Origin of the sequence: Salmonella sp. A7 (assembly GCF_020181675.1) — a bacterium.
Lineage (GTDB): Bacteria > Pseudomonadota > Gammaproteobacteria > Enterobacterales > Enterobacteriaceae > Salmonella > Salmonella enterica.
Genome location: NZ_CP084001.1, coordinates 4,361,267 through 4,418,937, shown reverse-complemented (window position 1 = coordinate 4,418,937; position 57,671 = coordinate 4,361,267). Strand labels below are relative to the sequence as shown.

The window sequence follows — 57,671 nt, the reverse complement described above, 5'->3', positions numbered from 1 at the left end:
ATGGATGAAAATTGCTGCAAACCGCGATCTACGCGGTATGTCGCTGGACAGCGAGAGCGGGGCTTCATACAATCGACACTATATATTGTGCGCGTTTACGTGAAGCGTCGCCTTGCAATTCAGGAGAGGTAAGATCATGTCTTTAGAAGTGTTTGAGAAACTGGAAGCAAAAGTACAGCAGGCGATTGACACCATCACCCTGTTACAGATGGAAATTGAAGAGCTGAAAGAAAAGAACAACAGCCTGACGCAGGAAGTGCAGTCTGCACAGCATCAGCGTGAAGAACTCGAGCGTGAAAATAATTCTCTGAAGGAACAGCAGAGCGGCTGGCAGGAACGTTTGCAGGCGCTGCTTGGTCGTATGGAAGAAGTCTAATCCTCGTCATATTTCACGTTATGGCGGCGTTGGCTGCGTGCGTTCACCCCAGTCACATAGTGGCTTATGCTCCTGGGGATTCACTTACTTGCCGCCTTGCCCTGACGCGAAATCTATAGAGGATTTAGAATGCGGATACCGGTGGGTCGGATAAGGCGTAAGCTGCCATCCGGCAATCAGCGACAACGCATAAAAAAGGCGCCTTACGGCGCCTTTTTTGATCACTCGATATCAAGCGGGTCTTCGGAAAGGATAATCCCGGTGTTGTCGGCATAGAGATGATCGCCGGAGAAGAACGTCACGCCGCCGAAATTGACGCGCACATCGCTTTCCCCAATGCCTTCACCTGCGGCGCCAACCGGAATGGCGGCGATCGCCTGAATGCCGATATCCAGCTCTTCCAGATCGTCCACCTGACGCACCGCGCCATAGATAACCAGCCCTTCCCATTCATTTTGCGTAGCCAGACGCGCCAGCTCCGCATCGACTAATGCACGACGGACAGAACCGCCGCCATCGACCAGCAGAACCCGACCACGGCCATTTTGTTCGAGCAGATCGTACAGCAACCCGTTGTCCTCGAAACATTTTACCGTGATGATTTGTCCGCCAAACGACGACCGTCCTCCAAAATTGGAGAACAGCGGTTCCACGACGTTGACATCTTCCTGATAGATGTCACAAAGCTCGGAAGTATCGTATTTCATAGGCTTAACGTTCAGTTGCTGCGAGAATTTTTAGTATATCGCGCTAAGTATACTGTTGGCAAAATCATCAATTGTTAATTGATATTTGTCAGTTAAATGGCCCACTGACTTAAGAGTATCCCAATCACAAATAACAGGTTGGTTAACAACGCGCCTTTAACGGTACGTTCAAGCATTGGGCGCATTGCCGCAGGCTCCCTTTCGCGCATTACGTAGCGCGCTTGTTTAATGAGCAATGGCGCGGCCAGAATAAACAACCATCCCCACGGACTGTGTAGCGAGAGCAGATTAAACAGCGCCAGACAGAGCAGCGCGCCTAGCAACAGGCAGGCGTGATAACGACGCGCGTTGACATCGCCGAGTCGTACCACAAGGGTGTTTTTGCCGTTCTCTCTGTCGCTATTAATATCGCGCAGGTTATTAATATTCAGCACCGCCGTCGCCAGTAAACCGCAGGCGGTGGCCGGGAGAATTAGCGCCGGAATCAACGTATGCGCCTGGAGATACCAGCTCCCCATGACACTTAGCCAGCCAAAGAATACCAGAACAGAGATATCACCCAGCCCGATATAACCGTAGGGCCGATTACCCACGGTGTAGGTGATGGCGGCGATAATCGACAGCCCGCCCAAAATCAGGAAGCCGACAAAATCGGTTAACGTATGGCACGCGACCGCCACCAGCGCCAGTCCGGAGATACAGATCAGCACGACGGTAATGATTAACGCCCGCTTCATCTCCTGCCGGGTGATGACGCCTTTTTGCATCCCCCGCAGCGGCCCGATGCGATCCGGTTTATCACTGCCTTTGACAGCGTCGCCGTAATCATTGGCGAGGTTGGATAAAATTTGCAGCAGCCCGGCGGTGATAAGGGCCAGCAGTGCGACCAGAGGATCGAAATAGCCTTGCCACCATGCCAGGGCCGTACCGACGATAATCGCCGCAAAGGCGAGGGGTAAGGTTTTGGGTCGTAAGCTTTCCAGCCAGGCCTGGGTGCGGCTAATTTGTTGTTGTTCAGTCATATTTAGCGCCAATAAAAATGGGGCTTTTCAGCCCCATCAACAGTGATGAAAATGCATTGGACGCGATTATAAGATAAAACGGCTTAGATCTTCATCTGCGACCAGCGCATCCAGATGTTTGCTCACATATTCCGCATCAATTGTGATGTTTTGGCCGTGCAGATCGCTGGCGTTATAGGAAATCTCTTCCATCAGACGCTCCAGTACGGTATGCAGACGGCGCGCGCCGATGTTTTCGGTGGTTTCGTTAACCTGCCAGGCGGCTTCGGCAATACGTTTAATACCGGAATCGGTGAACTCGATATTGACGCCTTCAGTTGCCATCAGCGCTTTATACTGCACGGTGACGGAGGCGTTTGGCTCGGTCAAAATGCGTTCGAAATCGCTGGTGGTCAGCGCCTGAAGTTCAACGCGAATCGGCAGACGGCCCTGCAGTTCCGGGATCAGATCAGACGGCTTCGCCACCTGGAACGCGCCAGAGGCGATAAACAGAATATGATCCGTTTTGACCATCCCGTGTTTGGTCGAAACCGTGCAGCCTTCTACCAGCGGCAGTAAGTCGCGCTGTACGCCTTCGCGTGAAACATCCGGGCCGGAGGTTTCGCCACGCTTACAAATTTTGTCAATTTCATCGATAAACACGATGCCGTGCTGTTCAACCGCGTCGATAGCGTCCTGTTTCAGCTCTTCCGGGTTGACCAGCTTAGCAGCCTCTTCTTCAACCAACAGTTTCATCGCGTCTTTAATTTTCAGCTTACGCGGTTTCTGTTTCTGACCGCCCAGGTTCTGGAACATAGACTGCAACTGGCTGGTCATCTCTTCCATGCCCGGAGGTGCCATAATCTCTACGCCCATCGGCGCGGCGGCGAGGTTAATCTCGATCTCTTTATCGTCGAGCTGGCCTTCGCGCAGTTTTTTGCGGAACGTTTGACGGGCGGCAGAAGGCTCCTGCTGCTGTTCGGCCTGGCCCCAGTTATTTTTTGCGGGTGGGATCAGTACGTCGAGAATACGTTCTTCCGCCAACTCTTCCGCACGATAGCGGTTTTTCTCGATAGCCTGTACGCGAACCATTTTCACAGCGGCATCGGTCAGATCGCGGATGATAGAGTCCACTTCTTTCCCGACGTAGCCCACTTCGGTGAATTTGGTGGCTTCAACTTTAATGAACGGCGCGTTGGCGAGTTTTGCCAGACGACGGGCGATTTCGGTTTTACCGACGCCGGTTGGGCCAATCATCAGAATATTTTTCGGCGTTACTTCGTGGCGCAGCTCTTCATCAAGCTGCATACGACGCCAGCGGTTACGCAATGCAATCGCCACGGAACGCTTTGCGTTATCCTGGCCGATAATGTGTTTGTTCAGTTCGCTGACAATTTCGCGTGGGGTCATTTCAGACATGAGAGGTCCTTACGCTTTGGCGGTCAATTCTTCAATGGTGTGGAAATGGTTGGTGTAAATGCAGATATCGCCTGCAATATCCAACGCCTTTTCAGCAATTTCGCGCGCGCCGAGCTCGGTATTTTCCAACAGAGCGCGAGCGGCAGCCTGGGCATAAGGACCGCCGGAGCCGATAGCAATTAAATCGTTTTCAGGTTGCACGACATCGCCGTTACCCGTGATGATGAGCGAGGCGGTTTCATCCGCGACGGCCAGCAACGCTTCCAGTTTGCGTAGCATACGGTCGGTACGCCAGTCTTTCGCCAGTTCAACGGCGGCTTTGACCAGGTGCCCCTGATGCATTTCCAGTTTACGTTCAAACAGCTCGAACAGCGTGAATGCATCCGCAGTACCGCCCGCAAAGCCCGCAATGACCTTGTCGTTGTAGAGGCGGCGGACTTTCTTCACGTTGCCTTTCATTACTGTGTTACCCAGTGTGGCCTGACCATCACCGGCGATTACCACGTGGCCGTTACGGCGTACGCTTACTATTGTTGTCACGAGCAGACCCCTTGGTTACTAATGCTGAATTGCGGCCCCGTACTGCGTACGGGGCATAATGCAAGTATAGATGGGGGAGATTTTGAGGGTTTCAACCCCCGGTGGCGAGTCGAATGCAGTTTGTATGGCCCGCCATCTTCAGACGGTTAATGGTGCTGTCGGCATTTTCTTTACCTTTCACCGGCCCGATAACCACGCGATTCCAGCCGTTATTGGTGGTAATTTTGGAGTCAAAGCCTTCAAACGCCAGCTGAGCGCGGACGCTTTCTGCCTGCTCGGCGCCTTTGAATGAACCACATTGCACCATCCAGCGACGCTCATCTTTTTTCTCTGCTGTCGCCTTCGGCGCTTCAGGCGCGCGCGTAATTGGCGCGGCTTTCGGCGCTGCCGCGCTGGTATGCGCCGGCGTTTGCAGCAAATCCTGATAAGGTTGCTGCGAGGCCGTCTGCTTCGGCGGCTGACTTTGGCGCGCGGGTTGCGCCGGGGCGGACTGTACCGTGCGTGTTTGCGGCTGCTCGTTTACCCGCGGCTGCGTACGTGGTTGCTGAACAGGCTGCGTTTGAGCCCACTGCTGCTGCGCCTGACGCTGGCGCTGTAGCGTTTGCTGGCGTTGTTCTGGCGTCTGCTCGTTCCACGGCACTTCGTTAAGTTGCGTCGGCTGCTGACGCATATCCGCCTGCATCTGCTCCAGGAGTTGACGCTGTTCGCTGGTGAGCTGATTCGGATTCATGACTTCGCCGCCGGCGGACGGTTCCGTTGGCGTACGCACGCCCGGCTGGCGACTTTCCAGCTCTTTGATGTAACGCCAGCGCTCTTCCGGTTTTGGCGGAAGCCCATTGCCGGTGACTTTCTGGTTTTGTAGCGTTTCGGACTCTTCTTTCTTATGGTGAGTAATGAAGTACAGACCGCCGATAAAGGTCACAAGGACGGCTGCCGCAATCGCGACCATTGCCGGCGAGACGGCAGGCATGTTGCTTTGCTTTTTCCGTGAGTTCCGTGAGGTGCTCTTTTTGCGCCGCGAAGGAGCCGGTTGGCCGCGACGTACATAATCTCGTTGTGCCACTATCGTTTCGCTGTATTTATTCGTTCGTCAGCCCGTCATGTTACTGAAGCGGCGGGCCTTTGACCAGACAGGTGAGTCTTAAAGCTATTTACTTTAGGGTAAAGCGCGCGTAGAACCGCGAATAATCAGCTCGCAATCCATTAAACGCGAGCCGCTGCTCACATTTTGCCCCTGCATCTGATCGAGCAACAACAGCATCGCCTCGCGACCAATGTCAAAACGCGGCTGCGCCACGGTTGTCAACGGAGGGTCGCAAAACTCGGCCAGCGCGATATTGTCAAAGCCGATAATCGACAGATCGTCAGGCACTTTCAGACCCTGGCGCTTGGCCCAGGAGAGGGCGCCCAGCGCCATTACGTCGCTATGACAAAAGACGGCGGTAGGCGGCAACGGTTGCTCAAGCAACTGCTTTAATGCGTTTGCCCCGGCTTCAAAGGTAAAGTCGCCACGGGCGATGTAATGCGGATCGACCACAATGCCACTGCGCCTTAATGCCTGTACGTAACCTTGTAAGCGATAGTGACAGAGCGGCATATCTTCCGGCCCCGCAATACAACCAATCCGCTTGTGGCCCAAATCCAACAGGTAGTTCATGGCATTGAACGCGGCGGTCAGGTTATCAATATGTACCGTCGGCAGTTCAAGCTCCGGCGCGAACTCATTCGACATCACCATCGGAGGCAAATTGCGCTGCTCCTCAACGCTGGCGTCAAAGGGCAGTCGGGAACTGAGAAGTACCATGCCGTCGATCTGTTTGGTGATGATGAGATTAAGAAAGGTTTTTTCTTTCTGGTTTTGATGGGCGCAATCGCCAATCAGCACCAGATACCCCTGTTCTGCCGCGGTCACTTCGATACCGCGGATAATTTCACTGAAGAAGGGATCGCAAATATCCGGGACAATCACCAGAATCGTACGGGATTCATTGCGTTTTACATTTCGCCCCATCGACTGCGGGAAATAACCCACTTCAAGCGCGGCCTGTTCAACCCGGCTACGGGTCGACTGGGAGACTTTATCGGGGTTCATTAACGCGCGGGATACGGTTGCCGTAGAGACTTTCGCCTTCAACGCAACATCCTTCATCGTAGCGGCAGTAACCTGCTTGTTCGATTTCACTCTTTCTCCTCGCCTGGGAACTGCTGGCGCAGATCTATCCCTGGTAACACTCATCGAAAACATTTTTATCAGATAGTGCGTGGAAGCGGTTACAGAATTTTCATAAAAAGTGTGATGGATCTTTAATTTTACGATCCGCCTCGCATCGTGAGGACTATCCTTCAATCGGATCGACGTCCAGAACCCATTTAACTTTCCGCGCTTCAGGGAGCGTATTGATCAACGCCAGCGTGCCGCTGATGATGTGTTGCAGGCGAATCCGTGAAGGATGCTGAAGTAAAATTTGCCAGCGATAGCGGCCGCCGCGTTTTGGCGCGAGGGCCGGAACCGGACCTAAGATCCACAGCTTATCGTCTGATAGCGGGCTGGCCTGAATCAGATTACGCAACTGCTGGAGAAAGACGGGCGCCTGCTGATTGTTGTGATCCTCTGCGCGAATAATGACGTGGCTGGTCCACGGCGGAAGCTGGAGCGTTTGCCGTTCCGCCAGCGCCTGCTCCGCAAACGCATCATAGCCTTTATACAGTAACGTTTGCAGCAGGGGATGCTCAGGATGGTGCGTTTGGAGCACCACTTCGCCCTGTTTACCCGCGCGTCCGGCGCGGCCGGAAACCTGAGTGTAGAGCTGGGCGAAGCGTTCCGCCGAACGAAAATCTGCGGAAAAAAGCGCGCCATCGACGTCCAGCAACGCCACCAGCGTGACGTCCGGAAAGTGATGGCCTTTCGCCAGCATTTGTGTGCCTATCAGAATGCGCGCTCCGCCGCGGTGAACTTCCGCCAGATGCTGCTCCAGCGCGCCTTTACGACTGGTGGTATCACGGTCGATTCGTGAGATCGGCACGCCGGGGAAGAAGGGCGCCAGCACCTGTTCCAGCTGTTCGGTCCCTAACCCAACCGGTAGCATATGTGTGGAGCCGCAGGAGGGGCACTGACGCGGTACCGGACGCTGGCTGTCGCAGTGATGACAGCGTAAATGATGCTGCGCCTGGTGCAGCGTGTAGTAGTGATCGCAACGCGGGCACTCCGCAATCCAGCCGCAGTCGTGGCAAAGCAGCGCGGGTGCGAATCCCCGGCGGTTAAGAAATAAAATTACCTGATTGTCGGCCTGGAGATGTTGGCGCATACGGGCGATAAGGGCGGGCGCCAGTCCCGCCTGAAGACGCTGGCCTTTTAAATCCAGCACATGCTGCAGGGCTGGGCGGGCGTTGCCTGCGCGCCGCGTCAGACGCAGCATCCGGTATTTTTTCTGCCGCACGTTGCATAGCGTTTCCAGGGCTGGGGTGGCGGAGCCGAGAATAATCGGGATTTGCTCGCTATGGGCGCGATACACAGCCAAATCGCGGGCATGGTAGCGCCACCCTTCCTGCTGTTTATAAGAGCTGTCGTGCTCTTCGTCGATGACAATCACGCCAAGATTTTTAAACGGCGTAAACAGCGAGGAGCGCGTGCCGATGACAATCGCCGCTTCGCCGTTTTTCGCTTTCAGCCATGCCGAAAGACGCTCGCTGTCGTTTAGCCCGGAATGCAGCACTTCCACCGGCGCGTTAAAACGTTCGCGAAAACGGGCGATCGTTTGCGGCGTCAGGCCGATTTCCGGCACCATCACCAGCGCCTGTTTGCCTTGGGCGAGGACGTTTTCCAGTACGCTCAGATACACTTCGGTCTTGCCGGAACCGGTTACGCCTGCCAGCAACCAGGCGGAGAAACCGTCCGACGCGCTGTGAATCGCGCCGACTGCTGTCGCCTGTTCGGTATTCAGCCGCAGGCGCTCTCCTGCGACGGCATAACGCTCCCGCCAGTCGGTAAACGCGGGCGTTTCACTGGCAAGCTCACAAAGCCCCTTACGCCGCAGCGTTTGCAGCGTGGCGTCAGTAAAATCAAGCTCGGCTACCTGATAGCGCCAGATCTTTCCTTGCCGCAGCGCCGCCAACGCCTGTTGTTGTTTGGCGGAGCGTTTCAGGCTGTTGATGTCGACGGCTTGCCCCTCTTCGGTGGCGAACCAATACCATAGGGGCGCGTTGCTGGCTGGTTTTCCCTGACGCAATAAAACCGGCAGAGCGTGAAACAGAACGTCGCCGAGGGGATGGTGGTAGTAATCCGCCGCCCAGAGGAGTAAGCGCCAGATGGAGGGAGAAAAGATTGGCTCGTTATCCAGGATTTCAATGACCGATTTTAATTCATCGAGCGGCAATTCGCTGTGGTCGCTAACCGAGACGACAATGCCTACGCGCTCTTGCTGCTTGCCGAACGGCACGCGCACGCGGCACCCGGCTTTGGCGACCTCGCCTTCCGGCAGCAGGTAATCAAAGGTTCGGGGAAGCGGAACGGGCAAGGCAACGTGCGCGACGGACATAGCATCTTCCTGACTTGAAATTTCGTCGGGTAGTATACACATTACGATAAGGGAGCGCGGATCAGTTTGCATACGGTGGTCAAATTCTGTATGATTCGCCGCCTTTGGTGCGTGTTGTGAGCATCAAACCCTTTACTATTAACTTCGCGTGGTGTCTGGCGTTAGGGCTGGAAGAGCGACGCGGCCTTACACTGAGGTTCCCCATGAAAAAAGGTATTCACCCGAATTACGTAGAAATTACTGCAACCTGTTCTTGCGGTAATGTTATCAAAACCCACTCTACCGTGGGTCACGACCTGAACCTGGACGTGTGCGGCAAATGCCACCCGTTCTTCACTGGTAAGCAGCGTGTTGTTGATACCGGTGGTCGTGTTGAGCGCTTCAACAAGCGCTTCAGCATCCCTGGCAGCAAATAAGTTACCGCCAGAAAAAAAGCGCCGCAGGGCGCTTTTTTTGTTTTCTAGGGATAACAGTATTTGTTCAGACACATTCTGTGATCCGTAATCGCTTTCATTACGCTTCCTGCCGTGAGTTTTAACGAAGGATTTATAGTCAGTCCCGCGCTTTCCAGCCCCTTCGCTGTCCATTTATTGCAGGTATTGAGTATGCCGTAGCGGCCATTCGCGGCGTAAAACTGGCTATCGCCGTAAATTCCTTGTTTTAACGGAATCAGATTACCCTCTGCGTCACGCGCAAAGCTGCGGCCCAGATAACGCATCAGACTGTTACGCTGGTTTGTGTGCAGGAGCAGTGATTTTATCTCGCTACCGGCGAAATAGCGTTCTGGTTTACCGGAAAAGGCGACGATGTGCATAACCGCGCCGGATGACCAGAACATGGCCTGGAGCGTAAGCGCGGTGGTTATTTCTTGTGACTGATAAAAGCCCTTATCTCCCCAGCCGATTTCATACCACTGCGTCTCCTGAGCGAACCGTTTTTTAAGCTGTGGCAGAACGGTATTAACATCATGGGCCGGCGCAATAATTCCCGTGTGCCAGCCATGACTGACGATATAGATTTCCGTCGGGGAGGGATGTCCGCCTGTCGTAGGTTTTACGGCTTGTGGAAAGGTTGTGCAGCCATATAGCAATAAACTTAACCAGGCGATAAAGAGATTTTTCATGACATATCACCAGTAAAGGCGCGGTATGTTGTGGCGTTTGTCTAATGACGCAGCGCTTATCGGGTCGGTACCGGATTGGTAATCCATTGATATTTTTACATTCCTCTTCGAGGGCAATAAGGTGGATGTCGTAACTACAATACGTTTTAACCATTCAGGCGGAAGTTGGCTTCCGCCTGTTTTACTTTTACTATCTCGCTTTATTTTTTAAACATCTGCTCTGGATCGATAATCAGCGCCCGATAACCCAGCATACCGGCACGGTTACTGTGTACTTTTAGCTCCAGCATCACATCCTGAGTACCGTCTTTGACTTCATCCAGAACGGAAACGATCGGTTTTGTACCGCTCATTCCCGCTGTAGCTGAGTACATGAACATCGTTTTGGTTTCCGGGCGATATTCCGTGACGGAAGTAATGGCGCTGTACCAGTCAAAACCGCGCTCTTTACCATATTCCCACATTTGGGAAACCGTCATATTTTTTTCGTCAATCTGATATTCCACGCCGCGGGAATATTTCATTGACGGCATGGCCGGTTGTTCCATGCCGCGCGCATCGCCGTTATCAAAGGCGGTCACGACGGTTTTACCTCCGGTGCTTTTGGATGGCACTAACCAACCGGTATGTTGTGTCCATGTCCAGTCAAATCCACCGTCGCAGTGGTGCGCTTCGCAGGTTAGTGGTTTACCGTTGCTGTCTACGGGTTTCAGCACTTTTTTCGCCAGTTCGCCTTTCCAGCCGGATGGATCGGAAAGTATCCATTTCACTTTTTTATCGCGGCCAATTTTGATGATGGCAGACTGGTGGCGCGAGCTAATGATAATGCTGTCGTCGCGAGGATCGTAGCTGACGGAGTTAACATGCGCCCAGTTGCGGCCCGGGCCGGAGCCCGCGATATCGCCGAAGGGTTGTTTTGCAAGCTGCTCTTTGGTCATGACCTGACCGGAATGTTCGGCATCGACGCTCAAACATACCGCTCCCTGATCCATCGCCAGAATAACGTCGTCACGATAGGGGTCGAGGATTTTTGGCAGATCCCAGTAATCGACGGTATCGCCGTTCTGGTCAACTTCAAGAATATGATCACGCACCGTATTGATGGTGTATTTACCATTTAATGGATAATTTTCTTTTGCGACACGCAGCAGGTAGGTGCCTTTCGGCGTTTCGGTAATGGCGTGCGAAAAATCAATAAATCCTTTTGGCAGTCGTTTATCGGAAATAACGCGGCCTAAGAAATCATATTTAAAGTAACGTTGACCCTGGCCAAAAATAAGATTGCCATCGTTAACCTGATGGAAGCTCATCATGGAACCAAAGCGCGTTATATCATCCTGGTTACGGAATTTATCAATATTCATATAGCCGCGAACATCGCCATTCGTATCGCTAATCCAGTTGATACCGGTATAATCCCAGTTCGCCGCGCCGCCTGCGACATGCATAATGTGGCCGGCTCTTGGCATCCCTGTTATATGGTTAAAAAGATATAAGCGATTTTTAAGCGAGCTATCGACTTTAACCGGTTCTACTGTAGGAAGAACGGCAGTTTGCCCGGTAGTAGAGGGTAATGATACCGGTGCGGCGTAAATGGACCACGTATAAGTTTGTTTTTTACCTTCTTCAGTCCAGTCAACTTTAACCTTATTGACATAATCTGGATACAAGCCAAATACAGGTATGCCGTCATGGGTATTTATAGCCTGCGGGCCGACATCATAACTGATCGGGATACCTTTTTCCCCTTTCCCTAAAACGGTAACCTTCACGTCCTGTACATTATGATTGGCTTTATTAATGATTGCTGTTAATGGGAAAACGCCGCCGTAGGGTGCGACATCGACCATACCTAATGGCCCTTCATGTACTGGAATGACATCTGCTGATGCGACCATTGGCCTGTTTGGGTCTAAAACGCCTGAGGCCAAAACGCTGCCGCTCAAACACAGGCAGCATAATACAGGTAAGACTTTCCTTGTAAATAACATATTTATTTCCCCATTCGATATTATCGATAAGTTGAATGTATATTAACTTTCTTATTTGTTGGAGATGAAAAAACATTTAAAAAAGTAAAACAATCCGCGGAGGGGAATAATGATGTTGGTCACAAATATGAGGTGTTCATGGTCTTTTTAACAATACTCATCGTTATGCTATTTATTCAGTAAATATATGGCGGTGTATTATTATTTATGTACGCTTTGCTACGTGAAACATTAAACAAATATTGGAAGTTTAAATATAATAAAATTATATCGGTTATGGCATGTCGGGAATTTTTTTCAGGAAAATAACGAAGAGAAACTTATCATGTCTGACAAATTTATCTATCGAGGGCTATTCGGGAAGATGAACGTTTAGAAAAATGTCGGAGATAGCCGTGTATAGGGGGAATCGTTAAAAAAGCGCGGCCAGAGGCGTTCTGACCGCATGCTTTGCTATCAGTATTCCCACGTTTCCGGGTCAATCCCCATCTCACGCATGATCTCTTTTGCCGCTTCCGGGATTTCATCGCTGCGCTCTTTTCGCAGATCGGCATCATCCGGCAAGGGTTGCCCGGTAAAGGCGTGCAGAAATGCTTCACACAACAGCTCGCTGTTGGTGGCGTGGCGCAGGTTGTTCACCTGACGACGCGTACGTTCATCGGTGAGGATTTTTAACACCTTCAGAGGAATGGAAACCGTAATTTTTTTGACTTGCTCACTCTTCTTACCGTGCTCAGCGTATGGGCTGATATATTCGCCGCTCCATTCAGCCATGAGATACTTAATCCTCTTCGTCATTAATATTGAGGTCTGAACCTGAGCCCGGACCATAATCGCGCGTAGTTTACCGTAGTGGCGCGGCCCTGACACGAAGTTAGCGGTCGCAGATGTGCGCTAATGCATATAATTTTAACGGCTATTTGCGGTTTGCTCAATCTATACGCAAAGAAGTTTAGATGTCCAGATGTATTGACGTCTATTGTGGTAGTGGTTAATCTGTGGCCTGACTTTCACCGACTCAGCCAGGAATATCTTCATATGACGCGTAAACAGGCCACTATCGCAGTGCGTAGCGGATTAAACGACGACGAGCAATACGGCTGCGTTGTGCCGCCAATCCATCTCTCCAGTACCTATAACTTTACCGGTTTCAATGAGCCGCGCGCGCATGATTATTCCCGCCGCGGTAATCCCACGCGTGATGTGGTTCAGCGCGCATTAGCGGAACTGGAAGGCGGCGCGGGCGCGGTATTGACGAATACCGGCATGTCGGCGATTCATCTGGTCACCACCGTTTTCCTCAAGCCGGGCGATCTGCTGGTCGCGCCGCATGATTGCTACGGCGGCAGTTATCGTCTGTTTGACAGTCTGGCGACACGCGGCTGTTATCGTGTGCGGTTTGTCGATCAGGGCGATGAACGCGCCTTACAGGCGGCGCTGGAAGAAAAACCGAAGCTGGTACTGGTAGAAAGTCCAAGTAATCCATTGTTACGCGTGGTGGATATTGCGAAAATCTGTCGGCTGGCGCGCGAGGCGGGCGCAGTGAGCGTCGTTGATAACACGTTTTTAAGCCCGGCGCTGCAAAATCCGCTGGCGTTGGGTGCCGATCTGGTGTTGCATTCATGCACGAAATATCTCAACGGTCATTCGGATGTCGTGGCCGGCGTGGTGATTGCTAAAGATCCGGAAATGGTCACTGAACTGGCGTGGTGGGCGAATAATATTGGCGTGACGGGCGGGGCGTTTGATAGTTATCTGCTGCTGCGTGGTTTGCGAACTCTGGTGCCGCGTATGGAGCTGGCGCAGCGCAACGCGCAGGCGATTGTGAAATATCTGCAAACCCAGCCGTTGGTGAAAAAACTGTATCATCCGTCGCTGCCGGATAATCAGGGACATGAGATTGCCGCGCGTCAGCAAAAAGGCTTTGGCGCAATGTTGAGTTTTGAACTGGATGGGGATGAGGAGACGCTGCGTCGTTTTCTGGGCGGGCTGTCTTTGTTTACGCTGGCGGAATCTTTAGGGGGAGTGGAAAGTTTGATCTCTCACGCCGCCACCATGACGCATGCCGGTATGTCGCCGCAGGCGCGTGCCGCCGCCGGGATCTCCGAAACGCTACTGCGTATCTCCACCGGTATTGAAGATGGCGAAGATTTAATTGCCGACCTGGAAAATGGCTTCCGGGCTGCAAACAAGGGGTAAACATGAGTGTGATTGCGCAGGCAGGGGCGAAAGGTCGTCAACTGCATAAATTTGGCGGCAGTAGTCTGGCGGATGTGAAGTGTTACCTGCGTGTCGCAGGCATTATGGCGGAGTATTCGCAGCCTGACGATATGATGGTAGTGTCCGCCGCAGGCAGTACCACCAACCAGTTGATTAGCTGGCTCAAGTTAAGCCAGACCGATCGCCTTTCTGCGCATCAGGTATTACAGACGTTACGCCGCTACCAGTGCGATCTGATTAGCGGTCTGCTTCCCGCCGACGCGGCAGATGATTTAACCAGCGCTTTTATTAGCGATCTGGAACGTCTTGCCGCCTTGCTCGACGGCGGCATAACGGATGCCGTCTATGCCGAGATTGTCGGACACGGCGAAATTTGGTCGGCGAGATTGATGTCCGCCGTCCTGAATCAGCAGGGGCTGGATGCCGCCTGGCTGGACGCGCGCGCATTTTTACGCGCCGAACGCGCCGCACAGCCGCAGGTTGATGAAGGGCTATCTTATCCTTTATTGCAACAGCTACTGGCGCAGCATCCTGGCAAACGTCTGGTCGTGACCGGGTTTATCAGCCGCAATCACGACGGCGAAACAGTCCTGTTAGGCCGGAACGGTTCCGACTATTCCGCCACGCAAATCGGCGCGCTGGCGGGCGTTTCCCGCGTGACCATCTGGAGCGATGTCGCGGGCGTTTATAGCGCCGACCCGCGCAAAGTGAAAGATGCCTGCCTGCTGCCGTTGCTGCGTCTGGACGAAGCCAGCGAGCTGGCGCGTCTGGCGGCGCCTGTTCTGCACGCCCGCACGCTACAGCCAGTGTCCGGCAGCGATATCGATTTGCAGTTGCGCTGTAGCTACACGCCGGATCAAGGGTCAACCCGAATTGAACGGGTGCTGGCTTCCGGGACGGGCGCGCGTATCGTGACCAGTCACGATGATATCTGTCTGATTGAGTTTCAGGTGCCCGCCAGCCAGGATTTCAGGCTGGCGCATAAAGAGCTCGACCAAATTTTAAAACGGGCGCAGGCGCGTCCGTTGGCGGTGGGCGTGCATCGCGATCGCCAGCTATTGCAGTTCTGCTATACCGCCGAGGTAGCGGATAGCGTACTGAAACTCCTCGACGATGTCGGGCTGCCGGGGGAATTGCGCCTGCGGCAGGGGCTGGCGCTGGTGGCGATGGTCGGTGCGGGCGTCACTCGCAATCCGCTACACTGCCATCGCTTCTGGCAGCAGCTTAAAGGTCAGCCAGTGGAATTTACCTGGCAGTCGGAGGAGGGCATCAGTCTGGTGGCGGTGCTGCGTACCGGCCCGACTGAGAGCCTGATTCAGGGGCTGCATCAGTCGGTTTTCCGCGCCGAAAAACGCATTGGCCTGATGCTGTTCGGTAAGGGGAACATCGGCTCCCGTTGGCTGGAACTGTTTGCCCGTGAACAAAGCACGCTTTCCGCGCGTACTGGTTTTGAATTTGTGCTGGCGGGCGTGGTGGATAGCCGCCGTAGCCTGCTGAATTATGAAGGGCTGGACGCCAGCCGCGCGCTGGCATTCTTTGATGATGAAGCCGTTGAGCAGGACGAAGAGTCGCTATTCCTGTGGATGCGTGCGCATCCGTATGATGATTTAGTGGTGCTGGATGTGACAGCAAGCGAGCAACTGGCCGATCAGTATCTGGATTTCGCCAGCCACGGTTTTCATGTGATTAGCGCCAATAAACTGGCGGGCGCAAGCGCCAGCGATAAGTATCGCCAGATTCATGACGCGTTTGAAAAAACCGGGCGTTACTGGCTGTATAACGCCACCGTGGGCGCGGGATTGCCGATCAACCACACGGTGCGGGATCTGATTGACAGCGGCGATACGATTCTCTCGATCAGCGGGATCTTCTCTGGGACGCTATCCTGGCTGTTCCTGCAATTTGACGGCACGGTGCCGTTTACCGATCTGGTGGATCAGGCCTGGCAGCAGGGGCTGACCGAACCCGATCCGCGCGTCGATCTTTCCGGAAAAGATGTCATGCGTAAGCTGGTGATTCTGGCGCGCGAGGCGGGATACGACATCGAGCCGGATCAGGTGCGTGTAGAATCGTTGGTGCCGGCGCATTGTGAAGAAGGGTCTATCGATCACTTTTTCGAAAACGGCGACGCGCTGAATGAACAGATGGTACAGCGTCTGGAAGCAGCCCGCGAACTGGGGCTGGTGTTGCGTTATGTGGCGCGTTTCGACGCCAATGGCAAAGCGCGCGTCGGCGTTGAAGCGGTGCGTCCGGAGCATCCGCTGGCGGCGCTGCTGCCGTGCGATAATGTCTTTGCTATTGAAAGCCGCTGGTATCGCGATAACCCGCTGGTGATCCGTGGGCCGGGCGCGGGTCGCGATGTGACCGCCGGGGCGATTCAGTCTGACATCAACCGCCTGGCGCAGTTGCTGTAATAAAGGCAAGTTCGTGAGCGAAGCGCCGGGTTGCGCTTCGCTCCCTCATCAATACGTTTCAATACGTTTCAATACGTTATGCAGTCATTCTGTAGATACTGATATACGAAGCGCTATCCGATTGCTGACGAAACATTATGGCGTGATGCTTTTTACATTCTCAACCCGGACATCCATCCGGGGGTAAGGAATATTGATGCCGTTTTCATCCATTGCTTCCTTGATATTTTCCAGAAGATCGTAGTAAGTACTCCAGTACTGAGCGTTGGGCACCCATACGCGAACATAGAAATTCAGGCTAGAGGGCGCAAGTTCGCCCAGGCGGACCGTAATATCGCGGGTTTTATCAATGCGATGATCTTGCTCAATAATACGATGTATCACGTTTTTTACGTCAGCAATACGGCTTTGGTAATCCACGCCAATAATCAGATCAATACGTCGATAGGGGTGTCGTGAATAGTTGATGATATTATCAGCAATAATTTTACCATTCGGGATGACAACTTCTTTGCTATCCGCAGTGAGCAGAGTGGTGGAGAAAATATGGACCTTTTCTACTGTGCCGATAACCAGGCCAATTTGTACAATTTCCCCGGCGCGGAAAGGGCGCAGGGAGACAAGCAGTACGCCTGCGGCAAAGTTGGAAAGTGACCCTTGCAACGCCAGGCCAATGGCTAAACCCGCCGCGCCGATAACGGCAATAATTGAGGAGGTTTCTATACCGATACGGCCAAGAGCGGCTACTGCCGTGAAAGCTATCGTGATGTAGCGAACCAGCGCGGAGAAAAAGTGGACAATAGTGGCATCCACTTGCCGCCTGAGAAGTAATTTTTCCAGCCCCCTCGATAGTAAGCGAGCTATTAACTTACCGATGAAAAGTAGAATGATGGCGGCAACAACATTCCAGCCAAAATGAATTACCGAGTCACTGTGCTCGGCCATCCATTTGATCGCGCCTTTAATTTTTGGAAATAACTCAAAACCTTCCATGTTTATCCTCTGTCAGCAGTATCCGCGGTATTAGCGGTAATAAAACGGTTCATTTTTGCCTGGATAATCGCCGCGCCGACGGGTGGCAGCAGTAACGCCCAGAATAGTGTCCAGCCGGTTCGTATTCCGCCATCTTCGTTTTTATTCGCCAGCAGAGCGCGGATTTCATCGCTAAGCGTCAGACACAATATGGCTGTGCCAAACGGCATAATTGCTGACAGCCATCCCGCGCCACATGCGGTCATGAGTCGGGGCGAAGGCGCCACAAATTGCATTTCCCGGTGAATTCTGAAGAACCAATAAATAATATAAAATGGAATGAAAAAGGCCAATAATGCGACGACAACGGGTTCTGTGCACTCAGGTCGCTGGGTTGATGAGAACCTTTTGGGTGGAGCAATATAGAAAAGTTCTTTTTTGAGCGGTAATAGTAGCAAAAATGCGATAACCGCTAAAGTAATCGCGATTATTCCTATATAAGGAATTGAGTATATAAATATAGACAGACAGCTAGCGATGATAAATTTGAACAGTAAGCAGAGGCTAAATAAAATAACAAATGTCTGTGTACTGCCGATAGCGCTGAAAAGCAGCATGGGGACTAACAGCGTTACGATCCCCACACCCAGACTAATTAAAAACTGCGCTATGATAAGCCTGACTACGTCAGACGGGCCATTTACGCAGAAGGAACAGACCACGCTAATGATTAACAGGAGCGCAACAAAGTAGAAGGGGTAACAATTTTTTATACGGCAGACAAACCAGCTGGCAACCATACCCAGGAGGTATCCCAGTTGGCCGCAAACGAGAATGGCGCCAATACGATCGGCTGGAATAGACAGTGATTTACTCCAAAAATAAACACCATACGACGATCCCAGCGAACTGATAAAAGAGAGCACCAAAAAGAAAAAAGTGATCCCCCAGAATTGATAGCTACTCAGGAGATCGGCGCAGGTCCATTTTTTATCTGACATTGACGGTAAAGTAATTTCCATATTTATCCCTTGTTTTCCATAGAAAATAAGAATGTATAGAGCTATTTAAATTGATAATAAATATTGATTATGTGAATAACGTTTATAGCCGATTTTAACTTAAAACGAAGGGCCATTTTATCAAATAGTTCTATTCTTTTTCAGCGTATAAAAGCAGGATGTGAGGTGATTAAATCTATAGCGCCTTCTGAATGATAATCTGTGATTTTTTATGCGTGGCATTACATCATTGGGTTAAATGTGATTCCATTGTGAGTTATATTTTTCCGTCAGCAAATACAGAATTTGCGTGACGCGTTTGGCGGAATAGTGGGCGCTTTGCTGGAATTCAGGTTGTTGCCATAGCCAGGTAACAAAGCGGCGACTGGCCGCCAGATTAACGGCGACACCTTGTTCTAAGTGGGAACCAGTTAACGAACAGACCATTTTGCGGTTGTGACCTTGCCCCCAGAGTTGCCACTGATTTTGCCACCATCCCTGCCATGTTTTGCCTAACAGTTGCCACTCTGCGCGGCAATCGTCATCGTTTATCTCTTCCTCAACGAACCACAGCGAGGAGAGACGCTGGCGAAACCGCTCCGCCCATGCCGTAATGACCGCGCCGCGCAAAAAACACTCATGGGCAATGATGTGTGTCGTGACATCAGGAAAGCGGTTTTTCAGCACCCGAAAATGACCATGCGCCGTAATGACCGGGCGAAGTATTGTCCCTTGCGCGTTACGTTTAAGCGCCGCCGGGCCATACTGAATCTCATCGAACTGGCTGCGCTGTAAAAATTGCCGTTCTTTAGTGGCGATACGGTGAATAATATCGCCATTCTCACCCTCGGGCGGCGCAATTCCTTTCCAGTGGTAATGCAAACTCTTTCCGGCAGAAAGTAACGTGAAATTGCTGGAAAGGTGAAGAATATTGCCGCGAACAGCGTCAAAACTGAATAAAAAATACAATTGCTGGAAGGCATTCGCTCCCTGAAACGGTACGAGCAGCGGAATACTGCAAATCTGTTCCGGCGTTTCGGCGACATTCAGCGCGTGCTGTTTTGGCGTCCAGACCTTCTTACAGTACTGGCACTGAAGTCGCTGCGTTCCGCCGGGATTACGTCCATAGCGAATCCATGTTTTTTGATAGCAGTCGGGACAAAAGTGACCATGCTCTTTGGCATACTGCGCGATATAAGCAGACGCCCAGCGGCGAAATTCCACCTCGTTGAAGAGCGGCGGATAACTGCCGCAGGCTCGACAATGCAATGCCGGATAACCCAGGCGATAGTCCGGCCACACATAATCCGGCGAGTCAGGCAGCCCAAGATTGCGACAACCAGCGCTTTTGCAGGCATTAATGGTGAACAGAGGCGGCATACATTTTACCAACGATTTTGGCAGGTCGTTGATTCTGCCTTCATAAAACGGTACGCGGGTGTGAGGACTCTCACATAAAAAAACCTTTCAGAACGTAACGTAGCGAATCTTTATATGACTGAAAGGGACTTATTTATGAAAGTAAAACTGCTTGCTGCCGGTATTTTGTTCACGCTGCCGTTCTGGGCCTGCGCCAAAGATGTCACCATTATTTACACCAACGATCTTCATGCTCACGTAGAGCCTTATAAAGTGCCGTGGATTGCTGACGGTAAACGCGATATTGGCGGCTGGGCCAATATCACTACGCTTGTGAAGCAGGAAAAAGCCAAAAATAAGGCGACGTGGTTTTTTGATGCCGGAGATTACTTTACCGGACCGTATATCAGCAGCCTGACGAAGGGTAAAGCGATTATCGATATTTTGAATACCATGCAGTATGACGCTGCCACTATCGGTAATCATGAGTTCGATCATGGCTGGGACAATACATTGTTGCAACTGAGCCGGGCAAAATTCCCTATCGTGCAGGGCAATATTTTTTATGAGGACAGCAGTAAATCCTTCTGGGATAAGCCGTACACCATTGTTGAAAAAGATGGCGTCAAGATTGGCGTAATCGGCTTACACGGTGTCTTTGCTTTTAATGATACGGTATCCGCCGCGACGCGCGTGGGCATTGAGGCACGCGATGAAATTAAGTGGCTGCAACGTTACATTGATGAACTTAAAGGTAAAGTCGATCTGACCGTCGCGCTGATTCACGAAGGCACCCCGGCCCGCCAGTCCAGCATGGGGAATACCGATGTGCGACGCGCGCTGGATAAAGATATTCAGACCGCAAGTCAGGTAAAAGGGCTGGATATTTTGATTACCGGCCACGCGCATGTCGGTACGCCGGAACCGATTAAAGTCGGTAATACGCTGATCCTCTCAACGGACAGCGGCGGTATTGATGTGGGTAAACTGGTGCTGGATTACAAAGAGAAACCACACCACTTTACGGTGAAGAACTTCGAGCTGAAGACCATTTTTGCTGATGAGTGGAAGCCCGATCCGCAAACGAAACAGGTGATCGACGGCTGGAACAAAAAGCTCGATAAAGTCGTGCAGCAGACGGTGGCGCAGTCGCCGGTTGAGCTGACCCGCGCGTATGGCGAATCGTCGTCGCTGGGGAACCTGGCGGCGGATGCGCTGCTTTTTACGGCGGGGAAAGACACCCAGTTAGCGCTTACTAACTCTGGCGGTATCCGCAACGAAATCCCGGCTGGCGCGGTGACGATGGGGGCGGTAATCAGTACCTTCCCGTTCCCTAATGAACTGGTCACGATGGATTTAACCGGTAAACAATTGCGCAGCCTGATGGAGCATGGCGCCGGATTAAGCAACGGCGTATTGCAGGTGTCTAAAGGGCTGGAGATGAAGTATGACAGCAGCAAACCTCTCGGCCAGCGGGTTACCGTGCTGACGCTCAATGGCAAACCGATTGACGATGCGGCGGTTTATCACATCGCCACCAACAGCTTCCTTGCCGACGGCGGCGATGGTTTTGCGGCGTTCACGGAAGGCCAGGCGCGGAATACCTCCGGCGGCTACTATGTGTCGAATGCGATAGTTGATTACTTTAAGGCGGGCAACACCATCACGGATGAGCAGCTCAAAGGGATGCGCGTTGCGGATGTGAAGAAGTAATTTCCCCTGCCGCGGCGCGTTCAGTGTCGCGGCGTGACATGAAGAAAATTCAACTTTGCTGAATATTCCTCATTCTTTGGCGTGATTTTTCAGTTGACGTCCTTCTGCTTTTCCGTCATTTTTACATCTGGACGTCTAAACGGATAGATGTTTACAACACAACAAATAATAACATGCGATTGATGAGGTAAGGTATGAGCTTTTTTCACGCCAACCAGCGGGAAGCCCTGAATCAGAGCCTGGCGGAAGTACAGGGTCAGATTAACGTTTCGTTTGAATTTTTCCCGCCGCGCACCAGTGAAATGGAGCAAACCCTGTGGAACTCCATCGATCGCCTGAGCAGTCTGAAACCGAAGTTTGTTTCGGTAACGTATGGCGCCAACTCTGGAGAACGTGACCGCACTCATAGCGTTATTAAAGGCATTAAAGAGCGTACTGGGCTTGAGGCCGCGCCGCACCTTACCTGTATTGACGCCACGCGCGATGAGCTGCGCACCATCGCCCGCGACTACTGGAATAACGGTATCCGCCACATTGTTGCTTTGCGCGGCGATTTGCCGCCGGGCAGCGGTAAGCCGGAGATGTACGCCGCCGATCTGGTTGGTTTGCTCAAAGAGGTGGCCGATTTCGATATTTCAGTAGCGGCCTATCCGGAGGTACATCCGGAAGCGAAAAGCGCGCAGGCCGATCTGCTTAATCTGAAGCGTAAAGTGGATGCTGGCGCTAACCGCGCGATAACCCAATTTTTCTTCGATGTGGAAAGCTATCTGCGTTTTCGTGACCGCTGTGTTTCCGCCGGTATCGACGTAGAAATTATTCCCGGCATTTTACCGGTGTCTAATTTTAAACAGGCGAAAAAATTTGCCGATATGACCAATGTCCGCATTCCGTCCTGGATGTCACTGATGTTTGAGGGGCTGGATGATGACGCAGAAACCCGCAAGCTGGTGGGCGCTAACATTGCGATGGACATGGTGAAAATTTTAAGCCGCGAAGGAGTGAAGGATTTCCACTTCTACACGTTGAATCGTGCGGAAATGAGTTATGCCATTTGCCACACGCTGGGCGTAAGACCCGGTTTATAATCTCCAGCTCCCTGCCGGGAGCTTTATTACACCTCATATTGATCTACATCTCTGTAACTAAAAATATAAAAGGTATTAGCTATCGAATCTGTGGATTAATTCAACTATATCTATTTGCTCCTGGTGTATATCGTAACGGTAACACTTTAAAAGGGAGCTGAGATATGAGCACGACCGACGATACCCATAACACGTTATCCACTGGAAAATGTCCTTTCCATCAGGGGGGGCATGACCGAAGCGCAGGCGCAGGGACAGCCAGCCGCGACTGGTGGCCGAACCAGCTTCGTGTGGATCTTTTGAATCAACATTCCAACCGTTCTAACCCGTTGGGTGAAGACTTTGACTACCGCAAAGAGTTTAGCAAGTTAGACTACTCCGCCCTGAAAGGGGATCTCAAGGCGCTGCTGACCGATTCACAACCGTGGTGGCCCGCCGACTGGGGCAGCTATGTCGGTTTGTTTATTCGTATGGCCTGGCATGGCGCTGGCACCTACCGTTCTATTGATGGTCGTGGCGGCGCGGGTCGTGGTCAACAGCGTTTTGCGCCGCTTAACTCCTGGCCGGATAACGTCAGCCTGGATAAGGCGCGTCGTTTGTTGTGGCCGATTAAGCAGAAATATGGCCAGAAAATTTCCTGGGCCGACCTGTTTATTCTGGCGGGTAACGTGGCGCTGGAAAACTCCGGCTTCCGTACCTTCGGTTTCGGCGCCGGGCGTGAAGATGTCTGGGAACCGGATCTGGATGTGAACTGGGGCGATGAAAAAGCCTGGTTGACTCACCGACACCCTGAAGCGCTGGCAAAAGCGCCGCTGGGCGCGACCGAGATGGGCCTTATCTACGTTAACCCGGAAGGGCCGGATCACAGCGGCGAACCACTTTCTGCCGCCGCCGCTATTCGCGCTACCTTTGGCAATATGGGGATGAACGACGAAGAGACCGTGGCGTTGATCGCTGGCGGGCATACCCTCGGTAAAACCCACGGCGCGGCAGCGGCATCCCATGTAGGGGCCGATCCGGAAGCCGCGCCGATTGAAGCGCAGGGCTTAGGTTGGGCCAGCAGCTATGGTAGCGGCGTTGGCGCGGATGCTATCACCTCCGGGCTGGAAGTGGTCTGGACGCAGACGCCGACCCAGTGGAGCAACTATTTCTTCGAGAACCTGTTCAAATATGAGTGGGTACAAACCCGTAGTCCGGCTGGCGCTATCCAGTTTGAAGCGGTAGACGCGCCGGACATCATCCCGGACCCGTTCGATCCGTCGAAAAAACGTAAGCCAACCATGCTGGTCACCGACCTGACGCTGCGTTTTGATCCGGAGTTCGAGAAGATTTCCCGTCGTTTCCTTAACGATCCGCAGGCCTTTAATGAAGCCTTTGCTCGTGCCTGGTTCAAACTGACGCACAGAGATATGGGACCAAAAGCGCGTTACATCGGACCGGAAGTGCCGAAAGAAGATCTGATCTGGCAGGACCCGTTGCCGCAACCGCTCTATCAGCCAACGCAGGAAGACATTATCAACCTGAAAGCGGCGATCGCTGCATCCGGGCTTTCTATTAGCGAGATGGTTTCGGTTGCCTGGGCATCCGCGTCTACTTTCCGCGGCGGCGATAAGCGTGGCGGCGCTAACGGCGCGCGTCTGGCATTAGCGCCTCAGCGCGACTGGGAGGTCAACGCCGTTGCGGCTCGCGTTCTGCCGGTATTAGAAGAGATCCAGAAAACGACGAATAAAGCTTCGCTGGCCGATATTATTGTGCTGGCGGGCGTGGTCGGTATCGAGCAGGCGGCCGCTGCTGCGGGTGTCAGCATCAGCGTACCTTTTGCACCGGGCCGGGTGGATGCGCGTCAGGATCAGACCGACATCGAGATGTTCTCGCTGCTTGAACCGATTGCCGATGGATTCCGTAACTATCGTGCGCGTCTGGATGTGTCGACGACCGAATCGCTGTTGATTGATAAAGCGCAGCAGTTAACGTTGACCGCGCCGGAAATGACGGTACTGGTTGGCGGGATGCGTGTGCTGGGAACCAACTTTGACGGCAGCCAGAACGGTGCCTTTACCGACAGACCGGGCGTGCTCAGCACAGACTTCTTCGCTAATCTGCTGGATATGCGTTACGAGTGGAAACCGACCGACGAATCTAATGAGCTGTTCGAAGGCCGGGATCGTCTGACTGGCGAGGTGAAATACACGGCTACCCGCGCCGATCTGGTGTTTGGTTCCAACTCCGTACTGCGCGCGCTGGCGGAAGTTTACGCGTGTAGCGATGCGCACGAGAAGTTTGTGAAGGACTTCGTCGCGGCATGGGTGAAAGTGATGAACCTGGACCGTTTCGATCTGTTGTAAATCTTATGCCGGATGACGCTAACGCTTATCCGGCCTACCGTCTCATATGCCCACCGGGCAAAAAAATCCCCGCGCAATTGCGGGGATTTTTCATTGCAAGCCGACCTTATTCCCATTCCTGCAAGAAGCGTTGACCGTACTGGTCGGCGACCAGCAGCGCGGCGTACACTTCATCCGGCGTTGCGCCGCCAGGCATGTTATGAATAGTTTCACCTTCTGCGCAGGAGGCTTCCGCGACGGTGCGCATTTTGGCCGGGATATCCTGTTTAATATCCAGTTGCGCCAGCGTAATCGGCAGGCCAACGGAATGGCACAGCGCCGCAACGGTTTCGATTTCTTCGACCGGCGCGTTTTCCAGCACCAGTTGCGTCAGCGTACCGAAAGCGACCTTCTCACCGTGATAATAGTGGTGCGCATCCGGAATCGCCGTTAAACCGTTATGAATCGCGTGCGCTGCGGCCAGACCGCCGCTTTCAAAACCGACCCCGCTCAGGTAGGTGTTGGCTTCGATGACGCGTTCCAGCGCTGGCGTGACGACGTGCTGTTCGGCGGCCAACATGGCTTTTTCACCTTCTTCGATCAGCGTGTTATAGCATAGCTCCGCCAGCGCCAGCGCGGCCTGTGTACACTTGCCGCCCGCCATTGTGGTGGCGCCGCTGCGTGAGCAGGCGCGCGCTTCAAACCAGGTCGCCAGCGCATCGCCGATACCGGCTGCCAGCAGACGCGCCGGCGCGCCCGCTACTATCTGCGTATCGACAATGACCATATTCGGGTTATGCGGCAGCAACAGATAACGGTCAAACTCACCGGCATCGGTATAAATAACCGAGAGCGCGCTGCACGGTGCGTCGGTAGAGGCGATGGTCGGCGCGATAGCGACCGGGACGTTCATAAAATGCGCCAGCGCTTTGGCGGTATCCAGCGTTTTACCGCCGCCGATACCCAGTACGGCGCCACACTGACTTTTTTCGGCGACGGCGCGCAGCCTGTCGATCTCATTTTGCGAACATTCGCCGCCAAACGGGGCGATTTCTACTGACAAACCGGCATCCGTCAGGCTTTTGCGCAGCGTCTCTTCGGCAAATCCCAGCACGAATTTATCGCCCACAACCAGCCAGTTGTTCGCCATTGGTTTTAAATAATCGCCAAGACGCGCGATGACGTTTGCACCCTGAATATACTTACCTGGTGACTGAATAATGCGATCCATACATTTCTCCCCTACAGGTTCAGATTACCAAAAGCGTTTTTCCAGTCTTGCTCAAACTTCTCTATTGCTGACTCTACCGCAGGCGTATTGAGCATTTGTTGCGCTACATCTAAAGGAAGGGTAATCGCCTGGCAACCTGCCAGTAAGCAATCCAGCGCCTGCCGCGGTGTTTTAAAGCTGGCCGCCAGCACCATGCTGTCGGGAGCGTGATGTTCCAGTAGCGTTTGCAGCTCCTGAACCATACGAATGCCATCGCCGCCCTGCGCATCAACGCGGTTGACGTAGGGAGCGACATATTTTGCGCCCGCCAGCGCCGCCAGCAGGCCCTGCGATGCGCTGTAGACGGCGGTGCCCAGCGTCACGATGCCTTCTTTTTTCAGCAATTTAATCGCTGCAAGACCTTCGGCGGTCACCGGAATTTTAACCACAATGCCGGGGATGGCGTTATTCAGCCGTTTGGCTTCTTCCACCATCCCTTTCGCGTCGCGGCTCATGGTCTGCGCAAATAAAGTGCCTTCTTCGCCGATGGCGTTTTGCAGCCTGGGCAGCACATCCCAGATAGATTCTTTGCTGGCTGCCACAATGCTTGGATTGGTGGTGACGCCGGCAATCGGGAAAATGCGCGCCAGACGTTCAACTTCCGCTACGTTAGCGGTATCCAGATAGAGTTCCATAGTCTTTCTCTTCGTGAGTTTTCGTTATGGACAGGATAAAGGAGCGTGTCCCGGATGCGCTATGTGACAAATCTGCCAAAAACTGGACAAATGTGATGCTCTTGGTAAAGTGTGATTTACTTCACAAGTTGGTGATGATTAACGTATAACGTGCTGTTGTATGCCATGTGGGGGAGTGAGGTTTTTGCATTGATATTACAATAATCCAGTAAATGCGCGTTTTATCTACTGTATTCTCTTTATTGGCGTGTGGATTATTTCTCCGTTAGCTGGCTGTGATACTGGCGGCGATACTCCGACGGCGAGCGTTCCGTATTTTTGCGAAACAGGCGGCAGAAATAGTTACTGTCGACAAAGCCGCAGCGGTGCGCCACCTCTTTCACTTTCAGGTCATAGCCCTTCAGCAACGTTTTGGCGTGTTCCAGTCGCGTATGGTTCAGGTATTCGTTAAAGCCGATGGCCCCCGTTTTCTGGAACAGGTGCGAGAGGTAATTTGGCGAGATATAAAACGCCTGTGCTACCGATTCGCGCGTCAACGGCGCGGCGTAGCGTTCATCAATATACTCCCGAATGGCTTCAAAAAGCGCGCGGCTGCGGGAGGCGGTCTGGATTTGGCTGCCGAGCAGATCGCGGCAATGGCTTAGTAGGCTGGCGACAATCAATCTGGCCGTTTGCTGCTCTTGCGGCTGCATCTGCATCTCATTAAGCGTTTGTAACAGGAACGAGCCTATACGCGGGCCGCGGCGCGCAACGTGCTGTTTCGTGAGGTTTTGATGCTGCTGACCATCCCAGTGGACTACGCTGAAACCTAACTGCTGTTTGCCAAACAGAATGCTCAGGGTGGTGACGGGCGTTTGCCACTGCGGGATGTTCCAGCCGCCAGCCGGAACGTAGAGAACATCGCAAGGAATGAGCGGGGCGGTAATGCTCATGTCAGTAAGCTCGCCCTCCAGCACAATCTCCAGCCGCGGAAAATCCACCTGGTACGCCAGTTCCGGCGCTGGGCCGCTGGCGCTGGCAAAATAAATCTGGCGCAGCGGCAGCGGGCCGTTGATGAGACGGGAGAGAAGGTGGCTGACGTCGTGATACATGATAATCCCCTGCCGATCGCAAACAGAGGAAACAGTAACGTCGAAAACCGATGTCCTCAAGCAATTATTGCCGGATAGCGGCGCTTTGCGCCTTATCCGGACTACGGGAGAGAAGCACGCCAGGCCCGATAAGCGTTAGCGTTATCGGGCAACATACAGGCTATTGATTACCGACCTGATCGCCATACGGCAAAGTATCATAATCAATCAGCGCGTTTTTCTTATACGGGTTGCCAATCCAGCGCGTGGTCTCTTTGAACTGCGGGTTGGTGATGGAGCGCGTCGGGTCGTAGCCATCATAGGTCAGGCCCGCTAAGTCCGACCAGGTATGGATAAGCTCGGAACTGCTGTACTTACGATCGACATCCTGTGAGAAGTCGCGCGGATGCGCTGCCTGCCATTTCTCTGAGGTCCACAGCAGGAACGGCACCGTATACATATGACGGGTTGGCGAATCTTCGTTTCGTCCCTGCGTCTTATGCGGCGGCGTGTCATACACTTCTTCACCGTGATCGGAGAAGTAGAGCAGGAAACCGTTCGGATCGGTCGCTTTATAGTCCTTAATCAGGCTGGCGACAACATAGTCGTTATACAGATTCGCGTTGTCGTAATCGTTATACGACTCCAGTTCGTCGCTGCTTAATCCCGGCGGAACATGGTCGGTTTTACCATCAAACTTGCCCTGGTTTTCTGGATAGCGGAACTTGTATTTAATGTGCGTTCCCAGCAGATGCACAATAATGAATTTTTTCGGCGCCGGGTCGGCTAACACCGCTTTAAACGGCGCCAGCACGTTGCTGTCATATTCGCGTGCGCTTTGAGTGCGCTGCTGGTTCATATAGAACTGCTTATCAGTCTGCTTAGAGAACACGGTCAGCATGGTATTACGCGCCGTCATCGTCTGCTGGTTAGTGATCCAGAAGGTTTTATACCCGGCCTGTTTCATCATATTCATCAGCGATGGCTTCGTCAGATACCAGTCCGGGTTCTTTTCGTCCGCGAACGTTAGCGCCTGTTGCAGAATCTCAATGGTGTACGGTCGCGAAGTTACCACATTATTAAACACGGTCAGCCCGGGGTCGGTTTTATGCAGTGCGTCCAGTTCCGGCGTGGTTTCGCGCGGATAACCGTACAGACTCATACGGCCACGCTGGGTCGATTCGCCAATCACCAGTACCAGCGTGCGCGGCGCATCGCCGGAGTGGTCCTGGAAGTTAGCCAGCGGCGGCAGGGCATCGTTTTCATTCAGCAGTTTATTCAGCGAAGCGAGCTGTAAACGGTACTGATAGTAGCCAGTAATAAATTGCCACGGCGCGGCGGGTTCCATTCGTGACGCCAGGCTATCCAGCGTTTTCTCCATCGACTTATGCTTGATAAAGGTATTCATCGCGATGGGATGGAGGATCAGCCCGTACAGCAGGGCAAACGACACCAGATAGCGCCAGGGGGATGGAATATAAACCGGGCGCAGACGTGTCCACAGCAGAATCGCCGCTACCGTATAAGCCAGGGCGACAAGAACAATTTTCAGACTGAAATATTGGCTTAAATATTCGCTGGCTTCGTTGGCGTTGGTTTCAAACATCACAAACAGCACGCTTTGCGAGAACTCCTGCCCGTAGATTACGTAATAGCTCAGCGCCGCCAGCGAGGCGGCCCAGAGTACGACGCCAATAACGGCAGCAATAACCCGGATGCGGCCTGGAAACAGAAAGACCGGGATCAGCCACAGTGAGCTGTACAGTAGCGAATCCCGCAGACCGTTTGTCCCACTGTATCCGGTGAGATAAATAATGGCCTGCAGGAGGGTGGAAAAGAACCAAAAGTAGAGCAGTGCCCAGCCCAGGGCTTTCCAGCTAAACGCGGGTTTAGTCTGGAGTAATGTGGATTGCATCATGAGAGCCTGTCTTTAATCGTAGCGCCAAACGTAACGCCTGAACCTTAAAAGAATCTGAAGCAAACCTGCTTTATGCCGCACGTTTTGCTAAGAAAGATTTACAAATGCATAAAATGCAGACAGGAATATATTGAAAAAATGACGAGGATGACAGCAGTATTTCATGCCGCCCCCACATAACTGCGTGAGGGCGGCTTTCTTTTGGCGTTAGCCGGTGTTGCGCATACCGGCGGCGACGCCCGCAATCGTGACCATCAACGCCTGTTCGACGCGAGGATCGGGCGATTTGCCCTGTTCTTCAGTCAGACGGGAACGATACAGCAACTCGGCCTGCAACACGTTTAATGGATCGGTATAAACGTTTCTTAACTGAATGGACTCCGCAATCCACGGTAAGTCGGCCATCAGGTGCGAATCGTTGGCAATCGCCAGCACCACTTTAATGTCTTCTTCCAGCAGGTCTCGTAGCTCTTTGCCCAGCGGCCATAGCGTTTTCGCAACCAGACGCTGATCGTAATAGTCGGCCAGCCACAGGTCGGCTTTCGAGAATACCATTTCCAGCATTCCAAGACGCGTGGAGAAGAACGGCCAGTCGCGGCACATGGCTTCCAGTTCGCTTTGTTTACCGTCTTCCACCACTTTTTGCAGCGCAGTACCCGCGCCCAGCCAGGCTGGCAGCATCAGGCGGTTTTGCGTCCAGGCGAAGATCCACGGAATCGCGCGCAGCGATTCGACGCCGCCAGTTGGACGACGTTTCGCCGGACGTGAGCCGAGCGGCAATTTGCCCAGCTCTTGCTCCGGCGTCGCGGAGCGGAAGTACGGTACAAAGTCTTTATTTTCGCGCACGTAGCCGCGGTAGGTTTCACAGGAGATGACGGAAAGCTCATCCATAATATGACGCCAGCTGTCTTTCGGTTCCGGCGGCGGCAGCAGGTTTGCTTCCAGAATTGCGCTGGTGTAAAGCGAGAGGCTGCTGACGGTGACTTCCGGCAGGCCGTATTTGAAGCGGATCATCTCGCCCTGCTCGGTCACGCGCAGACCGCCTTTCAGACTGCCTGGCGGTTGCGAAAGCAGCGCCGCGTGGGCTGGCGCGCCGCCACGGCCAATAGAGCCGCCGCGGCCGTGGAAGAGGGTGAGCTCGATGCCGGCTTTTTCACAAGTTTTGATCAGGGCGTCCTGCGCCTGATACTGCGCCCATGACGCGGCCATAACGCCGGCGTCTTTCGCCGAGTCGGAGTAGCCGATCATGACCATCTGCTTACCCTGAATCAGCCCGCGATACCAGTCGATATTCAACAACTGGGTCATCACGTCGTCGGCGTTGTTCAGGTCGTCGAGGGTTTCAAACAGCGGCGCGACCGGCATGGCAAAGCCGATACCTGCCTCTTTCAGCAGCAGATGCACAGCCAGCACATCAGACGGCGTTTTCGCCATTGAAATCACGTAGGCGGCGATCGACCCTTTTGGCGCTTCGGCAATAACCTTGCAGGTTTCAAGCACTTCGCGGGTATCGTTGCTCGGCTCCCAATTACGCGGCAGCAGCGGACGTTTGGAGTTCAGCTCGCGGATCAGGAAGGCCTGCTTGTCGGCTTCCGACCAGCTTTCGTAGTCGCCAATACCAAGGTAGCGGGTAATTTCGCCCAGCGCTTCGGTATGGCGGGTGCTCTCCTGACGGATATCAATACGCACCAGCGGTACGCCGAAACACTTCACGCGGCGGAGCGTGTCGAGTAACTCGCCGTTGGCGATAATGCCCATGCCGCAGGCCTGTAACGACTGGTAGCAGGCGTACAGAGGTTCCCAGAGCTGCTCGTTTTGCGTCAGCAGGCCATCCGGTTTGGGCAGTTTCTCGCCTTTCAGACGCGCTTCCAGCCAGGACTGGGTCGCCATCAGACGGGCGCGCAATTTTTTCATCAGGTAGCGATACGGTTCAGACGCGCCTTCTTCGCCCACTAACGCCAGCAGCTCCGGCGTGGCGTCGACCATCGACAGTTCTGATACCAGAACATGAATGTCTTTCAGGAACAGATCGGTGGCTTTCCAGCGGCTTAACAGGAGCACGTGGCGGGTGATATCCGCCGTCACGTTCGGGTTGCCGTCACGGTCGCCGCCCATCCAGGAGGTAAAACGTACCGGCACAAAATCCACCGGCAATTTGTAGCCGAGATTTTCTTCCAGCTGTTCGTTCAGTTCACGCAGATAGTTAGGTACGCCCTGCCACAGGCTGTTCTCAACCACGGCGAAGCCCCATTTGGCTTCATCCACCGGGCTTGGGCGCTGCTTGCGGATCTCATCCGTATGCCAGGATTGGGCAATCAACTGGCGCAGGCGACGCATTACCTGGTGGCGTTCGTAGTCGGCGATATCGGTATTATCAAGCTGTTTCAGACAGTTATTGATTTCACCCATCTTGTGAATAAGCGTACGGCGGGTAATTTCTGTCGGATGGGCGGTTAACACCAACTCCAGAGACAGCGACTCTACCGCTTTTTTGATGGTTGCGTCGTTGAGGTCCGGTTGGTTTTTCAGTTTGCGCAGAGTGCGGGCAATCACTTCCGGGTTGCTGGCGGCTTCGCCTTTTGGCGAAATGCTGTGGTATTGCTCGGCAGTATTGGCCAGGTTCAGGAACTGACTAAACGCGCGCGCAACTGGCAGCAGCTCGTCATTAGACAAGTTTTGTAGCGTGGTGAGCAGCTCCTGGCGATTAGCTTCATTGCCGGCGCGTGAAGATTTGGATAGCTTACGGATTGTTTCTACGCGATCAAGAATGTGTTCTCCCAGCGCATCCTTGATGGTTTCTCCCAGCACCTTGCCGAGCATACTGACATTACTACGCAACGCGGAATATTGTTCGTTCATATGATCCCAGACACCCCATCTCTGTTGTAATTGTCCTGCATCTTTCACGCTGCGGCGGCGTTGGCTGCGCTCTCCCACCCAGGTCACTTACTTATGTAAGCCCCCTGGGATGTGCTCGTTTGCCGTCTTGCCGCAACGCGAAATCTTTCGGACCAAGCTTTTTCACATCACTTCTCATCTTTATAAAGCCACGTAAAACCCGTGGCGTCAATTACTGCGAAATCGGTTCAGCAAACGAAAAAATGGCGGTAATTTATTAAAGTTAATTCGCATCGTGCCAAATAAGAAATGCTTATGAACATGTGGCGTAGAGATGCCGGATGGCGCTGCGCTTATCCGGCCTACAAGACGGGGGAGGCCCGGTAAACATCGTGTCACCGGGCAATATGCATTAATGCCAGCAAAAATGGTGTACTACCTGGGTAATCAATTCCCGGGTTGGCTTAATAAAACGCGTTTCGAGATATTCATCCGGCTGATGCGCCTGATTAATTGAGCCCGGACCAAGCACCAGCGTTGGGCATAATGTCTGCATAAACGGCGCTTCAGTACAGTAGTTCACCACGTCGGTTTTTGTTCCCAACAGTTTTTCTACTACTTCAACCAGTTGGTGGTCCGGTGGACACTCGTAACCTGGAATCGGCGGATGTAATTCCGCCACCGTCAGGCGGCCCGGCCAGCGTTCGCTTACCGGGGCCAGCGCGTCGTTAAGCAGTCCATTAAGGTCGTTTAACGTCATGCCCGGCAGTGGACGAATATCCATATGCAATTCGCAGCAGGCGCAGATACGGTTTGAGGCATCGCCGCCGTGGATATGGCCCAGATTCAGCGTTGGATACGGAACGGTAAACGCCTCGTAGTGATACCGCGCTTTCAGCGAGTCACGCAGTTGCATGATATGGCCAATCGCATCGTGCATCAGTTCAATGGCGTTAACCCCACGCGCCGGGTCGCTGGAATGACCGGACTGCCCCAGGACGCGAACGACATTAGAGATATGCCCTTTGTGCGCGCGTATCGGTTGCAACGACGTCGGTTCGCCAATGATCGCGCAGTCCGGACGTAATGCCGTGGTTTCGGAAAAATAACGCGCCCCCGCCATGCTGGTCTCTTCATCGGCGGTCGCCAGAATGTAGAGCGGCTTTTTCAACTTTGTGACGTCAACGTCACGTAGCGCGTCCAGAATAAAAGCGAAGAAGCCTTTCATATCCGCAGTGCCCAGACCATAGAGCTTATTGTCGTGCTCGGTCAGCGTGAACGGGTCGCGCGTCCAGCGTCCGTCATCAAAGGGAACCGTGTCGGTATGGCCGGTCAGCAGCAAACCGCCCGCGCCATGTCCGGTGCTGGCGAGCATATTAAATTTGTTTCGCGTCCCTGGAACCGGTTGAACCTCTACGTTGAAACCAAGATCGCTGAACCAGCCTGCAAGCAAAGTGATTAAAGACGCATTACTTTGATCCAGGGATTCTTCGGTTGCGCTTATCGACGGTGTGGCAATCAAAGCGCGGTAAATCTCGATAAATGGCGGTAAAACGTTTTTCATTGTTGACACACCTCAGGTCATGATAGTATCAATATTCATGCATTAATTATGAATAAAAATACATTAACGTTGAGCATAAAGGAACCCGATGTTGAATACGCTGATTGTAGGCGCTAGCGGTTATGCGGGCGCAGAGCTTGTAAGCTACGTAAATCGCCACCCACATATGACCATAACCGCTTTGACCGTCTCAGCGCAAAGCAATGATGCAGGAAAGTTAATTTCTGATTTACATCCGCAGTTAAAAGGGATTGTCGACCTGCCATTGCAACCGATGTCGGATGTACGTGACTTTAGCGCAGATGTTGATGTGGTGTTCCTGGCGACAGCGCATGAAGTGAGCCACGATCTGGCGCCGCAATTTTTACAGGCCGGATGCGTCGTATTCGATCTTTCCGGCGCGTTTCGGGTAAACGATCGCGCCTTCTATGAAAAGTACTACGGATTTACTCATCAGTATCCTGAGCTGCTGGAGCAGGCGGTGTACGGTCTGGCGGAGTGGAATGCCGATAAACTGAACACGGCGAATCTGATTGCGGTTCCTGGTTGCTATCCAACCGCAGCGCAGTTGTCGCTAAAACCGCTGATTGACGGCGGGCTTCTGGATCTGACGCAGTGGCCGGTAATTAATGCCACCAGCGGGGTGAGCGGCGCGGGGCGCAAAGCGGCAATATCGAACAGTTTCTGTGAAGTGAGTTTGCAACCGTATGGCGTGTTTACGCATCGTCATCAGCCGGAAATCGCCGCCCATCTGGGCGCGGAGGTCATCTTCACCCCGCATCTGGGGAATTTCCCGCGCGGGATTCTGGAAACCATTACCTGCCGCCTGAAATCGGGAGTAACCCATGCGCAGGTCGCCGACGTGTTGCAAAAAGCCTATGGCGACAAACCGCTGGTGCGCCTGTATGACAAAGGCGTTCCGGCGTTAAAGAACGTCGTCGGGCTGCCGTTCTGCGATATTGGTTTTGCCGTCCAGGGCGAACATCTGATTGTGGTGGCAACCGAAGACAACTTGTTGAAAGGCGCAGCGGCGCAGGCGGTGCAGTGCGCTAATATTCGTTTTGGCTTCGCTGAAACGCAGTCTCTTATTTAAGGGTGAAATGATGAATCCATTAATTATCAAGCTGGGTGGCGTATTACTGGATAGCGAAGAGGCTCTGGAACGTCTTTTTACCGCGCTGGTCAACTATCGTGAGTCCCATCAGCGTTCGCTGGTGATTGTTCATGGCGGCGGTTGCGTGGTGGATGAGCTGATGAAAGGGCTGAATTTGCCAGTGAAAAAGAAAGACGGCCTGCGCGTGACGCCTGCCGATCAGATTGGCATCATTACCGGCGCGCTGGCGGGAACCGCTAACAAGACTCTGCTGGCCTGGGCGAAGAAACACCATATCGCCTCTGTTGGTCTGTTTCTGGGCGACGGCGACAGCGTAAACGTGACCCAACTCGATGAAGCGTTAGGCCACGTCGGGCTGGCGCAGCCGGGGTCGCCGAAGCTGATTAACATGCTGCTGGAAAACGGCTTTCTGCCGGTGGTCAGCTCCATTGGCGTAACAGACGACGGCCAACTGATGAACGTCAACGCCGATCAGGCGGCAACCGCGCTGGCGGCGACGCTGGGGGCCGATCTGATCCTGCTTTCCGACGTGAGCGGTATTCTGGACGGCAAAGGCCAGCGTATCGCCGAAATGACGGCGTCCAAAGCCGAGCAGCTTATCGACCAGGGCATTATTACCGACGGGATGATTGTGAAAGTGAATGCGGCTCTCGATGCTGCGCGGGCGCTGGGTCGCCCGGTGGATATCGCTTCCTGGCGTCATGCGGAGCAATTGCCTGCACTGTTTAACGGCACGCCGATTGGCACGCGTATTCTGGCTTAAGTATTTGTTCGCCCGATGGCGGCTGCGCCTTATCGGGCCTACGTGATCAGAAATTGTAGGCCGGATAAGCGTAGCGCCATCCGGCAGTGAAATTCGAAGAATTTAAGGAAGTCTATTATGGCACTTTGGGGTGGGCGTTTTACACAGGCGGCAGACCAGCGGTTTAAACAATTCAATGATTCGTTGCGCTTCGATTACCGTCTGGCGGAGCAGGATATTGTCGGTTCTGTGGCCTGGTCCAAAGCATTGGTCACGGTAGGCGTACTGACTGCCGATGAGCAACGACAGTTGGAAGAAGCGCTGAACGTGCTGCTGGAAGAGGTTCGCGCGAATCCGCAGCAAATCCTGCAAAGCGATGCGGAAGATATCCATAGCTGGGTGGAAGGTAAGCTCATCGACAAAGTGGGTCAGTTGGGTAAAAAGCTGCACACCGGACGCAGCCGTAACGATCAGGTGGCGACGGACCTGAAACTGTGGTGCAAAGAGACGGTGAGGGAACTGCTTACCGCTAACCGCCAGCTACAGAGCGCGCTGGTGGAAACCGCGCAGGCGAACCAGGACGCGGTAATGCCGGGATATACCCATCTGCAACGCGCGCAGCCGGTGACTTTCGCCCACTGGTGTCTCGCGTATGTCGAAATGCTGGCGCGCGATGAAAGCCGCCTGCAGGACACGCTTAAACGTCTGGACGTGAGTCCGCTAGGTTGCGGCGCGTTGGCGGGAACGGCCTATGAAATTGACCGTGAACAATTGGCAGGCTGGCTGGGCTTTGCGTCTGCGACCCGCAACAGCCTGGACAGCGTGTCCGATCGTGACCACGTACTGGAACTGCTTTCTGATGCGGCTATCGGCATGGTGCATCTGTCACGCTTCGCGGAAGATCTGATTTTCTTTAATTCTGGTGAAGCGGGTTTTGTAGAGCTTTCTGACCGCGTGACTTCCGGTTCATCGTTAATGCCGCAGAAGAAAAACCCGGACGCGCTGGAGCTGATTCGCGGTAAGTGCGGTCGCGTACAAGGGGCACTAACCGGCATGATGATGACCTTAAAAGGTCTGCCGCTGGCGTATAACAAAGATATGCAGGAAGACAAAGAAGGGCTGTTCGATGCGCTCGATACCTGGCTTGACTGCCTGCATATGGCGGCGTTGGTGCTGGACGGTATTCAGGTGAAACGCCTACGTTGTCAGGACGCGGCGCAACAGGGGTATGCCAACGCCACGGAGCTGGCGGATTACCTGGTCGCGAAAGGCGTGCCGTTCCGCGAAGCGCACCATATTGTCGGCGAAGCGGTGGTAGAAGCTATTCGCCAGGGTAAGCCGCTGGAAGCGTTGCCGCTGGCCGATTTACAGAAATTCAGCCGCGTGATTGGCGACGATGTGTATCCGGTATTGTCTTTGCAGTCGTGTCTGGATAAACGGGCGGCAAAAGGCGGTGTTTCTCCGCAGCAGGTGGCGCAGGCCATCGACGATGCCAGGGCGCGCCTCGCGTTATAAGCCTTATAAGCGTAGCGCCATCAGGCAATACTGCCCGGCTGAGCATCAGCGACGCCGGGCTTTTTTACGCAAAAAAAAGCGGACCAGAGGTCCGCAAAAGTTCACGTTGGCTTTAGTTATTTCGGGTTCGAGAGATACCCTCTGAACGGGCGGTGTCTTCAAGGGTTAAACGAGAAACCGCTCCGTTCTGTGATGTATTATTAATCAGAAAGGTTGATAGGGATAATCGTTCGTTGCTATGCTACCTATCGCCATGAACTATCGTGGCGACGGAGGATGAATAATGAATATTCGTGATCTTGAATATCTGGTGGCGTTAGCCGAACATCGCCATTTCCGGCGAGCGGCGGACTCCTGTCACGTCAGCCAGCCAACCCTTAGCGGGCAAATACGTAAGCTGGAAGATGAGCTGGGCGTTATGCTGCTGGAGCGTACGAGCCGTAAGGTGCTGTTTACCCAGGCGGGCTTACTGCTGGTGGATCAGGCGCGTACCGTACTGCGTGAGGTCAAGGTGCTCAAGGAGATGGCAAGCCAACAAGGCGAGACGATGTCCGGCCCGCTGCATATTGGTTTAATCCCAACAATTGGTCCCTATTTGCTGCCGCTTATCATTCCAATGTTGCACCAGACTTTCCCGAAGCTGGAAATGTATCTGCATGAGGCGCAAACGCATCAGTTGTTAGCGCAACTCGATAGCGGCAAGCTTGACTGCGCTATTCTGGCGCTGGTGAAAGAGAGCGAGGCGTTCATCGAAGTGCCGCTGTTTGATGAGCCCATGATGCTGGCTATTTATGAGGATCATCCGTGGGCGAATCGCGATCGCGTGCCGATGTCCGACCTGGCGGGCGAGAAATTGCTAATGCTGGAAGATGGCCACTGTCTGCGCGATCAGGCGATGGGGTTCTGTTTTGAAGCGGGAGCGGATGAAGATACCCATTTCCGGGCGACCAGTCTGGAAACGCTGCGCAACATGGTGGCGGCGGGCAGTGGTATTACACTACTCCCCGCGCTGGCCGTACCACAGGAGCGTAAGCGCGACGGCGTGGTTTATCTGCCATGCATTAAGCCGGAGCCGCGTCGTACCGTGGGGCTGGTTTATCGCCCGGGATCGCCGCTGCGTAGCCGTTATGAGCAACTGGCTGAGGCCATCCGTGGCGCAATGGATGGCCATTTCGACAAGGCGTTAAAACAGGCGGTTTAAGCCGTTCAACGCCGCAACCCGATAAGCTTCCGCCATGGTTGGGTAGTTAAAGGTGGTGTTAACGAAGTATTCGATGGTGTTACCGCCACCTTTCTGCTCCATGATCGCCTGGCCGATATGAATAATTTCGGCGGCGCGTTCGCCAAAGCAGTGAATCCCCAGAATTTCTTTGGTTTCGCGGTGGAAGAGAATTTTTAGCGTGCCGACGTTCATGCCGACGATTTGCGCTCGCGCCAGATGCTTAAACTGCGCGCGGCCCACTTCGTAAGGCACTTTCATTGCCGTTAACTGCTGCTCGGTTTTGCCGACAGAACTGATTTCCGGAATGGTATAAATCCCGGTGGGGATATCTTCGATAAGATGCGCGGTCGCTTCGCCTTTCACCAGCGCCTGCGCTGCAATACGCCCCTGATCGTAGGCGGCGGAGGCCAGACTGGGATAGCCAATCACGTCGCCCACCGCATAGACGTGCGGCAGGGCGGTCTGGTACATACTGTTGACTTTGAGCTGTCCACGGCTGTCTGTTTCCAGACCAATATTCTCCAGCGCCAGCGAATCGGTGTTACCGGTACGGCCATTAGCATAGAGCAGGCAGTCAGCCTTCAGTTTTTTACCGGATTTCAGGTGCATGATGACGCCATCATCGCAGCCTTCGATTTTCTCATACTCTTCATTGTGGCGAATAACCACGCCGCTATTCCAGAAATGGTAAGAGAGAGAGTCGGACATCTCCTGATCGAGAAAGGCCAGCAGGCGATCGCGGGTGTTGATCAGATCCACTTTCACATCCATACCGCGGAAGATGGACGCATATTCGCAGCCGATAACGCCGGCGCCGTAAATAATAACGTGGCGCGGTTCATGGTGGAGACTCAGGATTGAGTCGCTGTCATAAATGCGCGGATGCGAGAAATCCACATCATTGGGATGGTAAGGACGCGAACCACAGGCAATAACAAATTTTTCTGCCGTCAGGGTTTCAACCGTGCCGTCATGGCATTCCAGCGCCAGGGTATGTTCGTCAATAAAATGGGCGTTGCCCTGCAAGATTTCACAGTGGTTACGCTCATAAAACCCCTGACGCATACGCGTTTGTTGATTAATCACGTTATCGGCATGATTAAGGATATCGGCGAATGAAGAACGAAGAAGACGGGAGTGGTCGCTATAGAGCGGGTTTTGATTAAATTCAATAATGCGGCTGACGGCGTGGCGAAGGGCTTTGGATGGAATGGTGCCCCAGTGGGTACATCCGCCGCCAACGTTATGATAACGCTCAATCACCGCGACGCGTGCTCCTTGCTTAACCAGACCCATTGCAGCGCCTTCACCGCCGGGGCCTGACCCTATGACGACTGCATCATAATCCCAGGAATGTGGCATGGTATTACTCACCTGTTTTTATACATAAAATAAACACGATGATAACATTTGCCCAGCTTTAACCCAATTATCGTTGTGCTTTTTTGCGAAGCCGGAGCACAAACTGTCTGTAAACAATCATTCACAATCCAGTGTGAACCCGTTACTTTTATTCTCTGGTATAGTGCCGAATAAGGCATATGGAAGGATTCAGACATTGTGATGGGTGTTAGAGCGCAACAAAAAGAAAAAACCCGGCGTTCGCTGGTGGAAGCCGCATTCAGCCAACTGAGCGCTGAGCGGAGTTTCGCCAGCCTGAGTTTGCGTGAGGTGGCGCGTGAAGCGGGCATTGCGCCAACGTCGTTTTACCGTCATTTTCGCGATGTCGATGAACTCGGTCTGACGATGGTGGATGAAAGCGGTCTGATGCTGCGTCAGTTGATGCGTCAGGCGCGGCAGCGCATCGCGAAAGGCGGCAGCGTCATTCGCACGTCGGTCTCCACATTTATGGAGTTTATCGGCAACAATCCCAACGCCTTCCGTCTGTTGTTGCGCGAACGTTCCGGCACTTCAGCGGCGTTTCGTGCCGCCGTCGCGCGGGAGATTCAGCATTTTATTGCGGAACTTGCCGACTATCTGGAACTCGAAAACCATATGCCGCGCGCGTTTACTGAAGCCCAGGCCGAAGCGATGGTGACTATTGTCTTTAGCGCGGGCGCAGAGGCGTTGGACATCGGCGCTGAACAGCGTCGGCAATTAGAAGAGCGGCTGGTATTGCAACTGCGCATGATTGCGAAAGGGGCGTATTACTGGTATCGCCGTGAGCAAGAGAAAATAGCACATCATTCCGAATAACGTGAAGGACGAGTAATGAAACAGTCAGGTCAAGATAAAGGTACGCTGTTGCTGGCGCTCATCGCTGGCTTATCGATTAACGGCACATTCGCGGCGCTGTTTAGCGCTATTGTGCCGTTCTCCGTATTCCCGGTTATCTCGCTGGTGCTGACGGTATATTGCCTGCATCAGCGCTACCAAAATCGTACTATGCCGGTAGGTTTGCCGGGGTTGGCCGCCGCCTGTTTCATTCTTGGCGTTTTACTGTATAGCACCGTCGTGCGTGCAGAATATCCGGATATTGGCTCTAATTTCTTCCCGGCGGTGCTGTCGGTGATTCTGGTATTCTGGATTGGCTTTAAGCTGCGTAACCGCAAGCAGGACACCGCGGAATAGCGTGCGAATGCCGTATGGCGGTATAACCGGCCATCCGACGTACATTTTACCTTGCGGTGAGTAATACCCCGCATTCCATATGATGTGTATACGGGAACTGATCGAATAGCGCCAGGCGAGACACCGTGTGCGTCTGGCTTAATGTTTCCAGGTTTTTGCACAACGTTTCCGGATTGCAGGAAATGTACAGAATACGTGGATAAGCCTGCACCATTTTCTCCGTTTCGCTGTCCAGACCGCTGCGCGGCGGATCGACAAAAATGGTTTCGCACTGATAGCGCTTCAGATCGATCCCCTGCAGGCGGTTAAACTCACGAACGCCATTCATCGCCTGGGTAAACTCTTCCGCCGCCATGCGAATAATTTGCACATTATCAATATGATTAGCGGTAATATTGTACTGTGCGGCAGCGACGGACGGTTTGGCGATTTCGGTTGCCAGCACGCGGTCAAAATTGCGCGCCAGCGCTAAAGAAAAATTGCCGTTGCCGCAATACAACTCAAGCAGATCGCCTTTTGAGTCTTTCGTCACCTCCAGCGCCCACTCTAACATCTGAATATTCATGGCGGCGTTTGGCTGCGTAAAGCTGTTTTCGACCTGGCGGTAGATCATCTCTTTACCTGCCACAGGCAGACGCTCATCAATATAATCCTGATCCAATTCGATTTTAGTTTTAGTGGCCCGGCCAATCAGGTGTACGTTCAGACCTTGCGCGCGTAAAGCATCGCGTAACGCAGTGGCGGCTTTACGCCACTCTTCGTCCAGCTTCTTATGGTACAGCAACGACACTACCGCCTGGTTGCTCAAGGTCGTGAGATAATCGATCTGGAACAGCTTATGCCGCAGTGCATGATTATCGCGCACGCCGGCAATCATCGCCTTCATTAAGGTATTAATCAGTTGGCTGGCCGCCGGGAAGGTGTCAACGCGAATGCGGCTTTTGGTCTGCTGATCAAACATAATGTGGTACAGGTCATCGCCGTCATGCCACAGGCGAAATTCCGCACGCATACGATAGTGACTGACCGGCGAGCGAAATACTTCCGGAACCAGGTCAGAAAACGGCGCCATCATACTCTGCAAGCGCGCCACTTTTTCGGCCAGCTGCGCCTCATACTGTTCTGTCGGAAGATGTTCGGGGGTCATATCGCATCCTGAATAATAAAAGTACGCGGGGATTGTAGGGATTGCTCAGTGGATGTCCAGCTATTGATGATTTCTGATTTGTGATGCGCGGTCTGGACAGGGTGTTGTGACAGACGGTAGCATCCGTGGGCCGGTCCTGTGAGTTAATAGGGAATCCAGTGAAAATCTGGAGCTGACGCGCAGCGGTAAGGAAAGGTGAGATGAGAGCGTAAGCAGACACTGCCTCCGGCGGGAAGTCATCATTTCTGCTATCCAGCCAACGGATAACCCTCCAAGCCCGAAGACCTGCCGGCTAACGTCGCATCTGGTTTTTCATCATCGCGTACTATCGATGAAGCCTGCGGCATCCTTCTTATATTGTGGATGCTTTACAATGATTAAAAAAGCTACGCTGCTGACGGCGTTCTCCGTCACGGCCTTTTCCGCTTGGGCGCAGGACACTAGCCCGGATACCCTGGTTGTCACCGCCAACCGTTTTCAGCAGCCGCGCAGCGCGGTTCTGGCGCCCGTTACCATCGTGACGCGTCAGGATATTGAACGCTGGCAATCGACCTCCGTAAATGATGTTCTGCGCCGTTTGCCTGGCGTCGATATTGCGCAGAGCGGCGGCGCTGGACAAAACTCCTCCATTTTCATTCGCGGCACCAACTCCAGCCATGTACTGGTATTGATTGACGGCGTGCGTCTGAATTTAGCAGGCGTGAGCGGGTCCGCCGATCTCAGCCAGTTCCCGGTGTCGCTGGTACAGCGCATTGAATATATTCGTGGTCCGCGCTCCGCTATTTATGGTTCCGATGCTATCGGCGGCGTAGTGAATATCATTACGACGCGCGATAACCCAGGCACAGAATTAACCGCTGGATGGGGAAGCAATAGCTACCAGAATTACGACATCTCGACGCAACAGCAACTTGGCGAAAACACGCGGGCGACGTTGATCGGCGATTACGAATACACCAAAGGGTTTGACGTGGTAGCGAAAGGCGGTACCGGGATGCAGGCGCAGCCTGACCGGGACGGCTTTTTGAGTAAAACGCTTTATGGCGCGTTAGAGCATACCTTTTCTGATCGCTGGAGCGGATTCGTGCGTGGTTATGGCTACGATAACCGTACCGATTACGACGCCTATTACTCGCCGGGCTCGCCGTTGATTGATACACGCAAACTTTATAGCCAAAGCTGGGACGCCGGGCTGCGCTTTAATGGCGAACGTATTCAGTCTCAGCTGGTTTCAAGCTATAGCCACAGTAAAGATTACAACTATGATCCGCACTATGGCCGGTATGATACCTCCGCCACGCTGGATGAGATGAAACAGTACAATGTTCAATGGACCAACAGTGTGGTCGTGGGGCACGGTAATGTTGGGGCGGGCGTAGACTGGCAGAAACAGACTACCACGCCAGGTACCGGCTATGTGCCCGAGGGATATGACCAGCGTAATACCGGGGTTTACCTGACAGGATTACAACAGTTGGGTGACTTCACTCTGGAAGCGGCGGCGCGCAGTGATGACAACTCCCAGTTTGGTCGTCATGGTACATGGCAAACCAGCGCGGGATGGGAGTTTATAGAAGGTTATCGCTTTATTGCCTCCTACGGAACCTCCTACAAAGCGCCTAATTTGGGCCAACTGTATGGTTATTACGGTAATCCGAACCTGAATCCTGAAAAGAGTAAACAGTGGGAAGGCGCATTTGAAGGGCTAACCGCTGGCGTCAGCTGGCGTATTTCAGGTTATCGTAACGATATTAATGACATGATCGATTATGACGATCATCTGCAAAAATATTACAACGAAGGTAAGGCGCGCATTAAAGGTATTGAGGCGACGGCGAATTTCGATACCGGACCGTTAACGCATACGGTCAGTTACGATTACGTTGATGCGCGTAATGCGATTACCGATACGCCATTACCCCGGCGTTCCAAACAGATGGCAAAATATCAACTTGACTGGGACGTTTACGATTTTGACTGGGGGGTGACATATCAATACCTTGGTTCCCGCTATGATTCGGACTACTCCGCTTACCCATACCGGACAGTAAAAATGGGCGGCGTCAGTTTATGGGATCTTACGGTTGCATATCCGGTCACCTCACACCTTACAGTTCGTGGTAAAATAGCCAACCTGTTCGACAAAGATTACGAGACAGTTTATGGCTACCAAACTGCAGGACGAGAATACATCTTGTCTGGCAGCTACACCTTCTGAACCACGTCCCACCGTGCTGGTATTTGATTCCGGCGTCGGTGGATTGTCGGTCTATGATGAGATTCGGCGGCTCCTGCCGGATCTCCACTATATATATGCTTTCGATAACGTGGCTTTCCCCTACGGGGAAAAGAGCGAAACGTTTATCGTCGAGCGCGTTGTCGAGATTGTGACTGCGGTACAGCAGCGCTATCCCCTTTCACTGGCGGTGATTGCCTGCAATACCGCCAGTACGGTCTCACTTCCCGCATTACGTGAAAAGTTTGCCTTCCCGGTGGTGGGCGTTGTGCCTGCAATTAAACCAGCGGCGCGGCTGACCGCCAATGGCGTCGTCGGGCTACTGGCGACGAGAGCGACGGTCAAACGTCCTTATACTCACGAGCTGATTGCGCGCTTCGCCAATGAATGTCAGATAGCGATGTTGGGGTCGGCAGAACTGGTGGAACTGGCGGAAGCTAAATTACATGGCGATTCGGTATCGCTGGAAGAGCTGCGCCGCATATTACGCCCATGGCTACGAATGCCGGAGCCGCCTGACACGGTCGTTCTGGGGTGTACGCATTTCCCTCTATTACGGGACGAGCTTTTGCAAGTCCTGCCCGAAGGGACGCGGTTAGTGGATTCCGGCGCGGCGATAGCGCGTCGTACAGCCTGGCTGTTGGAACATGAAGCGCCGGATGCGAAATCAACCGATGCCAATATTGCTTATTGCATGGCAATGACGCCAGGAGCTGAACAATTATTACCCGTTTTACAGCGTTATGGCTTTGAAACGCTCGAAAAACTGGCGGTTTAATGGCGTTTTGGGTAAATACCAGGCACTTGAGAAATTATTTTAAATTTCCTCTTGTCAGGCAGAAATAACTCCCTATAATGCGCCACCACTGACACGGAACAACGGCATACAGGCCGCCGGGTCAGCGGGGTTCAGACCAGAACCTCACGGAGAAAAGCGAAAATAAACGCTTGACTCTGAAGCGGGAAAGCGTAGTATGCACACCCCGCGCCGCTGAGAAAAAGCGAAGCGGCACTGCTCTTTAACAATTTATCAGACAATCTGTGTGGGCACTCGAAGATACGGATTCTTAACGTCCTCGGACGAAAAATGAATACCAAGTCTCAAGAGTGAACACGTAATTCATTACGAAGTTTAATTCTTTGAGCATCAAACTTTTAAATTGAAGAGTTTGATCATGGCTCAGATTGAACGCTGGCGGCAGGCCTAACACATGCAAGTCGAACGGTAACAGGAAGCAGCTTGCTGCTTTGCTGACGAGTGGCGGACGGGTGAGTAATGTCTGGGAAACTGCCTGATGGAGGGGGATAACTACTGGAAACGGTGGCTAATACCGCATAACGTCGCAAGACCAAAGAGGGGGACCTTCGGGCCTCTTGCCATCAGATGTGCCCAGATGGGATTAGCTTGTTGGTGAGGTAACGGCTCACCAAGGCGACGATCCCTAGCTGGTCTGAGAGGATGACCAGCCACACTGGAACTGAGACACGGTCCAGACTCCTACGGGAGGCAGCAGTGGGGAATATTGCACAATGGGCGCAAGCCTGATGCAGCCATGCCGCGTGTATGAAGAAGGCCTTCGGGTTGTAAAGTACTTTCAGCGGGGAGGAAGGTGTTGTGGTTAATAACCGCAGCAATTGACGTTACCCGCAGAAGAAGCACCGGCTAACTCCGTGCCAGCAGCCGCGGTAATACGGAGGGTGCAAGCGTTAATCGGAATTACTGGGCGTAAAGCGCACGCAGGCGGTCTGTCAAGTCGGATGTGAAATCCCCGGGCTCAACCTGGGAACTGCATTCGAAACTGGCAGGCTTGAGTCTTGTAGAGGGGGGTAGAATTCCAGGTGTAGCGGTGAAATGCGTAGAGATCTGGAGGAATACCGGTGGCGAAGGCGGCCCCCTGGACAAAGACTGACGCTCAGGTGCGAAAGCGTGGGGAGCAAACAGGATTAGATACCCTGGTAGTCCACGCCGTAAACGATGTCTACTTGGAGGTTGTGCCCTTGAGGCGTGGCTTCCGGAGCTAACGCGTTAAGTAGACCGCCTGGGGAGTACGGCCGCAAGGTTAAAACTCAAATGAATTGACGGGGGCCCGCACAAGCGGTGGAGCATGTGGTTTAATTCGATGCAACGCGAAGAACCTTACCTGGTCTTGACATCCACAGAACTTTCCAGAGATGGATTGGTGCCTTCGGGAACTGTGAGACAGGTGCTGCATGGCTGTCGTCAGCTCGTGTTGTGAAATGTTGGGTTAAGTCCCGCAACGAGCGCAACCCTTATCCTTTGTTGCCAGCGGTCCGGCCGGGAACTCAAAGGAGACTGCCAGTGATAAACTGGAGGAAGGTGGGGATGACGTCAAGTCATCATGGCCCTTACGACCAGGGCTACACACGTGCTACAATGGCGCATACAAAGAGAAGCGACCTCGCGAGAGCAAGCGGACCTCATAAAGTGCGTCGTAGTCCGGATTGGAGTCTGCAACTCGACTCCATGAAGTCGGAATCGCTAGTAATCGTGGATCAGAATGCCACGGTGAATACGTTCCCGGGCCTTGTACACACCGCCCGTCACACCATGGGAGTGGGTTGCAAAAGAAGTAGGTAGCTTAACCTTCGGGAGGGCGCTTACCACTTTGTGATTCATGACTGGGGTGAAGTCGTAACAAGGTAACCGTAGGGGAACCTGCGGTTGGATCACCTCCTTACCTTAAAGAAACGTACTTTGCAGTGCTCACACAGATTGTCTGATGAAAAACGAGCAGTAAAACCTCTACAGGCTTGTAGCTCAGGTGGTTAGAGCGCACCCCTGATAAGGGTGAGGTCGGTGGTTCAAGTCCACTCAGGCCTACCAGATTTTCCCTGAATACTGCGTTGTGAAATAACTCACATACTGATGTATGCTTCGTTATTCCACGCCTTGTCTCAGGAAAAATTATCGGTAAAGAGGTTCTGACTACACGATGGGGCTATAGCTCAGCTGGGAGAGCGCCTGCTTTGCACGCAGGAGGTCTGCGGTTCGATCCCGCATAGCTCCACCATCTCGTGAGTGTTTACGAAAAAATACTTCAGAGTGTACCTGAAAGGGTTCACTGCGAAGTTTTGCTCTTTAAAAATCTGGATCAAGCTGAAAATTGAAACACAGAACAACGAAAGTTGTTCGTGAGTCTCTCAAATTTTCGCAACACGATGATGAATCGTAAGAAACATCTTCGGGTTGTGAGGTTAAGCGACTAAGCGTACACGGTGGATGCCCTGGCAGTCAGAGGCGATGAAGGACGTGCTAATCTGCGATAAGCGCCGGTAAGGTGATATGAACCGTTATAACCGGCGATTTCCGAATGGGGAAACCCAGTGTGACTCGTCACACTATCATTAACTGAATCCATAGGTTAATGAGGCGAACCGGGGGAACTGAAACATCTAAGTACCCCGAGGAAAAGAAATCAACCGAGATTCCCCCAGTAGCGGCGAGCGAACGGGGAGGAGCCCAGAGCCTGAATCAGCATGTGTGTTAGTGGAAGCGTCTGGAAAGGCGCGCGATACAGGGTGACAGCCCCGTACACAAAAGCGCATGTGCTGTGAGCTCGATGAGTAGGGCGGGACACGTGGTATCCTGTCTGAATATGGGGGGACCATCCTCCAAGGCTAAATACTCCTGACTGACCGATAGTGAACCAGTACCGTGAGGGAAAGGCGAAAAGAACCCCGGCGAGGGGAGTGAAAAAGAACCTGAAACCGTGTACGTACAAGCAGTGGGAGCACCCTTTTGGGTGTGACTGCGTACCTTTTGTATAATGGGTCAGCGACTTATATTCTGTAGCAAGGTTAACCGAATAGGGGAGCCGGAGGGAAACCGAGTCTTAACCGGGCGTTAAGTTGCAGGGTATAGACCCGAAACCCGGTGATCTAGCCATGGGCAGGTTGAAGGTTGGGTAACACTAACTGGAGGACCGAACCGACTAATGTTGAAAAATTAGCGGATGACCTGTGGCTGGGGGTGAAAGGCCAATCAAACCGGGAGATAGCTGGTTCTCCCCGAAAGCTATTTAGGTAGCGCCTCGTGAATTCATCTCCGGGGGTAGAGCACTGTTTCGGCTAGGGGGCCATCCCGGCTTACCAACCCGATGCAAACTGCGAATACCGGAGAATGTTATCACGGGAGACACACGGCGGGTGCTAACGTCCGTCGTGAAGAGGGAAACAACCCAGACCGCCAGCTAAGGTCCCAAAGTCATGGTTAAGTGGGAAACGATGTGGGAAGGCCCAGACAGCCAGGATGTTGGCTTAGAAGCAGCCATCATTTAAAGAAAGCGTAATAGCTCACTGGTCGAGTCGGCCTGCGCGGAAGATGTAACGGGGCTAAACCATGCACCGAAGCTGCGGCAGCGACACTCAGGTGTTGTTGGGTAGGGGAGCGTTCTGTAAGCCTGCGAAGGTGGCCTGTGAGGGTTGCTGGAGGTATCAGAAGTGCGAATGCTGACATAAGTAACGATAAAGCGGGTGAAAAGCCCGCTCGCCGGAAGACCAAGGGTTCCTGTCCAACGTTAATCGGGGCAGGGTGAGTCGACCCCTAAGGCGAGGCCGAAAGGCGTAGTCGATGGGAAACGGGTTAATATTCCCGTACTTGGTGTTACTGCGAAGGGGGGACGGAGAAGGCTATGTTGGCCGGGCGACGGTTGTCCCGGTTTAAGCGTGTAGGTGTGTGTTCCAGGTAAATCCGGTTCACTTTAACACTGAGGCGTGATGACGAGGCACTACGGTGCTGAAGCAACAAATGCCCTGCTTCCAGGAAAAGCCTCTAAGCATCAGGTAACATCAAATCGTACCCCAAACCGACACAGGTGGTCAGGTAGAGAATACCAAGGCGCTTGAGAGAACTCGGGTGAAGGAACTAGGCAAAATGGTGCCGTAACTTCGGGAGAAGGCACGCTGACACGTAGGTGAAGTGATTTACTCATGGAGCTGAAGTCAGTCGAAGATACCAGCTGGCTGCAACTGTTTATTAAAAACACAGCACTGTGCAAACACGAAAGTGGACGTATACGGTGTGACGCCTGCCCGGTGCCGGAAGGTTAATTGATGGGGTCAGCGCAAGCGAAGCTCCTGATCGAAGCCCCGGTAAACGGCGGCCGTAACTATAACGGTCCTAAGGTAGCGAAATTCCTTGTCGGGTAAGTTCCGACCTGCACGAATGGCGTAATGATGGCCAGGCTGTCTCCACCCGAGACTCAGTGAAATTGAACTCGCTGTGAAGATGCAGTGTACCCGCGGCAAGACGGAAAGACCCCGTGAACCTTTACTATAGCTTGACACTGAACATTGAGCCTTGATGTGTAGGATAGGTGGGAGGCTTTGAAGTGTGGACGCCAGTCTGCATGGAGCCGACCTTGAAATACCACCCTTTAATGTTTGATGTTCTAACGTGGACCCGTGATCCGGGTTGCGGACAGTGTCTGGTGGGTAGTTTGACTGGGGCGGTCTCCTCCTAAAGAGTAACGGAGGAGCACGAAGGTTGGCTAATCCTGGTCGGACATCAGGAGGTTAGTGCAATGGCATAAGCCAGCTTGACTGCGAGCGTGACGGCGCGAGCAGGTGCGAAAGCAGGTCATAGTGATCCGGTGGTTCTGAATGGAAGGGCCATCGCTCAACGGATAAAAGGTACTCCGGGGATAACAGGCTGATACCGCCCAAGAGTTCATATCGACGGCGGTGTTTGGCACCTCGATGTCGGCTCATCACATCCTGGGGCTGAAGTAGGTCCCAAGGGTATGGCTGTTCGCCATTTAAAGTGGTACGCGAGCTGGGTTTAGAACGTCGTGAGACAGTTCGGTCCCTATCTGCCGTGGGCGCTGGAGAACTGAGGGGGGCTGCTCCTAGTACGAGAGGACCGGAGTGGACGCATCACTGGTGTTCGGGTTGTCATGCCAATGGCACTGCCCGGTAGCTAAATGCGGAAGAGATAAGTGCTGAAAGCATCTAAGCACGAAACTTGCCCCGAGATGAGTTCTCCCTGAGACTTAAAGTCTCCTGAAGGAACGTTGAAGACGACGACGTTGATAGGCCGGGTGTGTAAGCGCAGCGATGCGTTGAGCTAACCGGTACTAATGAACCGTGAGGCTTAACCTTACAACGCCGAAGATGTTTTGGCGGTTGAGAGATGATTTTCAGCACTGATTCAGATTACATCAGAACGTAAAAACGGTCTGATAACAGAATTTGCCTGGCGGCACTAGCGCGGTGGTCCCACCTGACCCCATGCCGAACTCAGAAGTGAAACGCCGTAGCGCCGATGGTAGTGTGGGGTCTCCCCATGCGAGAGTAGGGAACCGCCAGGCATCAAATAAAACGAAAGGCTCAGTCGAAAGACTGGGCCTTTTGTTTTATCTGTTGTTTGTCGGTGAGCGCTCTCCGGAGGAGGACAAATCCGCCGGGAGCGGATTTGAACGTTGCGCAGCAACGGCCCGGAGGGTGGCGGGCAGGACGCCCGCCATAAACTGCCAGGCATCAGACAAGTGAAGAAGCCCATCCAGACGGACGGGCTTTTTTGCGTGTGTGGTAACTGTAAAAATGTAGGCCTGATAAGCGCAGCGCCATCAGGCAACCTGCACCGCCGGATGGCAGCTTCGCCTTATCCGGCCTACGGCATCGACATAATGCCTGTGTATACCGCCTTATTCCGTCGACATAACCGCAAGCCTTCCCTACATAGATGCGGTAAACTAAGCCTGATTTTGCATCAGGAAAGCGTCTATGAATCACTCCCTAAAACCCTGGAATACCTTCGGCATTGATCATTGTGCAAAGCACATCGTATGCGCTGAAAACGAACAACAACTACTGAGCGCCTGGCAGCAAGCAACTCGTGAGGGACTGCCGGTTATGATCCTGGGTGAAGGAAGCAATGTCCTGTTTCTGGAAAATTACGCCGGCACCGTGATCCTTAACCGCCTGAAAGGCATTGAGGTCAATGAAACCGCGGACGCCTGGCACCTACACGTCGGCGCAGGCGAAAACTGGCATCAGCTGGTTCGCTACGCGCTGGACAACAACATGCCCGGCCTGGAGAATCTGGCGCTCATCCCTGGCTGCGTTGGTTCCTCACCTATACAGAATATTGGCGCGTATGGCGTAGAACTACAACGCGTCTGCGACTACGTTGACTGCGTTGAACTGGAAACGGGAAAACGTCTGCGTTTGTCTGCGGCGGAATGCCGTTTCGGCTATCGTGACAGTATCTTCAAAAATGAATATCAGGATCGCGTTGCGATCGTCGCGGTGGGACTGCGTTTGTCAAAGCAATGGCAGCCGGTGTTGACCTATGGCGATCTTACTCGTCTGGACCCGAAAACGGTCACCGCACAACAGGTATTTGATGCTGTATGCCATATGCGCACCACAAAATTGCCGGATCCTAAAGTGAATGGCAATGCGGGCAGCTTTTTTAAAAATCCCGTTGTCGCAGCCGATATCGCTATGGAACTGTTAGAACGATTTCCCAACGCGCCGCATTACCCTCAGGCAGACGGCTCAGTGAAGCTGGCGGCAGGCTGGCTGATTGACCAATGTCAGTTGAAAGGCGTCACCATTGGCGGCGCTGCGGTGCATCGCCAACAGGCGCTGGTATTGATTAATGCGAATGATGCGACAAGTAAAGATGTGGTGGCGCTGGCGCATCATGTCCGGCAAAAAGTGGGTGAAAAATTTAATGTCTGGCTGGAGCCTGAGGTTCGCTTTATTGGTCAGCTCGGAGAGGTGAACGCTGTGGAGAGCATTGCATGAAAGATACTACCGTTCCCCTGACGCTGATCTCACTACTTGCCGACGGAGAGTTTCACTCAGGCGAGCAGTTGGGTGAACGGCTGGGAATGAGCCGCGCGGCGATTAATAAACATATCCAGACATTACGCGACTGGGGAGTAGATGTATTTACCGTTCCCGGGAAAGGATATAGCTTACCGGAACCCATCCAGTTACTGGATGCTGACCGTATACATAGCCAACTGGATAGCGGAAACGTGGCGGTATTGCCCGTTATCGATTCAACCAATCAGTATTTACTTGATCGAATTGGTGAGCTGCGCTCAGGCGATGCCTGTGTAGCAGAATACCAACAGGCAGGGCGTGGTCGTCGCGGGCGTAAATGGTTCTCACCGTTTGGCGCGAATCTATATCTTTCAATGTACTGGCGTCTGGAGCAGGGGCCTGCGGCGGCAATAGGCTTGAGTCTGGTCATTGGAATTGTGATGGCGGAAGTGCTGCGTGAACTGGGCGCAGATAAAGTTCGCGTGAAGTGGCCTAACGACCTCTACCTACTGGATCGCAAGCTGGCGGGTATTCTGGTCGAGTTAACCGGTAAAACGGGCGATGCCGCACAAATAGTGATTGGCGCTGGTATTAACATGGCAATGCGTCGTGTAGAAGAGGACGTGATAAATCAGGGATGGATCACGTTGCAGGAGGCCGGAATTACGCTCGACCGCAATATGCTGGCCGCAAAGCTGATTTATAAGCTACGTGCTGCGCTTGAGCTTTTTGAGCAAGAAGGTCTTTCTCCTTATCTTTCGCGCTGGAAAAAACTGGATAATTTTATTGGTCGTCCGGTAAAACTGATTATTGGCGACAAAGAAATATTTGGTATTTCTCGCGGCATTGATACTCAGGGCGCATTATTGCTTGAACAGGATGGCGTGATTAAACCCTGGATGGGTGGAGAAATATCGCTGCGAAGCGCCGAATAGTAAAAAAGGGGAGTCGGTACTCCCCTTTTTTCTGTTATTTCCGCAATCTTACCTGTTCCACCGCATGGTTAGCGCTCTTGGTCATAATAAGGCTGGCACGTTCTCGCGTGGGTAAAATATTTTGTTTTAAATTCAACCAGTTAATTTCTTTCCAAAGCGAAGCTGCTGTATTAACAGCTTCTTCTTTAGATAATTTCGCATAATTGTGGAAATAAGAGTCAGGATCGGTAAACGCCCCTTCGCGGAATTTCAGGAAGCGGTTGATATACCATGTCTGAAGAAGTTCTTCTGGCGCATCAACGTAAATAGAGAAATCAACGAAATCAGAGACAAATACATGGTGCGGATCGTGAGGATAATCCATGCCGCTTTGTAAAACATTCAAACCTTCAAGAATCAATATATCAGGCTGAGCGACGGTTTTATCCCCTTCAGGAATAACATCGTAAATCAAATGAGAATAGACTGGCGCCGTCACGTTCGGTACGCCCGACTTGAGGTCAGAAACGAATTTCACCAGTCGGTGCATATCATACGATTCGGGGAAGCCCTTTTTCTTCATTAACCCGCGTTCTTTCAACACATGGTTTGGGTGGAGGAAGCCGTCTGTGGTAATCAATTCAACACGGCGGTGTTCCGGCCAGCGACTCAGCAACGCTTGCAGAACGCGTGCTGTCGTGCTTTTACCCACTGCGACGCTGCCCGCGATACTGATGATATAAGGGATTCGCTGGCCGTTAGTGCCCAGAAACTGTTCCAGGACAGCCTGACGACGCAGATTTGAACTGATATAGAAATTTAGCAAACGGGAGAGAGGTAAATATATTTCTGCAACTTCTTCCAGCGATAAATCTTCATTAATGCCTTTTAACTGCGCGATCTCATCCTCGGTCAGGGTCATCGGCACAGAATCGCGAAGCGCAGCCCACTGGCTGCGATCAAACTGTAGGTAAGGCGTCATTAACGATTGCTCTTTTATACTCATAAGCATGTTTCTGGCTGCTATTGCTACATCAGTTCAGCGATGAACGAGGGCCATCCCTGACATGCAACGGCACGTCACATTTAAGTTAATTTGGACAATGGGCAGGAGGGTAACACCAGATGGGGAGGAATAATAAGAAAAAATCTCGCTGTGAAAGCTATCCCTGAGAAGCAATGTGACGAATATACCAGATACAGAAGATTGCTTTCTATCGACGGAACGTTGAAATGCCGCGTCGTATCCTGGTCAGACGGTCGGTAAAACGCCGAAAATTTATGCTCTCTTGTTTGAAATTAGAGCATTTTTGTCTCTTATAGCGCAAAATGTGAGCGATAGAACATTTTATGCAATTTTTTAGTTGCATGAGCACGCAGGTCTCCATAGAATGCGCGCTACTTGATGCCGACTTAGCTCAGTAGGTAGAGCAACTGACTTGTAATCAGTAGGTCACCAGTTCGATTCCGGTAGTCGGCACCATCAAGTCCGGTGGGGTTCCCGAGCGGCCAAAGGGAGCAGACTGTAAATCTGCCGTCACAGACTTCGAAGGTTCGAATCCTTCCCCCACCACCATTTTCGGCCGCGCGATGGCGCAGCCCGAGACGATAAGTTCGCTTACCGGCTCGAATAAAGAGAGTTTCTCTCGATATTCAGTGCAGAATGAAAATCAGGTAGCCGAGTTCCAGGATGCGGGCATCGTATAATGGCTATTACCTCAGCCTTCCAAGCTGATGATGCGGGTTCGATTCCCGCTGCCCGCTCCAAGATGTGCTGATATAGCTCAGTTGGTAGAGCGCACCCTTGGTAAGGGTGAGGTCGGCAGTTCGAATCTGCCTATCAGCACCACTTCTTTTCTCCTTCCTGTTTTTCTCTTCTGTTTATTAGCATTCAACAAGTCGGGCGTGTTGCCTGGTTGATGTGGTGATATCACCGATTTATCCGTGTCTTAGAGGGACAATCGATGTCTAAAGAAAAGTTTGAACGTACAAAACCGCACGTTAACGTCGGTACTATCGGCCACGTTGACCATGGTAAAACAACGCTGACCGCTGCCATTACTACCGTACTGGCTAAAACCTACGGCGGTGCCGCCCGCGCATTCGACCAGATCGATAACGCGCCGGAAGAAAAAGCGCGTGGTATCACCATCAACACTTCTCACGTTGAATACGATACCCCGACCCGCCACTACGCACACGTAGACTGCCCGGGGCACGCCGACTATGTTAAAAACATGATCACCGGTGCTGCTCAGATGGACGGCGCGATCCTGGTTGTTGCTGCGACTGACGGCCCGATGCCGCAGACCCGTGAGCACATCCTGCTGGGTCGTCAGGTAGGCGTTCCGTACATCATCGTGTTCCTGAACAAATGCGACATGGTTGATGACGAAGAGCTGCTGGAACTGGTTGAAATGGAAGTTCGTGAACTTCTGTCTCAGTACGACTTCCCGGGCGACGACACTCCGATCGTTCGTGGTTCTGCTCTGAAAGCGCTGGAAGGCGACGCAGAGTGGGAAGCGAAAATTATCGAACTGGCTGGCTTCCTGGATTCTTACATTCCGGAACCAGAGCGTGCGATTGACAAGCCGTTCCTGCTGCCGATCGAAGACGTATTCTCCATCTCCGGTCGTGGTACCGTTGTTACCGGTCGTGTAGAACGCGGTATCATCAAAGTGGGCGAAGAAGTTGAAATCGTTGGTATCAAAGAGACTCAGAAGTCTACCTGTACTGGCGTTGAAATGTTCCGCAAACTGCTGGACGAAGGCCGTGCCGGTGAGAACGTAGGTGTTCTGCTGCGTGGTATCAAACGTGAAGAAATCGAACGTGGTCAGGTACTGGCTAAGCCGGGCACCATCAAGCCGCACACCAAGTTCGAATCTGAAGTGTACATTCTGTCCAAAGATGAAGGCGGCCGTCATACTCCGTTCTTCAAAGGCTACCGTCCGCAGTTCTACTTCCGTACTACTGACGTGACTGGTACCATCGAACTGCCGGAAGGCGTAGAGATGGTAATGCCGGGCGACAACATCAAAATGGTTGTTACCCTGATCCACCCGATCGCAATGGACGACGGTCTGCGTTTCGCAATCCGTGAAGGCGGCCGTACCGTTGGCGCGGGCGTTGTTGCTAAAGTTCTCGGCTAATCGCTGATAACATTTGACGCAATGCGCAATAAAAGGGCATCATTTGATGCCCTTTTTGCACGCTTTCACACCAGAACCTGGCTCATCAGTGATTTTATTTGTCATAATCATTGCTGAGACAGGCTCTGTAGAGGGCGTATAATCCGAAAGGCGAATAAGCGTTTCGATTTGGATTGCCTCGCGATTGCGGGGTGAAAATGTTTGTAGAATACTTCTGACAGGTTGGTTTATGAGTGCGAATACCGAAGCTCAAGGGAGCGGGCGCGGCCTGGAAGCGATGAAGTGGATAGTTGTTGCCATATTGCTGATCGTCGCAATCGTCGGCAACTACCTCTATCGCGACATGATGCTGCCGCTGCGTGCGCTGGCCGTAGTAATTCTGATTGCTGCAGCGGGTGGTGTCGCGCTGTTGACGACAAAAGGTAAAGCAACCGTTGCTTTTGCCCGTGAAGCGAGAACCGAAGTCCGTAAGGTCATTTGGCCGACTCGCCAGGAAACGCTGCACACCACGCTGATCGTCGCTGCGGTTACCGCAGTTATGTCACTGATCCTGTGGGGACTGGATGGTATTCTGGTTCGCCTGGTATCCTTTATCACTGGCCTGAGGTTCTGAGATGTCTGAAGCACCTAAAAAGCGCTGGTACGTCGTTCAGGCGTTTTCCGGTTTTGAAGGCCGCGTAGCCACATCGCTGCGCGAGCATATCAAATTACACAATATGGAAGAGCTGTTTGGCGAAGTCATGGTGCCGACTGAAGAAGTCGTTGAGATCCGTGGCGGCCAGCGTCGCAAAAGCGAACGCAAATTCTTCCCGGGTTACGTTCTGGTCCAGATGGTCATGAACGACGCAAGCTGGCACCTGGTGCGCAGCGTGCCGCGTGTGATGGGCTTTATCGGCGGTACGTCAGACCGTCCGGCGCCGATCAGCGACAAAGAAGTCGATGCGATCATGAACCGCCTGCAGCAGGTTGGCGATAAGCCGCGGCCGAAAACTCTGTTTGAACCGGGTGAAATGGTTCGTGTTAACGACGGTCCGTTCGCAGACTTTAACGGCGTTGTCGAAGAAGTCGATTATGAGAAGTCTCGCCTGAAAGTGTCTGTTTCTATCTTCGGTCGTGCGACCCCGGTAGAGCTGGACTTCAGCCAGGTTGAGAAAGCGTAAGGCTGCGATCAAAAAAGCAGCGATCTAAT

Annotated in this window: 43 protein-coding genes, 6 tRNA genes, 3 rRNA genes and 1 riboswitch; of the genes, 29 read left to right on the top strand and 23 right to left on the bottom strand. The window is 52.9% G+C overall.

What is annotated here, in order from left to right:
- Positions 1-136 precede the first annotated feature (136 nt).
- A complete protein-coding gene (zapB, locus tag LCS67_RS21375) occupies positions 137-376 on the top strand; it encodes a septal ring assembly protein ZapB (protein WP_000051370.1) in 240 nt (79 codons plus the stop codon).
- A gap of 221 nt (positions 377-597) precedes the next feature.
- On the opposite strand, the gene rraA is transcribed toward zapB, so the two are convergent.
- The 7 genes from rraA to priA all read right to left on the bottom strand — a co-directional run bounded on the left by rraA (position 598) and on the right by priA (position 8,578).
- On the bottom strand, positions 598-1,083 hold the full coding sequence (gene rraA, locus LCS67_RS21370; protein WP_000872918.1) for a ribonuclease E activity regulator RraA: 486 nt from the start codon (positions 1,081-1,083) through the stop codon (positions 598-600).
- A 92-nt stretch (positions 1,084-1,175) separates the two neighbouring features.
- Positions 1,176-2,105, bottom strand: coding sequence for a 1,4-dihydroxy-2-naphthoate polyprenyltransferase (menA, locus tag LCS67_RS21365; RefSeq protein WP_000139638.1), 930 nt, complete (start codon positions 2,103-2,105; stop codon positions 1,176-1,178).
- A gap of 66 nt (positions 2,106-2,171) precedes the next feature.
- Positions 2,172-3,503: an HslU--HslV peptidase ATPase subunit gene (gene hslU, locus LCS67_RS21360; RefSeq protein WP_001293360.1), complete on the bottom strand. Its 1,332-nt coding sequence runs from the start codon at positions 3,501-3,503 to the stop codon at positions 2,172-2,174.
- A gap of 9 nt (positions 3,504-3,512) precedes the next feature.
- Positions 3,513-4,043 carry an ATP-dependent protease subunit HslV gene (hslV, locus tag LCS67_RS21355; RefSeq protein ID WP_000208240.1) on the bottom strand — a complete coding sequence of 177 codons (531 nt, stop codon included), beginning with the start codon at positions 4,041-4,043 and terminating at the stop codon, positions 3,513-3,515.
- Positions 4,044-4,134: 91 nt separating this feature from the next.
- The gene (gene ftsN / locus LCS67_RS21350) at positions 4,135-5,106 is read right to left on the bottom strand and encodes a cell division protein FtsN (protein WP_000068814.1); all 972 of its coding nucleotides are present in this window, start codon (positions 5,104-5,106) and stop codon (positions 4,135-4,137) included.
- A gap of 93 nt (positions 5,107-5,199) precedes the next feature.
- A complete protein-coding gene (cytR, locus tag LCS67_RS21345; RefSeq protein ID WP_000841337.1) occupies positions 5,200-6,225 on the bottom strand; it encodes a DNA-binding transcriptional regulator CytR in 1,026 nt (341 codons plus the stop codon).
- Positions 6,226-6,379: 154 nt separating this feature from the next.
- The gene (gene priA / locus LCS67_RS21340; RefSeq protein WP_000109376.1) at positions 6,380-8,578 is read right to left on the bottom strand and encodes a primosomal protein N'; all 2,199 of its coding nucleotides are present in this window, start codon (positions 8,576-8,578) and stop codon (positions 6,380-6,382) included.
- 203 nt (positions 8,579-8,781) lie between these two features.
- Between priA and rpmE the strand changes: the two genes are divergently transcribed.
- Positions 8,782-8,994, top strand: a complete 213-nt coding sequence (rpmE, locus tag LCS67_RS21335) for a 50S ribosomal protein L31 (protein ID WP_000715284.1) — start codon at positions 8,782-8,784, stop codon at positions 8,992-8,994.
- 44 nt (positions 8,995-9,038) lie between these two features.
- Here the strand turns inward: rpmE and LCS67_RS21330 are convergent, their stop codons facing one another.
- From LCS67_RS21330 to metJ, 3 genes are all read right to left on the bottom strand, one after another.
- The gene (locus tag LCS67_RS21330; protein WP_000792791.1) at positions 9,039-9,701 is read right to left on the bottom strand and encodes a TIGR02117 family protein; all 663 of its coding nucleotides are present in this window, start codon (positions 9,699-9,701) and stop codon (positions 9,039-9,041) included.
- 200 nt (positions 9,702-9,901) lie between these two features.
- Positions 9,902-11,692: an aryl-sulfate sulfotransferase gene (locus LCS67_RS21325; RefSeq protein ID WP_000899639.1), complete on the bottom strand. Its 1,791-nt coding sequence runs from the start codon at positions 11,690-11,692 to the stop codon at positions 9,902-9,904.
- A gap of 456 nt (positions 11,693-12,148) precedes the next feature.
- Entirely contained in the window at positions 12,149-12,466 is a 318-nt protein-coding gene (gene metJ / locus LCS67_RS21320; RefSeq protein ID WP_000852811.1) for a met regulon transcriptional regulator MetJ, read from the bottom strand.
- Positions 12,467-12,730: 264 nt separating this feature from the next.
- Here metJ and metB point away from each other — a divergent pair, with 264 nt between their 5' ends.
- Positions 12,731-13,891, top strand: coding sequence for a cystathionine gamma-synthase (gene metB, locus LCS67_RS21315; protein ID WP_000197212.1), 1,161 nt, complete (start codon positions 12,731-12,733; stop codon positions 13,889-13,891).
- 2 nt (positions 13,892-13,893) lie between these two features.
- Entirely contained in the window at positions 13,894-16,326 is a 2,433-nt protein-coding gene (gene metL / locus LCS67_RS21310; RefSeq protein ID WP_001528872.1) for a bifunctional aspartate kinase/homoserine dehydrogenase II, read from the top strand.
- Between the two features lie 135 nt (positions 16,327-16,461).
- On the opposite strand, the gene mscS is transcribed toward metL, so the two are convergent.
- The 3 genes from mscS to LCS67_RS21295 form a co-directional block, all read right to left on the bottom strand.
- Entirely contained in the window at positions 16,462-17,319 is an 858-nt protein-coding gene (mscS, locus tag LCS67_RS21305) for a small-conductance mechanosensitive channel MscS (protein WP_000398243.1), read from the bottom strand.
- A gap of 2 nt (positions 17,320-17,321) precedes the next feature.
- Positions 17,322-18,320, bottom strand: coding sequence for a hypothetical protein (locus LCS67_RS21300; protein WP_023219816.1), 999 nt, complete (start codon positions 18,318-18,320; stop codon positions 17,322-17,324).
- A 234-nt stretch (positions 18,321-18,554) separates the two neighbouring features.
- Positions 18,555-19,679 carry a hypothetical protein gene (locus LCS67_RS21295; protein WP_001134820.1) on the bottom strand — a complete coding sequence of 375 codons (1,125 nt, stop codon included), beginning with the start codon at positions 19,677-19,679 and terminating at the stop codon, positions 18,555-18,557.
- A 135-nt stretch (positions 19,680-19,814) separates the two neighbouring features.
- On the opposite strand from LCS67_RS21295, the gene LCS67_RS21290 reads away from it, so the two are divergent.
- The 3 genes from LCS67_RS21290 to katG all read left to right on the top strand — a co-directional run bounded on the left by LCS67_RS21290 (position 19,815) and on the right by katG (position 24,801).
- Complete coding sequence (locus LCS67_RS21290; protein ID WP_000865250.1) at positions 19,815-21,371, top strand: bifunctional metallophosphatase/5'-nucleotidase; 1,557 nt, start codon at positions 19,815-19,817, stop codon at positions 21,369-21,371.
- A 194-nt stretch (positions 21,372-21,565) separates the two neighbouring features.
- Positions 21,566-22,456: a methylenetetrahydrofolate reductase gene (gene metF, locus LCS67_RS21285; protein ID WP_000007507.1), complete on the top strand. Its 891-nt coding sequence runs from the start codon at positions 21,566-21,568 to the stop codon at positions 22,454-22,456.
- A 164-nt stretch (positions 22,457-22,620) separates the two neighbouring features.
- Entirely contained in the window at positions 22,621-24,801 is a 2,181-nt protein-coding gene (gene katG, locus LCS67_RS21280) for a catalase/peroxidase HPI (protein ID WP_000108113.1), read from the top strand.
- Between the two features lie 106 nt (positions 24,802-24,907).
- Here the strand turns inward: katG and gldA are convergent, their stop codons facing one another.
- The 6 genes from gldA to argE all read right to left on the bottom strand — a co-directional run bounded on the left by gldA (position 24,908) and on the right by argE (position 34,075).
- On the bottom strand, positions 24,908-26,011 hold the full coding sequence (gldA, locus tag LCS67_RS21275; protein ID WP_000374031.1) for a bifunctional L-1,2-propanediol dehydrogenase/glycerol dehydrogenase: 1,104 nt from the start codon (positions 26,009-26,011) through the stop codon (positions 24,908-24,910).
- Positions 26,012-26,022: 11 nt separating this feature from the next.
- On the bottom strand, positions 26,023-26,685 hold the full coding sequence (gene fsa, locus LCS67_RS21270) for a fructose-6-phosphate aldolase (RefSeq protein WP_000424866.1): 663 nt from the start codon (positions 26,683-26,685) through the stop codon (positions 26,023-26,025).
- A 254-nt stretch (positions 26,686-26,939) separates the two neighbouring features.
- A complete protein-coding gene (locus LCS67_RS21265; RefSeq protein WP_000274595.1) occupies positions 26,940-27,776 on the bottom strand; it encodes a helix-turn-helix transcriptional regulator in 837 nt (278 codons plus the stop codon).
- Between the two features lie 160 nt (positions 27,777-27,936).
- The gene (locus tag LCS67_RS21260) at positions 27,937-29,670 is read right to left on the bottom strand and encodes a phosphoethanolamine transferase CptA (protein ID WP_001192092.1); all 1,734 of its coding nucleotides are present in this window, start codon (positions 29,668-29,670) and stop codon (positions 27,937-27,939) included.
- A gap of 210 nt (positions 29,671-29,880) precedes the next feature.
- Positions 29,881-32,532, bottom strand: coding sequence for a phosphoenolpyruvate carboxylase (gene ppc, locus LCS67_RS21255; protein WP_001005549.1), 2,652 nt, complete (start codon positions 32,530-32,532; stop codon positions 29,881-29,883).
- A 391-nt stretch (positions 32,533-32,923) separates the two neighbouring features.
- A complete protein-coding gene (gene argE / locus LCS67_RS21250) occupies positions 32,924-34,075 on the bottom strand; it encodes an acetylornithine deacetylase (RefSeq protein ID WP_000800208.1) in 1,152 nt (383 codons plus the stop codon).
- 88 nt (positions 34,076-34,163) lie between these two features.
- On the opposite strand from argE, the gene argC reads away from it, so the two are divergent.
- The 4 genes from argC (at position 34,164) to oxyR (ending at position 38,647) form a co-directional block, all read left to right on the top strand.
- A complete protein-coding gene (gene argC / locus LCS67_RS21245) occupies positions 34,164-35,168 on the top strand; it encodes an N-acetyl-gamma-glutamyl-phosphate reductase (protein WP_000935333.1) in 1,005 nt (334 codons plus the stop codon).
- Between the two features lie 7 nt (positions 35,169-35,175).
- Positions 35,176-35,952 carry an acetylglutamate kinase gene (gene argB, locus LCS67_RS21240; protein WP_088524128.1) on the top strand — a complete coding sequence of 259 codons (777 nt, stop codon included), beginning with the start codon at positions 35,176-35,178 and terminating at the stop codon, positions 35,950-35,952.
- A gap of 117 nt (positions 35,953-36,069) precedes the next feature.
- Entirely contained in the window at positions 36,070-37,446 is a 1,377-nt protein-coding gene (argH, locus tag LCS67_RS21235) for an argininosuccinate lyase (RefSeq protein ID WP_100521903.1), read from the top strand.
- Positions 37,447-37,729: 283 nt separating this feature from the next.
- Positions 37,730-38,647: a DNA-binding transcriptional regulator OxyR gene (oxyR, locus tag LCS67_RS21230; RefSeq protein WP_001025919.1), complete on the top strand. Its 918-nt coding sequence runs from the start codon at positions 37,730-37,732 to the stop codon at positions 38,645-38,647.
- Here the strand turns inward: oxyR and sthA are convergent.
- A complete protein-coding gene (gene sthA / locus LCS67_RS21225; RefSeq protein WP_001120789.1) occupies positions 38,630-40,030 on the bottom strand; it encodes a Si-specific NAD(P)(+) transhydrogenase in 1,401 nt (466 codons plus the stop codon). The two genes, oxyR and sthA, sit on opposite strands and share 18 nt — an antisense overlap.
- 198 nt (positions 40,031-40,228) lie before the next feature.
- Here sthA and fabR point away from each other — a divergent pair, with 198 nt between their 5' ends.
- Both fabR and LCS67_RS21215 read left to right on the top strand, forming a co-directional pair.
- Positions 40,229-40,864 (top strand): HTH-type transcriptional repressor FabR, encoded by a 636-nt coding sequence (gene fabR / locus LCS67_RS21220; RefSeq protein ID WP_000971958.1) that lies wholly within the window; start codon positions 40,229-40,231, stop codon positions 40,862-40,864.
- A gap of 15 nt (positions 40,865-40,879) precedes the next feature.
- Positions 40,880-41,239: a YijD family membrane protein gene (locus LCS67_RS21215; RefSeq protein WP_000813838.1), complete on the top strand. Its 360-nt coding sequence runs from the start codon at positions 40,880-40,882 to the stop codon at positions 41,237-41,239.
- Positions 41,240-41,285: 46 nt separating this feature from the next.
- Here LCS67_RS21215 and trmA read toward each other — a convergent pair whose 3' ends face one another.
- A complete protein-coding gene (gene trmA, locus LCS67_RS21210) occupies positions 41,286-42,386 on the bottom strand; it encodes a tRNA (uridine(54)-C5)-methyltransferase TrmA (RefSeq protein WP_001528904.1) in 1,101 nt (366 codons plus the stop codon).
- Positions 42,387-42,500: 114 nt separating this feature from the next.
- Positions 42,501-42,694, top strand: a riboswitch (cobalamin riboswitch).
- A 65-nt stretch (positions 42,695-42,759) separates the two neighbouring features.
- Between trmA and btuB the strand changes: the two genes are divergently transcribed.
- From btuB to birA, 9 genes are all read left to right on the top strand, one after another.
- Positions 42,760-44,604: a TonB-dependent vitamin B12 receptor BtuB gene (btuB, locus tag LCS67_RS21205; protein ID WP_080148227.1), complete on the top strand. Its 1,845-nt coding sequence runs from the start codon at positions 42,760-42,762 to the stop codon at positions 44,602-44,604.
- The gene (murI, locus tag LCS67_RS21200; RefSeq protein WP_000201812.1) at positions 44,549-45,400 is read left to right on the top strand and encodes a glutamate racemase; all 852 of its coding nucleotides are present in this window, start codon (positions 44,549-44,551) and stop codon (positions 45,398-45,400) included. The genes btuB and murI overlap by 56 nt, the downstream gene beginning before the upstream one ends.
- A gap of 379 nt (positions 45,401-45,779) precedes the next feature.
- Positions 45,780-47,321 (top strand): 16S ribosomal RNA (locus LCS67_RS21195).
- Positions 47,322-47,390: 69 nt separating this feature from the next.
- Positions 47,391-47,467: transfer RNA gene (locus tag LCS67_RS21190), tRNA-Ile, on the top strand.
- 111 nt (positions 47,468-47,578) lie between these two features.
- Positions 47,579-47,654: transfer RNA gene (locus LCS67_RS21185), tRNA-Ala, on the top strand.
- Between the two features lie 182 nt (positions 47,655-47,836).
- A 23S ribosomal RNA gene (locus LCS67_RS21180) occupies positions 47,837-50,742 on the top strand.
- 93 nt (positions 50,743-50,835) lie between these two features.
- Positions 50,836-50,951, top strand: a 5S ribosomal RNA gene (gene rrf, locus LCS67_RS21175).
- The 16S, 23S and 5S rRNA genes sit together here with 2 tRNA genes alongside, the layout of an rRNA operon.
- A 415-nt stretch (positions 50,952-51,366) precedes the next feature.
- A complete protein-coding gene (gene murB / locus LCS67_RS21170) occupies positions 51,367-52,395 on the top strand; it encodes a UDP-N-acetylmuramate dehydrogenase (protein ID WP_001016648.1) in 1,029 nt (342 codons plus the stop codon).
- Complete coding sequence (birA, locus tag LCS67_RS21165) at positions 52,392-53,354, top strand: bifunctional biotin--[acetyl-CoA-carboxylase] ligase/biotin operon repressor BirA (RefSeq protein ID WP_000655747.1); 963 nt, start codon at positions 52,392-52,394, stop codon at positions 53,352-53,354. Before murB ends, birA begins: the two co-directional genes overlap by 4 nt.
- 34 nt (positions 53,355-53,388) lie before the next feature.
- On the opposite strand, the gene coaA is transcribed toward birA, so the two are convergent.
- Together coaA and LCS67_RS21155 are read right to left on the bottom strand one after the other, a co-directional pair.
- Complete coding sequence (coaA, locus tag LCS67_RS21160; RefSeq protein WP_000023067.1) at positions 53,389-54,339, bottom strand: type I pantothenate kinase; 951 nt, start codon at positions 54,337-54,339, stop codon at positions 53,389-53,391.
- 208 nt (positions 54,340-54,547) lie between these two features.
- Positions 54,548-54,721: a hypothetical protein gene (locus LCS67_RS21155; RefSeq protein ID WP_001614935.1), complete on the bottom strand. Its 174-nt coding sequence runs from the start codon at positions 54,719-54,721 to the stop codon at positions 54,548-54,550.
- A gap of 19 nt (positions 54,722-54,740) precedes the next feature.
- On the opposite strand from LCS67_RS21155, the gene LCS67_RS21150 reads away from it, so the two are divergent.
- From LCS67_RS21150 to nusG, 7 genes are all read left to right on the top strand, one after another.
- Positions 54,741-54,816, top strand: a tRNA-Thr gene (locus tag LCS67_RS21150).
- Between the two features lie 8 nt (positions 54,817-54,824).
- Positions 54,825-54,909 (top strand) — tRNA-Tyr (locus LCS67_RS21145).
- 116 nt (positions 54,910-55,025) lie between these two features.
- Positions 55,026-55,100 (top strand) — tRNA-Gly (locus LCS67_RS21140).
- Between the two features lie 6 nt (positions 55,101-55,106).
- Positions 55,107-55,182, top strand: a tRNA-Thr gene (locus tag LCS67_RS21135).
- A gap of 115 nt (positions 55,183-55,297) precedes the next feature.
- Complete coding sequence (gene tuf / locus LCS67_RS21130; RefSeq protein ID WP_000031748.1) at positions 55,298-56,482, top strand: elongation factor Tu; 1,185 nt, start codon at positions 55,298-55,300, stop codon at positions 56,480-56,482.
- A gap of 229 nt (positions 56,483-56,711) precedes the next feature.
- Entirely contained in the window at positions 56,712-57,095 is a 384-nt protein-coding gene (secE, locus tag LCS67_RS21125) for a preprotein translocase subunit SecE (protein ID WP_001275691.1), read from the top strand.
- Between the two features lies 1 nt (position 57,096).
- Positions 57,097-57,642: a transcription termination/antitermination protein NusG gene (nusG, locus tag LCS67_RS21120; RefSeq protein ID WP_001287521.1), complete on the top strand. Its 546-nt coding sequence runs from the start codon at positions 57,097-57,099 to the stop codon at positions 57,640-57,642.
- Positions 57,643-57,671: the final 29 nt, after the last annotated feature.

What these genes read in the sequence shown, in the direction of transcription:
- zapB (WP_000051370.1), top strand. Translation starts at nt 137, where the DNA reads ATGTCTTTAGAAGTGTTTGAGAAACTGGAAGCAAAAGTACAGCAGGCG.
- rraA (WP_000872918.1), bottom strand. Translation starts at nt 1,083, where the DNA reads ATGAAATACGATACTTCCGAGCTTTGTGACATCTATCAGGAAGATGTC.
- menA (WP_000139638.1), bottom strand. Translation starts at nt 2,105, where the DNA reads ATGACTGAACAACAACAAATTAGCCGCACCCAGGCCTGGCTGGAAAGC.
- hslU (WP_001293360.1), bottom strand. Translation starts at nt 3,503, where the DNA reads ATGTCTGAAATGACCCCACGCGAAATTGTCAGCGAACTGAACAAACAC.
- priA (WP_000109376.1), bottom strand. Translation starts at nt 8,578, where the DNA reads ATGTCCGTCGCGCACGTTGCCTTGCCCGTTCCGCTTCCCCGAACCTTT.
- rpmE (WP_000715284.1), top strand. Translation starts at nt 8,782, where the DNA reads ATGAAAAAAGGTATTCACCCGAATTACGTAGAAATTACTGCAACCTGT.
- LCS67_RS21330 (WP_000792791.1), bottom strand. Translation starts at nt 9,701, where the DNA reads ATGAAAAATCTCTTTATCGCCTGGTTAAGTTTATTGCTATATGGCTGC.
- LCS67_RS21325 (WP_000899639.1), bottom strand. Translation starts at nt 11,692, where the DNA reads ATGTTATTTACAAGGAAAGTCTTACCTGTATTATGCTGCCTGTGTTTG.
- metJ (WP_000852811.1), bottom strand. Translation starts at nt 12,466, where the DNA reads ATGGCTGAATGGAGCGGCGAATATATCAGCCCATACGCTGAGCACGGT.
- metB (WP_000197212.1), top strand. Translation starts at nt 12,731, where the DNA reads ATGACGCGTAAACAGGCCACTATCGCAGTGCGTAGCGGATTAAACGAC.
- metL (WP_001528872.1), top strand. Translation starts at nt 13,894, where the DNA reads ATGAGTGTGATTGCGCAGGCAGGGGCGAAAGGTCGTCAACTGCATAAA.
- mscS (WP_000398243.1), bottom strand. Translation starts at nt 17,319, where the DNA reads ATGGAAGGTTTTGAGTTATTTCCAAAAATTAAAGGCGCGATCAAATGG.
- LCS67_RS21300 (WP_023219816.1), bottom strand. Translation starts at nt 18,320, where the DNA reads ATGGAAATTACTTTACCGTCAATGTCAGATAAAAAATGGACCTGCGCC.
- LCS67_RS21295 (WP_001134820.1), bottom strand. Translation starts at nt 19,679, where the DNA reads ATGCCGCCTCTGTTCACCATTAATGCCTGCAAAAGCGCTGGTTGTCGC.
- LCS67_RS21290 (WP_000865250.1), top strand. Translation starts at nt 19,815, where the DNA reads ATGAAAGTAAAACTGCTTGCTGCCGGTATTTTGTTCACGCTGCCGTTC.
- metF (WP_000007507.1), top strand. Translation starts at nt 21,566, where the DNA reads ATGAGCTTTTTTCACGCCAACCAGCGGGAAGCCCTGAATCAGAGCCTG.
- katG (WP_000108113.1), top strand. Translation starts at nt 22,621, where the DNA reads ATGAGCACGACCGACGATACCCATAACACGTTATCCACTGGAAAATGT.
- gldA (WP_000374031.1), bottom strand. Translation starts at nt 26,011, where the DNA reads ATGGATCGCATTATTCAGTCACCAGGTAAGTATATTCAGGGTGCAAAC.
- fsa (WP_000424866.1), bottom strand. Translation starts at nt 26,685, where the DNA reads ATGGAACTCTATCTGGATACCGCTAACGTAGCGGAAGTTGAACGTCTG.
- LCS67_RS21265 (WP_000274595.1), bottom strand. Translation starts at nt 27,776, where the DNA reads ATGTATCACGACGTCAGCCACCTTCTCTCCCGTCTCATCAACGGCCCG.
- LCS67_RS21260 (WP_001192092.1), bottom strand. Translation starts at nt 29,670, where the DNA reads ATGCAATCCACATTACTCCAGACTAAACCCGCGTTTAGCTGGAAAGCC.
- ppc (WP_001005549.1), bottom strand. Translation starts at nt 32,532, where the DNA reads ATGAACGAACAATATTCCGCGTTGCGTAGTAATGTCAGTATGCTCGGC.
- argE (WP_000800208.1), bottom strand. Translation starts at nt 34,075, where the DNA reads ATGAAAAACGTTTTACCGCCATTTATCGAGATTTACCGCGCTTTGATT.
- argC (WP_000935333.1), top strand. Translation starts at nt 34,164, where the DNA reads ATGTTGAATACGCTGATTGTAGGCGCTAGCGGTTATGCGGGCGCAGAG.
- argB (WP_088524128.1), top strand. Translation starts at nt 35,176, where the DNA reads ATGATGAATCCATTAATTATCAAGCTGGGTGGCGTATTACTGGATAGC.
- argH (WP_100521903.1), top strand. Translation starts at nt 36,070, where the DNA reads ATGGCACTTTGGGGTGGGCGTTTTACACAGGCGGCAGACCAGCGGTTT.
- oxyR (WP_001025919.1), top strand. Translation starts at nt 37,730, where the DNA reads ATGAATATTCGTGATCTTGAATATCTGGTGGCGTTAGCCGAACATCGC.
- sthA (WP_001120789.1), bottom strand. Translation starts at nt 40,030, where the DNA reads ATGCCACATTCCTGGGATTATGATGCAGTCGTCATAGGGTCAGGCCCC.
- LCS67_RS21215 (WP_000813838.1), top strand. Translation starts at nt 40,880, where the DNA reads ATGAAACAGTCAGGTCAAGATAAAGGTACGCTGTTGCTGGCGCTCATC.
- trmA (WP_001528904.1), bottom strand. Translation starts at nt 42,386, where the DNA reads ATGACCCCCGAACATCTTCCGACAGAACAGTATGAGGCGCAGCTGGCC.
- btuB (WP_080148227.1), top strand. Translation starts at nt 42,760, where the DNA reads ATGATTAAAAAAGCTACGCTGCTGACGGCGTTCTCCGTCACGGCCTTT.
- murI (WP_000201812.1), top strand. Translation starts at nt 44,549, where the DNA reads ATGGCTACCAAACTGCAGGACGAGAATACATCTTGTCTGGCAGCTACA.
- murB (WP_001016648.1), top strand. Translation starts at nt 51,367, where the DNA reads ATGAATCACTCCCTAAAACCCTGGAATACCTTCGGCATTGATCATTGT.
- birA (WP_000655747.1), top strand. Translation starts at nt 52,392, where the DNA reads ATGAAAGATACTACCGTTCCCCTGACGCTGATCTCACTACTTGCCGAC.
- coaA (WP_000023067.1), bottom strand. Translation starts at nt 54,339, where the DNA reads ATGAGTATAAAAGAGCAATCGTTAATGACGCCTTACCTACAGTTTGAT.
- LCS67_RS21155 (WP_001614935.1), bottom strand. Translation starts at nt 54,721, where the DNA reads ATGGAGACCTGCGTGCTCATGCAACTAAAAAATTGCATAAAATGTTCT.
- tuf (WP_000031748.1), top strand. Translation starts at nt 55,298, where the DNA reads ATGTCTAAAGAAAAGTTTGAACGTACAAAACCGCACGTTAACGTCGGT.
- secE (WP_001275691.1), top strand. Translation starts at nt 56,712, where the DNA reads ATGAGTGCGAATACCGAAGCTCAAGGGAGCGGGCGCGGCCTGGAAGCG.
- nusG (WP_001287521.1), top strand. Translation starts at nt 57,097, where the DNA reads ATGTCTGAAGCACCTAAAAAGCGCTGGTACGTCGTTCAGGCGTTTTCC.